We start from the raw sequence: 51,888 nt of genomic DNA on the forward strand, positions 1-51,888 counted from the left end.
GCCGTGTAGGCCTCGAGGATCACGATCGTGAATCCGGCGGCCGTCAGGGCCGCCTCGGGCTCGGGCTTGCGTGCGGTCCCGGTGGCGTGGAGCAGGCGCGCTCCGGCCGGCAGCCCCTCGGCTACCAGGGCGGCGAGCCCGGCCGCGTCGCCCGGTCCCTCCCGCACGGGCCCGAGCCCCGCCGCGCGCGCCCGCTCGGCGGTCCGGGGCCCGACCGCGAAGACCGGCAGGCCGCGCAAGCGGTGCGTGTCCCGGAGGGCCGGCACCGCGTGGGCGCTGGTGAACAGCAACGCGTCGAACGCACCGGCGGGCGGTTCGGCGCCGGTCGGCCCGATGGCCAGCACAGGGGCGACGAGGGCGGCGTGCCCGCGCGCGGCCAGGGCCGCGCCGGTGCGGGCGGCCCCCGGCTCGGGACGGGCGACCCAGACGCGCAACCGCTAGGCTTCCAGGGTCAGGCGGACGCCGTGGCGCGCTTCCTCCCCCGGCGGCAGCAGGCGCTGCGCGTCGCGCTCCTGAAGCGGACCGGAGAAATCCGCCCAGTCGGCGTAGCCGGTCCAGCATTCGAGCGACAGGAACGGCGCGGTCGGCTTCGTCCAGACGGCGAGGTGCGGGAAATCCTCCATCTCCATCCGGATCGCTGTCCCGGGCCCGGTGAAGCGCATCCGGCGGCTCTTCGCGTTCCGGAACACGAACGCCTCGGTGAAGATCGCCGGGTCGAGGGGCAGGGTGTCGCCGGCCAGGGGGATCGGCTGCTCGTCGCGCAGCAGCAGCCCGCCGGGGCCGACCTGCGGGGCGAACGGGCGCTCGGCCCGCTCGAATTCCACCGCGTAGCCGCCGTCCCGGGCCCGCGCACCGCCCGCGAAGGGCCACGGGAAGGCCGGGTGGAACCCGAGCGCGTAGGGCAGGGGGACGTCGCCGGGATTGGCCACGGTGACGGTGAGGTCGAGCCCGGCCGGCCGCACCCAGGCCGCGATGTCGAGCCGGAAGGCGAACGGGTAATGCGCCTTTGTCTCCGGCCCGTCGGTCAGCCGTAGAAGCACCGCGTCGGCGCTGCGCTCCACCACAACGAAGGGCAGGTCCCGGGCGAAGCCGTGCTGGGCCATCGGGTAGGTCTCGGACCCGACCCGCACCCGCCCGCCGGACGAGGCGCCGACCACCGGGAAGAGCCAGGGGGCGTGCCGGTTCCAATGCACCGGATCGCCGCTCCATAGGTACTCGGTGCCGCCGACCCGCCAGGATACCGGCTCGGCCCCGTGGGTCGAGAGCACGGCCGTGGTGCCGTCCGGAGCGGTCAGGTCGATGCGCGTGCTCAAGCGGGCCTCCCGGGCGATCCTCGAACCGCCGAGGTAACGGACGCGGGCCGGGACGCAAGGGGAGGCCGCCGCCTCACGCCACATTCCCCAACCCCGGGAGGATCGTTTCCGGCGGCCCGGAGGCGACGAGCCGGCCGGCCTCCAGCACGTGGACCGCGTCGGCCCCCTCCAGGGTCGAGAGCCGGTGGGCGATCAGGATCAGGGTGCGTCGGCCCGAGAGCGCCCGAAGGGCGCGCATCACGGCCCCTTGCGTCTCGTCGTCCAGCGCCGAGGTCGCCTCGTCGAACACGATCACGTCCGGGTCGTGGTAGAGCGCCCGGGCGATGCCGAGGCGCTGGCGCTGGCCGCCGGAGAGCCGGGCCCCGCGCTCGCCGACGCGCGCGCCGTAGCCGTGGGGCAGGGCGGCCACGAAATCGTGGGCGCCGGCGAGCCGGGCCGCGCGCTCGACGGCGGGCAGATCCGGCGCGTCGAGGCCGAGCGCGATGTTCTCGGCCACGGTGCCGTCCACGAGGAAGACGTCCTGCGGGACGTAGCCGATCCGGTTCTGCCAGGCGGGGAGGGCGCTGGCGTCGAGCACCCGCCCGTCCACGGTGATCCGGCCCGTGCCCGGGGTGAGCACCCCCAGCAGCAGGCCCGCCAGGGTCGACTTGCCCGAGCCGGTGCGGCCGGCGAGCCCAATCGTGGTGTTGACCGGGATCGTCAGGTCGATGCCGACCAGCGCCGGCCGGCCGGTGCCGTAATCGAAGCCGATCCCCTCCAGACGGATGCCTTTCGTGAAGGGAAGACGCTCTGCGGTGCGGGGGACCGGGCCACGCTCGTCGGCCAGCGCGTCGACCATCACCCGCACCACCGGGCTGTAGAAGCGCATCAGGGAGACGGATGTAAAAATGTTCTGGAAGGCCGGGAGCATCCGGTAGCCCGCGAAGGCGAACAGGCCCAGCAGCGGCAGGATCCCGGCCACATCCAGCCCCTGGGCCAGGGCGAACAGCACCACCACGATCACCCCGCCGAAGGCCAGGGCCTCGATCACGAAGCGGGGCATCTGGCCGGTGAGCAGGCTCTCCGCGGTGGCGATCGCGTAGGCCCGCGCCGGGGCGTCGAACCGGCCCGCGAAGGCCTCGGCCCGGCCGTAGAGCTTGAGTTCCGTGAGCGCCCCGAAGGTCTCCTGCACGATCCGGAACCGGGCCTCGTTATCGGCCACCGAGCGGCCGCCGAGCCGGGCGAGCCGCGCCCGCATGATCAGGTAGATCCCGACATAGAGGCCGCCGAAGCCGCCCCCGAGGATCAGGGCGAGCTGCGGCGCGTAGGCCACCAGGAACGCGATCACCGCGAGCGCCGAGGTCGCCCGGGAGGCGAGCACGGTGGCCGGCGTCAGCACGCCGACGACCAGCCGGTCGGTCTCGGACAGGACGTTCTTGGCGAGTTCCGCGCTGTTGGCCTGGGCGAAGAACAGCCGCTCCCGGTCGAGATAGCGGAACAGCATCCGCCGGCTGAAGCCGTAGCCGGCCAGATGCGTGAACCGGAGCTGCGCGTAGGTCAGCCCGGCATTGACCACCGCCGTGGTCAGGATCGCCAGCAATGCCGCCCCGCCGGTGACCAGCAGGAAGCTGCGCTCGTCGGCAAGGCCCAGGACTTCACGGGCCTGGGCCAGGTACGGCACGCGGGTCGCCGCCGAGGGGTCGCCGACCAGGGTCAGGAACGGGATCACCGAGGCGACGCCGACCACCTCCAGCAGGGCCGCGACGGCCAGGCCCAGCGCGATCAGGGCGAGCCGCCGCCGATCGCGCGCGCGCATGATGCGAACGAGATCGATCAGCGCGCGCATGGTTCGGGACGGATCGGCGGGAAGGCTCGCATGGCCGGGCCGGGCTTAGAGGGCCCGGCGCCGGAGGGGAAGGCGGTCGGGCCTCGCGACCTCAGGTCGAACACCCGCAGACATCGTCCCAAACCCGAAACGCCCTGTTTCCGAAGGGCCCGAACCCAGCCCTCCCGGGGTGTTGCAGCCGCATTCTGTGCCGCTCGCCCCTCGAGGCTGCCTCCCTGCGCGGGCCGTTCTGAACCCAACCCCGTCATCCCGGTGCCGCGCGGCGGAGCCCGGGATGACCGAGCGGTTGATGGAGCGGGCTCTGTAACGACCGGCCAACTAGGCTGACCGGAGCTGTTCGGGCCAACACTTCAAAGGGTTGGGTGCCGGGCCTTATGGAGCCTGGACCGTCAGTCGAGCTTCTTGAGCGAGCCCAGATCCACGTCGCCGTTCTGGCTGGAGAAGGTCAGCGACTGGGTGCTGCCGTCCGCCTGCGAGACGCCGCCGATGCGGTGGTCGCCGCTATCGTAGGTCGAGACTTGGCCGTCGCGCTCGATCAGGAGCCGGTGCTTGTCCGGGAAGAACGCGTATTTCATGCCGTTCTGGGAGCCGCTGGTCGAGGGGTCGCCCAGGTCCTTCGGCCAGAAGGGCTCCAGGCCCTTCATCGGTTCCATGGGCTTCATTGGCTTCATGGGTTCCATGGGCTTCATGGGTTCCATCGGCTTCATCGGTTCCAAGGGGTGCCTCCTGTTCAGCTGGGTGACAGGAGGACGCGGCAGGGGGGAAACGGTTGCATCGTGCCCCGACCGCCGGGCCGGCGATCGGTCCGGCGGCACGCGCATCCAGGCGAGCGAGGGCTCAGAGCCGGGCGCCCGGGACCGGCCGCTCGCGGACCTGGCCGTTGAAGCCGACATGGAGCTGGTGCTCGCGCCCGTCGCGGTCTTTCGCCGCCACCTCGCGGGGGCGCGGCCCGCGGCCGGTCACCCGCACGTCACCGTAGCCGGCGGCCTGGACGGCGGCGGTCAGCGCCGGCACGTCCGGGTTCGGCCCGAGGCCGAGCTTGTCCTTGGCCCAGTCGAGGCTGCCCCGCGGAGGTCCGCCGGCCGGCCCGATCACCACTTTGCGGCCGTCGCCGTGGGTCAGCACGCTGGCATGCAGGAACCCGGTCTCGAACCGGCCCTGCACGGTCACGGCCTCGCCCTTGGCGACGAGGTTGCCGCCCTCGCCGGCGGGGCCGGTCTCGACCAGCGCCCGGCCCGTCGGGTCCTGGACCACGAACTTGTTGCCGTAGATCTCGGCGACCTCGCCCTTGATGGCGGTGGCGCTCGACGGGGCCAGCGCCTGGATCGCCACCGGATCCACCGGCGTCGGCTGGAACGCGGTGCCCTGCGCCAGGGACAGGCCGGCGGCGCCCAAAGCCAGGGGTGCGGCGATCGCGGCCACCACCCAGGTCCGCCCCGGGATTTTCCAGGTCCGCCCCGGGATTTTTTTGGTTGTCGTGGCGGGGGCCGGCTCGCGGATCTCGCGGGCGGTGCCGTCGATGGTGTTGTCGTCGCTCATCCGTGTTGTCCTCTTGAGAAGGTTCGGGACCCGATCGGTCCGTGGCTCCTTCCTAAGACGCCCCCTCGAATCCGGTCTGAACCGCCCGGTTCAGCCCCGGTTAAATCCGCCCGCCTATGGCCGAGACGCGCGGGCGATCAGGGACTTGGCTCGGCCGGCCGATGCGGGGGCCAGAGTGATGGGCAGCGTGAGAAGGCAGCCCTAACTTCCCGTCGCAGCGCGCTTTCCGGCACGAGTGCGCTCGCCGCCAACGCGGAGACCGGTTCGGCGTCAGCGAGCGCGTCGAATCAAGGCCCTGAAGCCTGGGTTGGGGGGACCAAACTCTTGAAAATCCTGCTGGTGGAGGACGACGCGGCCCTGGCTGCCGAACTGACCAAGGTCCTGCGCGCGGAGAACTTCGTCCTCGACCGGGCCGCCACCGGCGAGGACGCGCAGCATCTCGGCGAGACCGAGGGCTACGATGCGGTGGTGCTCGACCTCGGCCTGCCCAAGGGCGACGGGGTCTCGGTGCTGCGCGCCTGGCGGGCGGCCGGGCGGACCCTGCCGGTGCTGGTCCTTACCGCCCGGGACGGCTGGAGCGACAAGGTCGCGGCCTTCAAGGCGGGGGCGGACGATTACCTGGTCAAGCCGGTCCGGGTGGAGGAATTGGTGATCCGCCTGCGCGCCCTGGTGCGCCGGTCGCAGGGCGGCGGGGCGAGCCGGATCGCCTGCGGCCCTCTCAGCTTCGACACGGGGCTCGGCGCCTTCGAGCACGAGGGCCTGCCGCTCAAGCTCACGGGCCTCGAATGGCGGGTCCTGTCCTGCCTGATGCTCAACCGCGACGCGGTGGTGCCACGTCCGCACCTGATCGAGCGGGTCTACGAGGGCGATGCGGATGTCGATTCGAACTCCGTGGAGGTGATCATCACCCGCCTGCGCCGGAAGATCGCCCCCGCGCGGATCGAGAGCGTGCGGGGCCACGGCTACCGCCTGCACGCGGCCCCGGCCTGATGCCGCCGCCGAAGAAGAGACCGCCGCCGCACCGCTCCCTGCGGACCCGCCTGCTGGTGGTCGCCCTGGCGCTGGTGCTGGCGGCACTCGTGGTGGCCGGGCTCGCCATCGGGGTGATCCTGCACCGCTTCGTCCGGGGGCAGATCGAAGGGCATCTCGACGCCCAGATCGTCGCGCTGCGGACCGGCCTGGAGGCGGGCCTTCTGCCCCGGGATCGCGATGCGCCGCCCTTCGACCGGGACGGGCCCGGCTGGGCCTGGGAGGTGCGCCGGGGGGGCGAGACCTTCGGCTCGGGCTCCCTGCGGGGCGGCCACATCACCGTCACCGAGCCGGGCCCCGACGACGAGCCCGACCGCCCGCATCCCGCGGACGGCACCGGGCCGCGGGGGGAGCGGCTGATCCTGCGCATCCTCGACGTGCCGGGTACGCCCCCCGCCACGATCGTCGCGGCGGCGCCCCGGGCGGCCCTGTACGGGCCCCTGCGCGAGGCGCTGACCAGCCTGGCCCTGGCGCTCGGGGTGCTCGGCCTCTGCCTGATCGCCGGGCTGGCCCTGCAGGTGCGCCTCGGCCTGGCGCCGCTGCGACGCCTGCGGGCCGACCTCGCCGCCGTGCGCACCGGGCGCCGGGAGCGGGTGCCGGAGGAGCAGCCCGCCGAGATCAAGCCGCTGGTCGCCGAACTCAACGCGCTGCTCGACCAGAACGCCCAGAACCTGGAGCGCGCCCGCGGCCACGTCGCCAATCTCGCCCACGCCCTCAAGACGCCGCTGGCGACCCTGTCGATGGCGCTGGCCGAGCCCGCCCGCGATCCCGGGGGCGCCCTGCGCCTGCAGGTGGACGACATGGACCGGCGGGTCCGCCACCACCTGCGCCGGGCCCGGGCGGCGGCGCTCGCCGGCTCGGCCCGGGGGCGCACGCCCCTGGCGCCCCGGGTCTCGGACCTGCGCGATGCCCTGGTGCGCCTCTACGCCGAGAAGGGCGTGGCGATCGAGCTGGCGGTGCCGGGCGACCTCACGGTGCCCTGCGAGGGGCAGGACCTCGACGAGATGCTGGGCAACCTCGTGGACAACGCCTGCCGCTGGTGCCGCAGCCGGGTGCGGGTGACGGCACTCCCGCAGGCGAGCGGCGTCCGGGTCGCCGTGGAGGATGACGGGGCCGGCCTCGAAGCCGAGGCCGCCGAGGCGGTCATGGCCCGCGGACGGCGCCTCGACGAGGGCGTGCCGGGCCACGGCTTCGGGCTGCCGATCACCCTCGAACTCGCCGAGCTCTACGGCGGCGGGCTCACCCTCGGGCGCTCGGATCTCGGCGGGCTGAAGGCGGAGCTGACCTTGCCGGCGTGAGACCGACCGCAATCTGTTCGTTGCGCCTCTCACCGTTATAACGCGCGGTTGGGACTTGACTGTGGGTTTGGACGTGATCCGTTTGGCCCTGGTGATGTCTGAGAAGGGTGGTTTCCTGCCCGTCCGCTTCCGGACCGCGGATGCGTGGAGCGGACATAGCCGTGGGGGCCACTCACGACCCGTTGCAGAAGTCGGGAACGTCCGCTGCTGGGCAGATTGTCCCGCAAGTAGACGCTGCGTCAGCCGATCGCCGTCAGGTGATGCGATGCCGAACTCTGGAGAGCCCGGCATCGTCGTCGTCAATCGAGCGTGAGGACGATCTTGCCGATCTGCTCGTTGGACTCAAGAAATTGGGTCGCCTCCTGGATCTGGTCGAACGGGAAGGTCCGCGACACCAGCGGATTGAGCTTGCCGCTTTCCAGTCCCTCGATGATGAAGGCCTTCGCACGGGCAAGCGCCTGATCATCGCTGACGATCTCGGTGTAGAGGTATCCCTTCAGGGTCAGGCTCTTGCCGAGCACGGCAAACTGCGGGAATGGCCCTTCGTCCGGGCTGAGGGCGCCATACTCCAGGAGGATGCCGCCCACGGCCATGACTTCGGCAAATTGCGCGATAGCAGGACCACCGATCGGATCGAACACCACGCGGGCTCCCTTACCGCTGGTGATCTCCTTCACGCGCGCCGCCAAGTCGCCCTCGTCCGTGGCGATCACATGATGTGCGCCGGCATCGAGCAGCGCCTGCGCCTTGGTGTTCGTGCGGGTGGTCGCTATCACCGTCGCCCCGACGCTGCGGGCGATCTGGAACGCCGCGATGCCGACGCTGCTCGACGCAGCCGACACGATGACGAAATCGCCAGCGGTGAGTTTCGCCTGATCGATCAGAGCACCCCAGGCGGTGACATACTGCATCCAAGATGCGGCTGCCTTCTCGAACGAAAGGGCGGCCGGATGCTTCACGACGTAGCGGGCGGGAATGTTGATGACCTCGCCGTAGGTGGGCCAACGCGACATGTCGAGCGTCGGGATGACACTGACGGCGTCGCCTTCGGCGAAAGCGGACACGTCGCGGCCCGTCGCTTTGACCGTTCCTGCGGCTTCGTAGCCGAGCTGCGAGGGGAAGTTCGCTTCCTGCAAGTAAGCGCCCTTGCGGAACATCACCTCCGCCCGATTGAGGCCGATGGCTCGAACCGCAATCTGCACGTCATCGGCGGCAGGCCCGGGAACCTCGATGTCCTCGATGCGCAGCACGTCTGCGGAGCCGTATTCATGAAAGCGTACAACGCGGGTCATAGGTCATTTCCTTCTCTTGAGTGCGCTGGTCAGATGTCAGAGGCAGATCGCACGCGCGACGCGAACGCCGAACTCGGCATCCGGATTGGTCTTGCTGTCGCCGACGCGCTCCTGGACCACCGCGACCACGAGGTCGCGCCGCCTGGGTAGGCGGGCCCTGTCGGCTGCCGCGAGTGCGCCCGGCATCTCCTCCCGCGTCAGATCCGTGCAGTAGCCCGGCGCACCGGGTTGTTGGCGCCACGACTCCGCCAGGGACCCCGCGTCGAAGGCGTCAAAGCCGGTCTCCTCCACGAGACGCATGCCCACACGACGATCATCCTCGCGGTCGGCCGCGACGGGGATGGCGATGCGTTCCGGCGTACCGGATGGTGAGCCCTTCTCGGCCAGCGAGCCCGAACCGATGGCGTTCCAGGCCTTGACGATGGGCCGGCCCAGTTGCTCGGAGACCCACAGGCTCTCGACCTGGCCGGCCTCGATGGCGTCGATGGTCCCATCGCGCATCGGGTAATAGTTCGAGGTGTCGATGACGACGTTCATCTCGGGTATCGCCCGGATCAAAGGGGCGATCTTCTGAATGCCGGTCGGCGGGATGGAGAGGATGACGACGTCGACATTCGAGACCGCATCCTGTGCCGTGACGGCGCGGGCGCCCGACGACAGCACGTCGGTCCCGATGGTCTCAGGGCCGCGTGAGTTGGCCACCTTCACATCGTGTCCGGCCGCACTGAGCTTCGTGGCCAGGGACTTGCCGATGTGTCCGATGCCGACGATGCCGATCTTCATGCCGTGTTCCCTGACCTCGTCAGTTGCGATGCAGCGGGAACTATGGGTAGGTAGAGGTATCAGCAAGAACCTACCAAAAGGTGGGTAGCCCACCTGGAGGTAAGTATGGGTTCGGGGCGCGATTGGTTCTGCGAAGACCCAAAGCAGCAGCTCGTGTGGGCGGCGGCGACCAGCGAAACCCTGCGGGTGCTGGAGGGTAAGTGGAAGATCGTCATCATCGTCCAGCTCTTTGCCGCGAAGGTGCCGCTACGGTTCTCGGAGCTGGAGAAGCGGATCGAGGGCGTGAACCAGAAGATGCTGATCCAGCAGCTCAAGGAGCTGGAGAAGGACGGCATCGTCACCCGGACGGTCTACCCCCAGGTGCCGCCAAAGGTTGAGTATGCGCTCAGCGAGATGGGCGTTGCGCTCGGGCCGTCCATCGAGGCTCTGATCGACTGGGCTCTCGCACGCCGGGAGGTGATGGGCGTCGCGTCCGCAGACGTCGCCGGCTGATGCATTTGGGTCGGAGCCGGAACGTCCGCTTCAGGGCGAAGGGTCAGGGTCCGGTTCCCACCCCAAGCTGAAGTTGCCGGAAGGCTGACGAACGTCCGCTTCGGCGAAGCGATGACGGCGGCCTAAGCGTCTGGGTTGGGTCGAAAGCTGTCACCCTAAGCTCAAGCTTATCGGGCGCAGACCCACAAAATGCCGCATCACGGCCAAACGTGGAGCGCCGCCAGATTGCTTCGCTTCGCATAGCCGGGATGGCCCCGAATCGATCAACCCAGCGCCGCGCGCAGGATCGGCCGGATGCGCGGGTCGATGCAGTGGGCAACGTTGAAGCGCATGTAGCCGTTCCAGTCGTCGGAGAGGCTGAAGGCGGTGCCCGGCGCCAGGACCATGCCCTGCGCCAGCGCCCGGCGCGCCACCTCGGCGCCGTCGCGCCCGTCCGGCAGGCGCATCCACAGGAAGAAGCCGCCCCGAGGCTGCGCCCACGGCTCCAGCCCGCAGGCGCCGAGCTCGGCCGAGGCCTGGACCATGGCGCCGGCGAGCCGCCGCTTGGTCTCGGCGAGGTGCCGGCGATAGCAGCCCTCGGTGATCAGGCTGTGCACCAGAGCCGCGGTGACGTGGCCGTTGCCGAGGCTCAGCGCCAGCTTGAGATCGACCAGCGGCTCGACCCAGTCGGCCCGCAGCGCGATCCAGCCGCAGCGCGCCGCCGCCGACAGCGTCTTCGAGAAGCTGCCGATCTGGATCACCCGCTCCAGCCCGTCGAACCCCGCGAGCCGCGGCGCCGGCTCCGGTTCGAGATCGCCAAAAATCTCGTCCTCGACGATCAAGGTGTCGTGCGCCTCGCACAGCTTCAGCAGCCGGTGCGCGATGGCCGGGGCGAGGCTCGCACCGGTCGGGTTCTGGAGCGCCGCGTTGGTGAGATAGAAGCGCGGACGATGCCGCTCGAGCAGCGCTCCGAGGGTGCGCAGGTCCGGCCCCTCCGGGGTCAGCGGCACGCCGACCACCGCGACCCGGTGCGCCCGCAACAGCGCCAGGAAGTTGAAGTAGCAGGGATCGTCCACCAGCACGGTGTCGCCCGGCTGGAGCAGGAAGCGGCAGACGAGATCGAGCGCCTGCGTGGCCGATTCGACCAGCACGATCTGGTCCGGCTCGGCGCCGACGCCCTTCTCGGCGATCTTGCGGGCGATCTGGATCCGCAGGGGCTCGTAGCCGAGCGGGCGGTCGTAATTGGTCATCTCGGCCAGATCGGCCCGGGCCACCCGGCGCAGGCCGCGCCGGATCGCCTCGTGCGGCATCCACGAATCCGGCAGCCAGCCGGCCCCGGGCTTGAGCTGGTCCGCGCCGGCCTGCTGGGCCTGGCGGGTGATCCAGAGCGGGTCCACGATCCGGTCGAGCCGGGGGCCCATCGCCTGGAGCGAGAGCGGCCGGGTCTTGCCGGCGACGTAGAAGCCCGAGCCCGGCCGCGCCACCAGGGTGCCCTCGGCGGCCAGCCGGTCATAGGCCTCCACCACGGTCGATTTCGACACGCCCATGGATTCCGCGAACGCCCGCACCGACGGGATCCGGACCCCGGGCACGAGATGGCGCGCCGCGATGCGTTCCCGGATCTCGCCGGCCACGGTCTCCACGCGCGTTCCGGCCGGCTTGCTCGCGATCTGCATCCGTACTGCCTTTCCGACCGGACAATTCTTCGAAACCGTACCGAACTGTTCCTGTCGCCGCCAGTCCCTTGTGGTCAAGATCGCCGGGTTCCGGACAGACGGAGGATCGAATCATGGACCAGTGCCTCACCCGGACCGCCCACGCCCCGGCCAATCCCTCCTGGCTCGCCCGCGCCGCCCGGGCGATCGCCGAGGCCGCCGCCGAGGTGCGGGCGGGCCTGTCCCGCGCGGCGATGAACCGGCGCGTCCTGCACCGGCTCTCGACCCTGTCCGAGCGGGAGCTGAAGGATATCGGCCTGACACCGCAGGACGTCGCCGACGCAGCCGTCCCGGGCCCCCGCGATGCCACCGATCTGCTGATCGGCCGGCGCGACGACCGCCGCCGGGCGCGGGGGGCGGGCCGGCGTTGATGCTGCGACGGTCCGCACGAAATGGGCCTCCACTCGACCACCACATTCAGGAGCGACCATAAGGTGAGCAGAGTTGCAGTGATTGCACCCGGCGCAACGGCCGTCGGCCCCTATGCGCACGCTGTGCGCGCCTGCGACACCGTCTATTTGTCGGGCCAGACTCCGATCGACGGTGCGACCGGCCGTTTGGTCGAAGGCGGGTTCAAAGAGCAGGTTCACCAGTGTTTTCGAAACCTCGAAGCTGTGCTGATAGCAGCGGGACTTGGCTTCGGGGACGTGGTGAAGTGCAACGTATTTCTGACTGACATGGGCGACTTCTCCGCGATGAACCACGTCTACGCCCAGTACTTCGCGGCCCCCTACCCGGCGCGCACGACGATCGGCGTTGCGGCGCTCCCGCTTGGGGCACACGTGGAGATCGAGATGGTTGCGGCTGTCCCACGGCCCTGAGGGCGTACGCATGCCGAGCGGAACACGGGGCCGGCGGTTGGTCGGGTCGGTGCGCGCAAAGTTCAATGAGGGGTGGCTGGGGACACTCGAATGACGCCGCGCGACACGCTGTCGGCCATCCTGGTTGTCACGATCCTTGGTGCCAACTTCGTTGCCATCAAGATCGGCCTCGAGACGACGCCTCCGCTCCTACTCTGCACCCTGCGCTTCGCCCTGGCGGCCGTTCCGGCGGTGCTGGTGATTCGGCCGCCCCGGGCTCCGCCTGCCCTGGTGGTCGTCTTCGGCCTGGCTTTGGGAATCGGTCAGTTCGGGTTGCTGTTCACGGCGATCCGGCTGGGTATGCCGGCCGGTCTTTCGTCGCTGCTGATCCAGGTCCAGGTGCCGTTCACGGTCGCGCTGGCCTGGCTGGTCCTCAGGGAACGCCCGCGCCGGCTACAAGTGCTGGGAGGCGTGGTCGCACTTCTGGGGACGGCGATGATCGCCCTTGGTCGAGCCGGCGGCGCGCCCGTGGGGCCACTCCTGTTGGTCGTCGCGGCCGCGTTGGCCTGGGCCTGCGCCAACGTGACCGCGAAGCGGATCGGGCAGGTCGACATGCTTGCCCTGATGGTGTGGGGCAGCCTCGCCACCACGGTGCCGCTGCTGGGCCTGTCGCTGATCGTCGAGGGGCCGGCTGCCCTCACGACCCTGACACATCCGGACTGGACGGCGGTAGCGTCGATCGGCTTCCAGGCCTATCCAACGACGCTGCTGGCCTTCGGCCTGTGGAATCGGCTCCTGACCCGCTATCCCGCGGCCGTGGTGACGCCGTTCGCGCTGCTGGTGCCGGTGGCCGGAATCCTGAGCACGCACCTGACGCTCGGCGAGCCTCTGAACTCCGACATCCTGGCGGGCGGAAGCCTCATCCTGGCCGGAATCGCCCTGAGCATCCGCGGTGGTCGCAGGTGCGCAATGGATCCGATACTCGCGAAGGCCGATGCCCCGCCGCGGGCCGTCAGCTGAGCTGCCCGGACGCGCATCGTGAGAGGCGGCTCGACGGCCACGTTTGCCACCGGCATCTCACGTTTGACGGCGCCGATTCGCCGGTCGATCCCGATCCCGACCGCAGCGCAAACGTGAGAACGCCCCCGAAACGATCGGAGGCCCAGTTCGGATCTGAGGATGGGGGATCGTGGAAGTGGCGCGGGCGACGGGACTCGAACCCGCGACCTCCGGCGTGACAGGCCGGCACTCTAACCAACTGAGCTACGCCCGCACGGCGTGGTCGCTTCGAAGGGGGCGTTTCGCCCGGCGACGGGGCGGGGTGTATGGGCCAGGCCGGGGACTGTCAAGCGTGTCCGTGACGGTTTTGTTCGGCGGTGGGCCGGACGGGCTGCGCGCTTGCGTCGTGTTGCAGGCGAGCCGCCCGCGCCCAATCTCTGCACAAGGCAGGACGTGCACTTTGTGCGACGCGACAAGCCATTGTCACGGGTCGGCGGCTCGACTAAGCCTCCGGCCGCGCGCATCCTGGCATAAGAACAATTCCACGGGCGAATCCGGTTCGGCGGCGCACCGCGGTTTCCCACGTCGATACGAGACGCTCTCGCGAGGCCCTGGCATGACCGGATTGTTGGCGGACTATCTTCCGCTCATCGTGTTCATCGGCGTTGCTCTGTTCATCGCCACCGCGCTGCTGGTCGTGCCGTTCCTGGTCGCCTTCAAGAGCCCGGATCCGGAGAAGCTCTCGGCCTACGAGTGCGGCTTCAATGCCTTCGACGATGCCCGCATGAAGTTCGACGTGCGGTTCTACCTCGTGGCGATCCTGTTCATCATCTTCGATCTCGAGGTCGCGTTCCTGTTCCCGTGGGCGATCACCTTTGGAGACCTTGGCTGGTTCGGCTTCTGGTCGATGATCGTCTTCCTGGGCGTGCTGACGGTCGGTTTCGTCTACGAGTGGCGCAAGGGCGCCCTCGAGTGGGATTGATTCGCAACAGCAGCCTGCCCGCACCGCATTCCGAGTCGCCGATGGCCCTGATCACCGACACGACCCACAGCCTGTCCCGCGCCCCCGCGGTCGCGCCCCAGCCGAAGGGGATCATCGATCCCAACACCGGCCGGCCGATCGGCGCCGACGATCCGACCTTCCTGTCGATCAGCGACGAGCTGGCCGACCGGGGCTTCCTGCTCACCACCACGGACGAGCTGATCAACTGGGCCCGCACCGGCTCGCTGATGTGGATGACCTTCGGGCTCGCCTGCTGCGCGGTCGAGATGATGCAGATGTCGATGCCGCGCTACGATTGCGAGCGGTTCGGCTTCGCGCCGCGCGGCTCGCCGCGCCAGTCCGACGTGATGATCGTCGCCGGCACCTTGACCAACAAGATGGCTCCGGCCCTGCGCAAGGTCTACGACCAGATGCCGGAGCCGCGCTACGTGATTTCGATGGGCTCCTGCGCCAACGGCGGCGGCTACTACCACTATTCCTATTCGGTGGTGCGCGGCTGCGACCGGGTGGTCCCGGTGGACATCTACGTGCCCGGCTGCCCGCCCACCGCAGAGGCGCTGCTCTACGGCGTTCTGCTTCTCCAGAAGAAGATCCGCCGCACCGGCACGATCGAGCGCTGAGGAGCGGCCATGACCAACGGCATCTCGATCCTGTCGCACACGCAGCCGGAGAGCGGCGCAGCCGCCCTCACGGCGCTGGCGGAGCGCGTCACCGGCGCGCTCGGCCCGGCGGTGGTGTCCCACGCCATCGCGTTCGGCGAGCTGACCCTGGTGGTCCAGGCCTCCGACATCGTCTACGCGCTGACCTACCTGCGCGACGACCCGGCCTGCGCGTTCCGGAGCTTCATCGACATCTGCGGCGCGGACTACCCGCAGCGCGAGAAGCGCTTCGACGTGGTCTACCACCTGCTCTCGCTGCGCCACAACGCGCGCATCCGGGTGAAGGTGCAGACCGACGAGGTGACCCCGGTCCCCTCGGCTATCGAGGTGTTCCCGGCCGCCAACTGGTACGAGCGCGAGACCTACGACCTCTACGGCATCCTGTTCTCGGGGCATCCGGACCTGCGCCGGCTGCTCACCGATTACGGGTTCGAGGGGCACCCCCTGCGCAAGGACTTCCCGCTCACCGGCTTCGTCGAGGTCCGGTACGACCAGGACGAGGCCCGGGTCGTCTACGAGCCGGTCCAGCTGACGCAGGAATTCCGGAACTTCGATTTCCTCTCGCCCTGGGAGGGCACGGATTACGTGCTCCCGGGCGACGAGAAGAAGTCGGCCTGAGGAGCGGAACCGCCCGATGACCGAGCACAACATCCGCAACTTCGCGATCAATTTCGGCCCGCAGCACCCGGCGGCGCACGGCGTGCTGCGCCTGGTGCTGGAGCTGGACGGCGAGGTGGTCGAGCGGGTCGATCCGCATATCGGCCTGCTGCACCGCGGCACCGAGAAGCTGATCGAACACAAGACCTACCTGCAGGCGACGCCCTATTTCGACCGGCTCGACTACGTGTCTCCGATGAATCAGGAGCATGCCTTCTGCCTGGCGATCGAGAAGCTCGCGGGCATTGAAGTGCCCCGGCGCGCGCAGCTGATCCGCGTGCTGTTCTGCGAGATCGGCCGCCTCCTGTCGCACCTGCTCAACGTCACCACGCAGGCGATGGATGTCGGCGCCCTCACGCCCCCGCTCTGGGGCTTCGAGGAGCGCGAGAAGCTGATGATCTTCTACGAGCGTGCCTCGGGCGCCCGGCTCCACGCCAACTACTTCCGGCCGGGCGGCGTCCACCAAGATCTGCCCCCCAAGCTGGTCGACGACATCGAGGCCTTCTGCGACCCGTTCCTGCAGGTCGTCCAGGATCTCGACGACCTCGTCATGGCCAACCGCATCTTCAAGCAGCGCAACGTCGACATCGGCATCGTGTCGGTGGACGAGTGCATGGAGTGGGGCTTCTCCGGCGTCATGCTGCGCGGCTCGGGCATCCCGTGGGACCTACGCAAGGCGCAGCCCTACGAGTGCTACGAGGAGATGGACTTCGACATCCCGGTCGGCCGGAACGGCGACACCTATGACCGGCAGGTGATCCGCATGGAGGAGATGCGGGAATCGGCCAAGATCATGAAGCAGTGCTGCGCCAAGCTGCGCGAGCCGGCCGGGCAGGGCCCGATCGCGGCGATCGACGGCAAGTTCGCGCCGCCGCCCCGCCGGGAGATGAAGCGCTCGATGGAAGCGCTCATCCACCACTTCAAGCTCTACACCGAGGGTTTCCACGTACCGGAAGGCGAGGTCTACGCCGCCGTGGAAGCACCCAAGGGCGAGTTCGGCGTCTATCTCGTGTCCGATGGGACCAACAAGCCGTACCGCTGCAAGATCCGCGCGCCGGGCTTCGCGCATCTTCAGGCGATGGATTGGATGTGCCGGGGGCACCTTCTGGCCGACGTGTCGTGCGTGCTGGGCACCCTCGACATCGTGTTCGGCGAAGTGGATCGGTAAGGCGTTAGCAGGATGGCAAACCGCAGACTCGCGCCGGCCTCTGAGCAGCCCGAGAGCTTCGCGTTCTCCCCCGAGAACGCAGCCTGGGCGAAGACCCAGATCGCCAAGTACCCGGAAGGCCGCCAGGCCTCCGCGGTGATCTCGCTGCTCTGGAAGGCGCAGGAGCAGAACGGCGGCTGGCTGCCCCGGGCCGCCATCGAGGCGGTGGCGGCCGAACTTGGCATGCCCAACATCCGCGTGCTGGAGGTGGCCACCTTCTACACGATGTTCGCCCTTGAGCCGGTGGGTCGCTTCTGGATCCAGGTCTGCGGCACGGTGCCGTGCGATTCCTGCGGCGCCCGGGGCCTGAAGGAGATGCTCGAGGCGCGCCTCGGCCCCGCCGGCCACGTCTCGCCCGACGGCACCTTCTCGTGGCTCGAGGTCGAGTGCCTGGGCGCCTGCTGCAACGCCCCGATGGTCCAGATCAACCAGGATTATTACGAGGACCTGACGCCCGAATCGCTCGGCACCCTGATGGACGACCTCGCCGCCGGCCGGCCGGTCAAGGTCGGCTCGCAGGTCGAGCGTCAGGCGTCCGAGCCGCTCGGCGGCCCCGACACGCTCACCGATCCGGCCCTGTTCGACGGCTCGCGGGTCGGCGCCTGGCGCAAGCGCTTCGAGGACACTGCGAAGTCCGGCGAGGACCAGGCCGCGAAGGCCGAAGAGGCCAAATCGAGCGAGCAGCGGGCGGCGTCCCAGCCCAAGCCCGCCCGGCCCGACGCCGGACGCGCCGCCGAGCGCCCCGTCACCGACGCGCCGGCCCAGCGCGCGGCCAACGGCGAGACGCCGGTCAAGGAATCCGACCGGGCCGACGCGGCCGAGACCGGCCGCTCGACGGCCAAGGGGGGCCCCCCCCGAGAGGGCGACGCGGATGTGCCCGAGGCGCCGGCCAAGGCGGCCTCCGAAGACGAGCGGGCGGGGGGCGACCAGGGGAGCCAGGCTGTGCCGGATCGCGGCACGGTCCCGCCGCAGCCGGAGGCGTCCGGCGCCAGCGAGGGCGAAGTCGCGGCGGAAGCCGAGGAGGCGCGCGTCTCGGACGCCCTGGCGGCCCTGCCGACGGACGCCACCCCTGAGCAGAAGGCGAACGCGGTCGGCACCCGTCCGCCCGGCCTCGATGCCGCCCGCGCCGGCCAGCCGGACGACCTGACCCGGATCAAGGGCATCGGCCCGGGCAACAGCCAGCGCCTGAACGGGCTCGGCATCTACCATTTCGACCAGATCGCGGCCTGGACCCGCGACGAGATCACCTGGGTCGGCACCTACCTCGCGTTCCCAGGTCGCATCGACCGGGAGAACTGGGTCGGGCAGGCTCAGATTCTGTCGGCCACCGGGAACTGACCGCGATGGCCGAGGTCACGAACGAACTGATCTACGAGGTGCTTAAGGCGATGCAGGCGCGCCTTGGCAATATCGAGGAGGGTGTGCGCGAGGTGCGTGGCGAGATCCGGGCGCTTCGGACCCCCGTCCACGGTGTCCAGGGCGATCTGCACAACCTCTACGAAGCGTACAGCGCACTCGATATGCGCGTCGGCCGCATCGAGCGCCGCCTCGACATCGTCGACGCTCCGGTCAGCTGAGGAACAAAGAACATGCTGTCGGATCAGGATCGCATCTTCACCAACCTCTACGGCCTGCATTCGCCGGGTCTGGAGGCTGCCAAGCAGCGCGGCGCGTGGGACGGGACCAAGTTCCTCCTGGAGCAGGGCCGCGACTGGATCATCGAGGAGATGAAGGCGTCGGGCCTGCGCGGTCGCGGCGGCGCGGGCTTCCCCACCGGCCTCAAGTGGTCGTTCATGCCCAAGAAGTCCGACGGGCGCCCGCACTACCTCGTGGTCAACGCCGACGAGTCTGAGCCGGGCACCTGCAAGGACCGGGAGATCATGCGGCACGATCCGCACCTCCTGATCGAGGGCTGCATGCTGGCCTGCTTCGCCATGGGCGCGCATGCCTGCTACATCTACATCCGCGGCGAGTACGTGGCCGAGAAGCACGCGCTCCAGAAGGCCGTGGACGAGGCCTACGAGGCCCGTCTCGTCGGCCAGTCCAACGTGCACGACTTCCCCTTCGACATCTACGTCCACCACGGCGCCGGCGCGTATATCTGCGGCGAGGAGACGGCGCTGATCGAGAGCCTCGAGGGCAAGAAGGGGATGCCGCGGCTCAAGCCGCCGTTCCCGGCCAATATGGGCCTCTACGGCTGCCCCACGACGGTCAACAACGTCGAGTCGATCGCGGTCGCCGGCACGATCCTGCGCCGGGGCGGCGCGTGGTTCGCCGGCCTCGGCGGCAAGAACAACACCGGCACCAAGCTGTTCTGCGTCTCGGGGCACGTCAACAAGCCGTGCAACGTCGAGGCGGAGCTCGGCATCACCTTCCGCGAGTTGGTGGACCGGCATTGCGGCGGCATGCGCGGCGGCTGGGACAACCTGCTGTGCTCGATTCCGGGCGGCTCCTCGGTGCCGCTGGTGCCGGCCGACCAGATCATCGACGCCAAGATGGACTTCGACACCCTGCGCAACCTCGGCTCCGGCCTGGGGACCGCGGCGGTGATCGTGCTCGACCGGTCCACCGACATCGTCGCGGCGATCACCCGCATCTCGTACTTCTACAAGCATGAGTCGTGCGGCCAGTGCACGCCCTGCCGCGAGGGCACCGGCTGGATGTGGCGCGTGATGCAGCGCATGACCGAGGGCCGCGCGCAGAAGCGCGAGATCGACATGCTGTTCGAGGTCACCAAGCAGATCGAGGGTCACACGATCTGCGCGCTCGGCGACGCGGCGGCCTGGCCGATCCAGGGCCTGATCAAGCACTTCCGGCCCGAGATCGAGAAGCGGATCGACCGCTACACGGCCAACCCGCATTCCGATCCCATCCCGATGGCGGCCGAGTAGGCCGATGACGGGTCAGCCGGACAGCCCGATTCTCGTCGATCCGCGGCGCATCGACCACGCGGTCGATCGCCGGGGCGACGATGTCCGCGCGTGGAAGGGCCGCCTGGCCGCGGTCGAGGTCAACCTTGCCGGCGTTCACCGGCGGATCGACAGGATCGAGCGTCGCCTCGATCTCGCCGACGCCCCGCACTGAGATTGCACCGATGACAAAGATCCTCGTCGACGGCACCGAGGTCGAGGTACCGGCCGAATACACCCTGCTCCAGGCCTGCGAGGCCGCCGGGGCCGAGATCCCGCGCTTCTGCTTCCACGAGCGCCTGTCGATCGCCGGCAATTGCCGGATGTGCCTGGTCGAGCTGAAGGGCGCGCCCAAGCCGGTGGCGAGCTGCGCCTACGCGGTGAAGGATTGCCGCCCCGGCCCGAACGGCGAGCCGCCCGAGGTCCTCACCCGCTCCGGCCTGACCAAGAAGGCCCGGGAAGGGGTGATGGAGTTCCTCCTGATCAACCACCCGCTCGATTGCCCGATCTGCGATCAGGGCGGCCATTGCGACCTGCAGGACCAGGCGATGGCCTACGGGGTCGATTCGACCCGCTATCAGGAGAACAAGCGCGCGGTCGAGGAGAAGCATATCGGCCCGCTGGTGCGGACCGCGATGAACCGCTGCATCCACTGCACCCGCTGCGTGCGCTTCCTGGCGGAGGTGGCGGGCGTGCCCGACCTCGGCGCCATCGGCCGCGGCGAGGACATGGAGATCACCAGCTACCTCGAGCAATCCATGGCGTCGGAGCTCCAGGGCAACGTCGCCGACCTGTGCCCGGTGGGCGCCCTGGTCCACCGCCCGCAGAGCTACAACGTCCGGCCCTGGGAGCTGAACAAGACCGAATCGGTCGACGTGATGGATGCGGTCGGCTCGTCGATCCGCGTCGACACCCGCGGCCGCGAGGTGATGCAGATCGAGCCGCGGGTCAGCGAAGAGATCAACGAGGAGTGGATCTCGGACAAGACCCGCTACCACGTCGACGGGCTGCGGATGCAGCGCCTCGACCGCCCGTACCTGCGCGAGAACGGCCGGCTGCGGCCCGCCTCCTGGGGCGAGGCGTTCCAGGCCATCGCCGCCAAGGTGAAGGCCACCGATCCCAAGCGCATCGGCGCCGTGGTCGGCGACCTCGCGGGCGTGGAGGAGATCTTTGCCCTGCGCGAGCTGATGCGCGCGCTGGGCACCCCGAACCTCGATTGCCGCCAGGCGGAGACCGGGCTCGATCCGGCGCTTGGGCGCGCCTCGTACCTGTTCAACCCGACCATTCCGGGCATCGAGGCCGCGGACGCGATCCTGATCGTCGGCGCCAACCCGCGCACCGAGGCCTCCCTCCTCAACGTCCGGATCCGCAAGCGCTGGCGCATGGCGCCGCTCGCGGTCGCGGTGATCGGCGAGCCGGTCGATCTGACCTATCCCAGCCACTACATCGGCGCCGGCCCCGAGTCGCTCGCGGGCCTCGCCCGCGGCGAGCACAGTTTTCTTGCCACTCTCAAGGAAGCGAAAGCGCCGCTTGTCATCGTCGGCGCCAACGTCCAGCCGGGCATCCTGGCGGCGGCGGCAGCCCTCGCCAAGGAGATCGGCGCGGTGACGCCGGAGTGGAACGGCTTCGCCGTCCTGCACACGGCCGCCGCCCGGGTCGGCGCCCTCGACCTCGGCTTCGTGCCGGGAGAGGGCGGCCTCGATTTTTCGGCCATGCTGGCTTCCGGCGGCGTCGACGTGCTGTTCAACCTCGGTGCCGACGAGCGCGACGTCGCCCCCGGCGCCTTCGTGGTCTACCAGGGCACCCACGGCGACCGCGGCGCCTCCCGGGCGGACGTGATCCTGCCGGGGGCGGCCTACACCGAGAAGTCGGCGACCTGGGTCAACACGGAAGGGCGGGTCCAGATGGGCAACCGCGCCGGCTTCCCGCCGGGGGATGCCCGCGAGGATTGGGCGATCCTGCGCGCCCTGTCGGACGTGCTGGGCCGGCGCCTGCCGTTCGATTCGCTCACCGCGCTCCGCCGGGCGCTCTACGCCGCCCACCCGCATTTCGCGGCGGTCGGGACCGTGGAGGCCGGCGACGTCGCGGCGGCCGTGGACCGGCTGGCGGGCCTCGGCGGCGGCGCGGGCGGCCCCGCCTTCGCTTCGCCGGTGACCGACTTCTACCTCACCAATCCGATCGCCCGCGCCTCGCGGGTGCTTGCCGAGTGCTCGCGCCTGGCCCGCGAGCGTGCCGCCGAAGCGCGGCCGCTCGCGGCGGCGGAGTAGGGATCTCACGATGACCTCGCTCGAAATCCTCGGGACCGTGCTCCTGATCGTGCTGAAGAGCTTCGTGCTGCTCTCGGCGCTGCTCGTCTTCATCGCCTACGCGCTGCTCGCCGACCGCAAGATCTGGGCGGCGGTGCAGCTCCGGCGCGGGCCCAACGTGGTCGGCCCGTTCGGGCTGCTGCAATCCTTCGCCGACCTGCTCAAGTTCGTGCTGAAGGAGCCGGTGATCCCGGCGGGCGCCAACAAGGCGATCTACCTGCTGGCGCCGCTGGTCTTCGCGATGCTGGCCCTGTCGAGCTGGGCGGTGATCCCGCTGGCCGACGGCTGGGCGATCGCCGACATCGACGTCGGCATCACCTACATCTTCGCGATCTCGTCGCTCGGCGTCTACGGCGTCATCATGGGCGGCTGGGCCTCGAACTCGAAATACGCGTTCCTGGGCGCGCTCCGGTCGGCGGCGCAGATGATCTCCTACGAGGTCTCGCTGGGCTTCGTGATCATCTGCGTGCTGCTCTGCGCCGGCTCCCTGAACCTCTCGCGCATCGTGATGGCGCAGGACACCAGCCTCGGCCTGTTCGGCTGGTACTGGCTGTGGCTGTTCCCGATGTTCGTGGTGTTCTTCATCTCGGCGCTGGCCGAGACCAACCGCCCCCCCTTCGACCTGCCGGAGGCCGAGTCGGAGCTGGTGGCCGGCTACATGGTGGAATACTCCTCGACGCCCTATCTGCTGTTCATGCTCGGCGAGTACGTCGCCATCATGAGCATGTGCGCGCTCGGCACCGTGCTGTTCCTGGGCGGCTGGCTGTCGCCGATCCCGTTCGCGCCGTTCACCTGGGTGCCGGGCGTGATCTGGTTCATCCTGAAGGCCAGCTTCCTGTTCTTCCTGTTCGCGATGGTGAAGTCCATCGTGCCGCGCTACCGCTACGATCAGCTCATGCGCCTCGGCTGGAAGGTTTTTCTGCCGATCTCGCTGGTCTCGGTCGTCGTCGTCGCCTTCGTGCTCAAGCTGACCGGCCTCGCGCCGGGCGCCTGAGCCCACCCGCCGAATCGGAGATCCGGGCCATGAAGCTCGATCAGGTCGCAAAGAGCCTGCTGCTGAAGGAGTTCGTGTCGGGGATGATCCTCGGCATGCGCTACTTCTTCAAGCCGAAGGCGACGATCAACTATCCCTTCGAGATGGGCCATCGCGGCCCGCGGTTCCGGGGAGAGCATGCGCTGCGCCGCTATCCCAACGGCGAGGAGCGCTGTATCGCCTGCAAGCTCTGCGAGGCGATCTGCCCGGCCCAGGCCATCACCATCGAGGCCGGGCCGCGCCGCAACGACGGCACCCGCCGCACCACCCGCTACGACATCGACATGGTGAAGTGCATCTATTGCGGCATGTGCCAGGAGGCCTGCCCGGTGGACGCCATCGTGGAGGGGCCGAACTTCGAGTTCTCGGTCGAGACCCGCGAGGAACTGCTCTACGACAAGCAGAAGCTCCTGCTGAACGGCGATCGCTGGGAGCGCGAGATCGCGCGCAACATCGCGATGGATGCGCCGTACCGCTAGGGCATCATCCCGAAAGGCGGTCGCCGCCTTCTGGGAAAAAGATGATGCGCTAGAGCCATGTCGGGGGTGCTGTTGTGCCACCGACGACCGGGTTCTATAGACGGGCCGCCCGCTGCGGCCCGTTTCCACGCAAGGCAGAAGGGGCCGCTCCGGCGGCCGATCCCGACGAGCGCATGACTGCAGCAGCCGCCTTCTTCTACCTGTTCGCGAGCGTCACGGTCGCGTCGGGCTTCATGGTGATCGCCTCGCGCAATCCCGTCGCCTCGGTGCTGTTCCTGATTCTCGCCTTCGTGAACGCCGCCGGGCTGTTCGTCCTGATGGGCGCCGAGTTCCTGGCGATGATCCTGGTCGTCGTCTACGTCGGCGCGGTCGCGGTGCTGTTCCTGTTCGTCGTGATGATGCTCGACGTGGACTTCGCCGCGCTGCGGCAGGGCTTCCAGCAATACCTGCCGGTCGGCGGCCTGATCGGGGCGATCTTCCTGGTGGAGCTGCTCCTGGTGGTGGGCTCCTGGACCATCGACCCGAACCTGGTCCAGGCGCCGCTCAGCAACGTCGCGGCGTCCGAGAACCTCACCAACGCCCAGGCGCTGGGCCGGGTGCTCTACACGGACTACGTCTACTTCTTCCAGCTTGCGGGCCTGATCCTGCTGGTGGCGATGATCGGCGCGATCGTGCTCACCCTGCGCGACCGCCCGGGCGTCAAGCGCCAGAACATCGCGGTCCAGAACGCCCGCACCCAGAGCATGGCGGTGGAGACCCGCAAGGTGCCCTCCCGCCAGGGCGTCGAGGTCTGATGCGCGATTTGATGCAAGGCGGGGGATTCGAACGATGATCGGCCTGAGCCACTACCTCACCGTCGCGGCGATCCTGTTCACGCTCGGCGTGCTCGGGATCTTCATCAACCGCAAGAACATCATCGTCATCCTGATGTCGATCGAGCTGATCCTGCTCGCGGTGAACATCAACCTGGTCGCCTTCTCGACGCAGCTGAACGACATCACCGGACAGGTCTTCGCCCTGTTCGTGCTGACCGTCGCGGCCGCCGAATCGGCGATCGGCCTCGCCATCCTCGTGGTCTTCTTCCGCAACCGCGGCACCATCGCGGTCGAGGACGTGAGCATGATGAAGGGCTAGGGCGCCCTTCTCCACGCGACCCGATTTCGCGGCCCCGCGTCGACGGGCCCCGAGTGACAATCCGGACGCCGCCCCGCGGCCGGCCCGGATGACGGACTGCAAGAGAGCGATGTATCACGCGATCGTCTTCTTCCCGCTGATCGGCTTCCTGATCGCCGGCCTGTTCGGCCGCATCATCGGGGCCCGGGCCTGCGAGTACATCACCACGGCGTTCCTGGCCTTCACGGCCCTGATCGCCTGGGGCGTGTTCCTCGACGGCGGCCACGCCGAACGGGTGCAGGTCGCGTCCTGGTTCTCCGCCGGCGACCTCCAGGTCGACTGGGCCTTCAAGGTCGATGCGCTGACCCGGGTGATGCTCGTCGTCGTGACCACGGTCTCGACCCTCGTCCACCTCTACTCCGTCGGCTACATGCACGAGGATCCGCACCGGCCGCGGTTCTTCGCCTACCTGTCGCTGTTCACCTTCGCCATGCTGATGCTGGTGACGGCCGACAACCTCGTGCAGATGTTCTTCGGCTGGGAGGGCGTCGGCCTCGCCTCCTACCTGCTGATCGGCTTCTGGTACGAGAAGCCGTCGGCCAACGCCGCCGCCATGAAGGCGTTCATCGTCAACCGGGTCGGCGATTTCGGCTTCTCGCTGGGCATCTTCCTGGTCTTCGTGCTGACCGGTTCGGTGGCGTTCGACGCGATCTTTTCCAAGGTCGACGCGATCAAGACCCTGAGCTTCCACTTCCTCGGCTATGACTGGAACGCCCTGACGCTGGCGTGCCTGCTGCTGTTCATGGGCGCCATGGGCAAGTCGGCGCAGTTCCTGCTGCACACCTGGCTGCCGGACGCCATGGAGGGCCCGACCCCGGTCTCCGCGCTGATCCACGCCGCCACGATGGTGACCGCCGGCGTGTTCATGGTCGCCCGGCTGTCGCCGCTGTTCGAGGAGGCGCCGAACGCCCTGATCGTCGTCACGGTGATCGGCGGCATCACGGCCTTCTTCGCCGCCACGATTGGCCTGGTGCAGAACGACATCAAGCGGGTGATCGCCTATTCGACCTGCTCGCAGCTCGGCTACATGTTCGTGGCGCTCGGCGTCGGCGCCTACTCGGCCGGCGTGTTCCACCTGTTCACCCACGCCTTCTTCAAGGCGCTGCTGTTCCTCGGGGCCGGCTCGGTCATCCACGCGATGCACCACGAGCAGGACATGCGGAACATGGGCGGCCTGCGCTCCCACATCCCGTTCACCTGCGCCATGATGGCGATCGGCTCCCTCGCGCTGATCGGCTTCCCGTACACGGCGGGCTACTATTCCAAGGACGCGATCATCGAGGCCGCCTACGCATCGACCCGGCCCGGGCACACGCTCGCCTTCCTGTGCACCGTCGTGGCGGCGTTCTTCACGTCGTTCTACTCCTGGCGCCTGTTCTTCATGACCTTCGAGGGCCCGGCCCGCTGGGGCATCCATGCGGCACATGATGACCACGCCGCCCCGGCAGTCGCGCATGCGGGCACCGCCCATGCCGCGATGGCCCACGAGGCCGACGGCGCCCCGGGCCATACCGAGGGCGTGGCCCACGACGACCACGGCCACGACGTCGAGCCGGCCCACAAGAGCGACCTCGTCGCGGACGACCATCACGGGCACGGCCATCACGGCGACCACACGCCCCACGAGAGCCCGCTGGTGATGACGATCCCGCTGGCGATCCTCGCCTTCGGCGCCCTGTTCGCCGGGATCATCTTCCACGACCGCTTCATCGGGTCCGGGATGGACGCGTTCTGGGGCCATGCCCTGGCGCACGGCCCCGACAACCACATCATGCACGAGATCCACGAGGTCCCGGCGCTCGTCTCCTACGCGCCGCTGATCATGCTGATCCTCGGCTTCGTCCTGGCGTTCTGGATGTACATCCGCCGTCCGGAACTGCCGGGCGCGCTCGCGGCGCAGCAGCCGTCGCTGTACCGGTTCCTGCTCAACAAGTGGTACTTCGACGAGCTCTACGACCGGATCTTCGTGCGTCCGGCCAAGGATTTCGGCCTGTTCCTCTGGAAGCAGGGCGACGGGAGGATCATCGACGGGCTCGGTCCCAACGGCATCGCGGCGCGCGTCGTCGACGTGACCCGCGGCGTCGTGCGCCTGCAGACCGGCTACGTCTACCACTATGCCTTCGTCATGCTCATCGGCGTGGCCGGCCTGATCAGCTGGTACCTGATGGCCGGCCTGCCCAAGGGTGTTCACTGACATGCTCGGCCTCGGCATCCTCTCCGGCCTGCTGATCGTCCCGCTCTGCGGCGCGGCCTTCATCCTCACCCTGAAGGGCGACGAGGACTCGGTCGCGCGCAACACCCGCTGGGCCGCGCTCGCCACCACGATCGTCACCTTCGTGCTCTCCCTGGTGGCCTGGGGCCGCTACGACGCCACGTCGTCGAGCTTCCAGCTCGTCGAGTCGCATCCGTGGCTCGCCGAGACGATCCGGTTCAAGCTGGGCGTCGACGGCTTCTCGATGCCGCTGATCCTGCTCACCACGTTCCTGATGCCGTTCTGCATCGGCGCGTCGTGGACCTCGATCCACGTCCGGGTGAAGGAATACTTCGTCGCGTTCCTCGTCCTCGAGACGACGATGATCGGCGTGTTCGCCTCCCTCGACCTGGTGCTGTTCTACCTGTTCTTCGAGGCCGGCCTGATCCCGATGTTCCTGATCATCGGGATCTGGGGCGGCCAGCGCCGGATCTACGCCAGCTTCAAGTTCTTCCTCTACACCCTGCTCGGCTCGGTGCTGATGCTGCTCGCCGTGATGGCGATGTACTGGCAGGCCGGCACCACCGACATCCCGACCCTGCTGCAGTACCGCTTCCCGGCGAACATGCAGACCTGGCTGTGGCTGGCCTTCTTCGCCTCGTTCGCGGTGAAGATGCCGATGTGGCCGGTCCATACCTGGCTGCCCGATGCCCACGTCGAGGCGCCCACGGCCGGCTCGGTGATCCTGGCAGGCATCCTGCTGAAGATGGGCGGCTACGGCTTCATCCGGATCTCCCTGCCGATGCTGCCGGTGGCGAGCCACGACTTCGCCCCCCTGGTCTTCGCCCTCTCGGTGATCGCGATCATCTTCACGTCGCTCACCGCGCTGATGCAGACCGACATCAAGAAGCTGATCGCCTACTCGTCGGTGGCCCATATGGGCTTCGTGACGCTCGGGCTGTTCACCCTGAACGAGCAGGGCATCCAGGGCGCCCTGTTCCTGATGATCTCGCACGGCATCGTGGCGGCGGCGCTCTTCCTCTGCGTCGGCGTGGTCTACGACCGGATGCACACCCGCGAGATCGCGGCCTATGGCGGCCTGGTGAAGCGGATGCCGCTCTACGCGGTGGCCATGATGGTGTTCACCATGGCCAATGTCGGCCTGCCCGGCACCTCCGGCTTCGTCGGCGAGTTCCTGTCGATGCTGGGCGCGTTCAAGGCGAACCCGACCGTCGCGTTCTTCTCGACCTTCGGCATCATCCTGTCGGCGGCCTACGCCCTGTGGCTGTTCGCCCGGGTGATCTACGGCAAGCTCGAGAAGCCCAATCTCCAGGGCATCCTCGATCTCGACACCCGCGAGAAGATCATCCTGGCGCCGCTGGTGGTGCTGACGATCTATTACGGCGTGCACCCGGCCCCCGTGCTCGACGTCTTCGCGCCCTCCACGGAGGCGCTGATGACCGGCATGAAGGCCGCCCTCGCCAACACCCAGACCGCGGCCGCCGCGCTGCCGCTCCCACGCTGAGACGGAACAGATGCCCACCGTCCACTCCGTGCTGCCCTCGCTGGCGCCGCTCCTGCCCGAGCTGATCCTCAGCGTCGGCGTGCTGCTCATGATCCTGTACGGCGCCTGGCGCGGCGACCGGTCCGCCGAGTCTGTCAGCATCGGCGCCCTGGTGCTGCTGCTGTTCGCCCTGTTCGTGGTCCTCTCGGCGCCGACGCACGGCCGGGTCACCACCCTGTCGGGGGCGTTCGTCTCCGACGCGTTCTCCAAGGTGATGAAGTCGCTGGTGCTGCTCGGCTCCGCGTCGACGATCCTGCTGGCGCACGACTTCTTCAAGCGCGAGCGGATCGACCGGTTCGAGTTCCCGGTGCTGATCGTGCTCTGCACCATCGGCATGATGGTGATGGTCTCGGCCAACGACCTGATCGCGCTCTATCTCGGGCTGGAACTGCAGTCGCTCGCCGCCTACGTGATCGCCGCGTTCCACCGGGACGACGCCCGCTCCACCGAGGCCGGCCTCAAGTACTTCGTGCTCGGCGCGCTCTCCTCCGGGATGCTGCTCTACGGCGCCTCGCTGATCTACGGCTTCACCGGCACGGTCTCGTTCCCCGGCATCGTCTCGGCGCTGAACGAGAATGCGGGCCTGGGCATCGTGCTCGGCATCGTGTTCGTGGCCGCGGGCGTCTGCTTCAAGATGTCGGCGGTGCCGTTCCACATGTGGACGCCCGACGTGTACGAGGGCTCGCCCACCCCGGTGACCGCCTTCTTCGCCACCGCGCCCAAGATGGCGGCCGTCTCCATGACGGTGCGGGTGTTCATCGGCGCCATGCCGGACGTGACGGCGATCTGGCAGCAGATCTTCATCTTCGTCTCGGTGGTCTCGATGGCGCTGGGCTCGTTCGCGGCCATCGGCCAGCGCTCGATCAAGCGCCTGATGGCCTACTCGTCGATCGCCAACATCGGCTACGCGCTGATCGGGCTCGCCTGCGGCTCCGAGGAGGGGATCAGCGGGCTCGTCACCTACATGATCATCTACCTGGCGATGACTTTGGGGACCTTCGCGATCATCCTGTCGCTCCGGCGCCGGGACGTGATGTTCGAGTCGATCGAGGACCTGTCGGGCCTGTCGCGCACCCATCCCTGGCTGGCCTTCTGCCTCGCCGCGATGATGTTCTCGCTGGCCGGCATCCCGCCGCTGGCCGGGTTCTTCGCCAAGTTCTACGTGTTCGCGGCCGCCATCAAGGCCGGCCTCGTGACCCTGGCGGTGATCGGCGTTGTGACCAGCGTGGTCGGCGCCTACTACTACCTGCGCCTGGTCAAGATCATGTATTTCGACGAGCCGAAGGAGCCCTACGAGGCGATGGCGCCCGGCCTGCGGGTGGTGCTGGCCCTGTCGAGCGTGGTCGTGGTGCTGTTCTTCCTGCTTCCCGGACCGCTGGTCGGCGTCGCCGGCCGGGCGGCCCGGTCGCTGTTCTAGGCCCGGCGGCCTTCCGGCGCTCCCGATGAGAATGCGGCCCGATCAGAAAAGAACGCCTTGAGCTACCGTCTCGGGCCCGAGGCGCGCGCCCAGGGCCACCGCCTGCACGTTCACGACAGGTTGGATTCGACCAACACGGAGGCCATGGTCCAGGCACGGTCGGGCGAGACCGGTCCGCTCTGGGTGGTGACCCACCGGCAGGACGCGGGCCGGGGGCGACGCGGAAACGCCTGGGCGTCGCTGCCCGGCAACCTCGCGGCGAGCGTGCTCTGGCCGGTGGCCGGGGTGGCGGCCGAGCACCTGGCCGAACTCGGCTTCGTCGCCGGCCTCGCCCTGATCGAGGCGCTGGCGGCGACCTGCGGCACCCTGCCGGATACCCGGGGCGCGGCTTGCGCACGATCTCTGGCGTTGAAGTGGCCGAACGACGTGCTGCTCGGCGGCGGCAAGCTGGCGGGTCTGCTGCTGGAAGCGGAGACGCTGCCGGGGGGGCGCAGGGCCGCGGTGATCGGCTTCGGCGTCAACGTCGCGGCGGCCCCGGAGGGACTCGGCGCAACGAGCTTGGCCGCGACGGGTTACGCGGGCGGCTCCGAAGCGCTACTGGAACATCTCTCGGACCGGATGGCCGTGCGAGCACGCGCCTGGGACCGAGGCCGGAATTTCGCTCCCCTGCGCGAGGATTGGCTCGCGCGGGCCGCGGGTCTTGGGTCGGAGATCGCGGTGCGCAGCGGCGGACACATCCTGCGGGGCGTGTTCGAGACCATCGACGAGGGGGGGCGGCTCGTGATCCTCGCCCCCGACGGAAAACGGCATACCGTGACGGCGGGCGAGGTGCATTTTGGAACGGCCGCGACGGCGGCATGACGTTGGACGACGACAGATGGTGATGGGACAGGAGGAGCTGGTCTTCCTGCCGCTCGGCGGCGTGGGCGAGATCGGGATGAATGCGGCCCTCTACGGGTTCGGTCCGGAGAAGGGCCGGAAGTGGATCATGGTCGATTGCGGCATGGGCTTCGCCGGCGAAGAGCAGATGCCGGGGATCGACCTGATGTTCCCCGACCTCTCCTTCATCGAGGAGCGGCGGAAGGACCTGCTGGGGATCTTCATCACCCACGCGCACGAGGACCATATCGGGGCGATCTCGGAGCTGTGGCCGCGCCTCAAGGTGCCGGTCTACGCGACCCGCTTCGCCAAGAACCTGCTGGAGACCCGCCGCCTCTCGGAGCCCGGCGCCCCGAAGGTGGAGCTGCGCGAGGTGAAGCCCGGCCGCCGGGTGACGGTCGGCCCGTTCGAACTCGAATACGTGCCGGTCTCGCACTCGATCCCCGAGTCGAACGCCATCGCGATCCGCACCGCCGCGGGCCTCGTGGTCCATACCGGCGACTGGAAGATCGACCCGACCCCCGTGGCCGGCGAGATCACCTCGCCCGAGGCGTTCACGGCGCTCGGCGACGAGGGCATCCTGGCGCTCGTCTGCGACTCCACCAACGTGGTGCGCGAGGGCTTCTCGCCGAGCGAGCGGGAGGTCGCCGCCACCCTTAAGACGCTGATCGCGGATTCGCCCCACCGGGTCGCGGTCACGACCTTCGCGTCGAACGTGGCCCGCATCCGGGCCGTGGCCGAGGCGGCCGTGGCCTGCGGCCGCGAGATCGTGGCGGTCGGCCGGGCCATGGACCGGGTGATCGATGTGGCCCGCGAATGCGGCTACCTCGACGGCCTGCCCGAGTTCCGCCGCTCGGATTCCTGGAAGAACCTGCCCCGCGAGCGGGTCGTGGCCCTGCTCACCGGCTCGCAGGGCGAGCCGCGGGCGGCGCTCGCCCGGGTCTCCCGCAAGGACCATCCGGATATCAGCCTGGCTGCCGGCGACCGGGTGATCTTCTCGTCGCGGGCGATCCCCGGCAACGAGCGCGACGTCGGCTCGATCATCAACGACCTGATCGAGCAGGGCGTCGAGGTGATCACCGACCGGACCGAGCTGGTCCACGTCTCCGGCCACCCGAGGCGGGACGAGATGGTCGAGATGTACAAGTGGACCCGGCCGGGCACGTCCATTCCGGTCCACGGCGAGGCGCTGCACCTCGACGAGCACGCCCGCTTCGCCCGGGCCCAGGGTGTCCAGAACGTCGTCAAGGCCCGCAACGGCAGCCTCGTCCGCCTGAGCCCCGGCAAGCCCGAGGTGATCGACCACGTGAAGGCCGGCCGCCTGTTCAAGGACGGCAACGTCCTGATCGACGAGAAGGACCGGGCGATCCCCGAGCGGCGCAAGCTCATGCAGGCCGGCCTGGTCTCGGTGGCCATCGCCATCGACGAGGACGGCGTCGTGCTGGGTGACCCGGCGGTGGACATCATCGGCCTGCCCAATCGCGGCCGCGCCGGCGAGCCCTTGATCGAGACGGTGGTCGATGCGGTCTCGCGAACCCTCTCGGGGATGTCGCGCGGCAAGCTCAAGGACTCGGAGGGCGTCGAGAAGGCGGTCGACCGGGCCGTGCGCACCGCCGTCAACGAGGTCTGGGGCAAGAAGCCGGCCTGCCACGTGCAGGTGGTGGAAGTCTGAGCGGTCATCCCGAAAGGCCGGTTCCGGCTTTCGGAAAACGATGACGCGCAACCAAAGACCGAGCGCATCGTCCGGGTTCTGATATCCAGGACGACGCGCTAGGATAAAAGAACGAGACGACGGACCACGGCAGGTCCCACCCAATCCCCTCATCCTGAGGTGCCCGGCGATCGGAGATCGCTGGGCCTCGAAGGAGCCCTCCAGCCGGCCGCGCGATCCCTGGAGGTCTCCTTCGAGGTTGCTGCGCAGCACCTCAGGATGAGGTCGGCATGAGGGAGACGCGGGACCTGCCGATCGGAGCGTCAACGGGAGGAACCAAACAATGATCGGTCGGCTCAATCACGTGGCCATCGCCGTGCAGGATCTCGAGGCGGCCTGCGCCGTGTACCGCGACACCCTGGGCGCGACGATCACGCCGCCCCTGCCGCAGCCCGAGCACGGGGTCACGGTGGTGTTCGTCGAGCTTCCCAACAGCAAGATCGAGCTGATGGCGCCCCTGGGCGAGGGATCCCCGATCGAGGCCTTCGTGGCCCGCAACCCGGGCGGCGGCGTCCACCATGTCTGCTACGAGGTCGACGACATCCTGGCCGCCCGCGACCGGCTGAAGGCTCAGGGCGCCCGGGTGCTCGGCACCGGCGAGCCGCGGATCGGCGCCCATGGCAAGCCGGTCCTGTTCCTGCACCCCAAGGACTTCCTCGGCACCCTCGTCGAGCTGGAGCAGGTGTGAACCGGATCCTGACCGCGCTGACCCGCTCCACCCCGGCGACCATGGCCGCCGTCGCGGTGCTGGTGGCCGCCTTCGTGACCGTGGCCGTGAGCCAGTTCCGGCTCACGATCGGCGGGGCGATCGCGCTCTACTTCGTGGTGTGGTGGACACTGCTCTTCGCGGTCCTGCCCCTGCGCAACCAGCCGGAGACCCGGCCCGGGCACGTGGTGCCGGGCCAGGATCTCGGCGCCCCGGCCCGTCCCCGGCTGCGCGAGAAGGCGATCTGGACGACGCTGGTGGCCGGCGTCGCCTTCCTCGCCGCCCTGGCCATATTCCCGCTGACGGGGCTGTAGGGGGCGCGCCGCGGACGCGGCGACCGGTTCGGCGGCAGAGCGCGTTCCGGCGAACATTTCGAGCGTACGGGCAGCGGCCCCGAACCTCCGGACCTCCCTGTCCGCCGAGAGGCGGCGACGTCACGCATCGCCTTCCGCGAAGTGCACCCTCGCGGCTCCGGCCTAGGCAGGTCGGAGGCAGCGCGCGCTCGTGCGGGAGAACGGACCCGCGCAGATCTCGGCCGGCGCCTGGGTCCCCGCGTCCCGTGTGGCTGGAGCGTCCTGGGCCATGCCCCCGGCTCCGCGGGCGCATGAGGACCAGGACACGCGTGCGGACGCGGCACGACGAACGTAGCGACGGACAAAGGCCCGCAAGCACCGGCGGCCGGCGGATCCGGCCACCGGCGTAAAACAACGGTGATCGGGCAGCACACGCCCTGGGCCGATCCCTCGCCAAGGAATAAAAAAACGTCTACACGGCCGCTCCCCGAACACGCCGACATGACGACGCTTACCTGCCGCGTATGCAGGACTGAGCCCGGAGAGCCTGAACCATGCCGATTCTCACCTTCCCCGACGGCAACACGCGGGAGGTCGCCGCCGGCACCACCGGCCGCAGCGTGGTCGAGGGCATTGCCAAGTCGCTGGCCAAGCGGACCGTCGCCATGGCGCTCGACGGCACGGTCGCCGACCTCGACGATCCGATCGCCCGGGATGCCCGCATCGAGTTCCTGGACCGGACCGACCCGCGCAGCCTTGAGCTGATCCGCCACGATTGCGCGCACGTGCTGGCCGAGGCCGTCCAGAGCCTCTGGCCGGAGACGCAGGTGACGATCGGCCCGGTGATCGAGAACGGGTTCTACTACGACTTCTACCGCGAGACCCCGTTCACGCCGGAGGACTTCCCGAAGATCGAGGCGAAGATGCGCGAGATCATTTCGCGCGATGCGCCCTTCACCAAGGAAGTCTGGAAACGCGAGGACGTGCGCGCGCTGTTCGAGGGCAAGCAGGAGAAATTCAAGGTCGAGCTGGTCGACGCGATCCCGCCGGGCGAGGACCTGAAGATCTACCGGCAGGGCGATTGGTTCGACCTGTGCCGCGGCCCGCACATGACCTCGACCGCCAAGGTCGGCACCGCCTTCAAGCTGATGAAGGTCGCGGGCGCCTACTGGCGGGGCGATTCGAACAACCCGATGCTGACGCGCATCTACGGGACCGCCTGGGCCGCCCAAGCCGACCTCGACGACTACCTGCACCGCCTCGAGGAGGCCGAGCGCCGCGACCACCGCCGCCTCGGCCGGGAGATGGACCTGTTCCACTTCCAGGAGGAGGGGCCGGGCGTCGTGTTCTGGCACGCCAAGGGCTGGACGATCTTCCAGGAGCTGATCGCCTACATGCGCCGCCGGCTGCGGGGCGACTACGCCGAGGTCAACGCCCCGCAGATCCTCGACAAGGCGCTGTGGGAGACCTCCGGTCACTGGGGCTGGTACCGGGAGAACATGTTCGCCGCGCAGTCGGCGGGCGACGAGGCCGAGGACAAGCGCTGGTTCGCCCTCAAGCCGATGAACTGTCCGGGCCACGTGCAGATCTTCAAGCACGGGTTGAAATCCTACCGGGACCTGCCCCTGCGGCTCGCCGAGTTCGGCGTGGTCCACCGCTACGAGCCGTCGGGCGCCATGCACGGGCTGATGCGCGTGCGCGGCTTCACGCAGGACGACGCCCACGTGTTCTGCACCGAGGACCAGCTCGCCGACGAGTGCCTGAAGATCAACGACCTGATCCTCTCGACCTACGCGGATTTCGGCTTCGACCAGATCGTCGTGAAGCTCTCGACCCGGCCCGAGAAGCGCGTCGGCTCCGACGCGCTCTGGGACCACGCCGAGGACGTGATGACCCGGGTGCTGACGCAGATCGAGGCGCAGTCAGCCGGCCGGATCCGCACGGAGGTCAACCCGGGGGAGGGCGCGTTCTACGGGCCGAAATTCGAGTACGTGCTCCGCGACGCCATCGGGCGCGACTGGCAATGCGGCACCACCCAGGTGGACTTCAACCTGCCCGAGCGGTTCGGCGCCTTCTACATCGACGCCGACGGCGCCCGGAAGCCGCCCGTGATGGTGCACCGGGCGATCTGCGGCTCGATGGAGCGCTTCACCGGCATCCTGATCGAGCACTTCGCCGGGCACTTCCCGCTCTGGCTGTCCCCGGTCCAGGTGGTGGTGGCGACGATCACCGGCGAGGCCGACGCCTACGCGCATGAGGTGGTGCGCGCCCTGGACCGTGCCGGCCTGCGGGTCGAGGCGGATCTGCGCAACGAGAAGATCAACTACAAGGTCCGGGAGCACTCGCTCGCCAAGGTGCCGGTGCTGCTCGCGCTCGGAAAGCGCGAGGCCGAGGAGCGCACGGTCTCGATCCGCCGGCTCGGCAGCCAGCAGACCCGCTCGCTGCCCCTGACGGAGGCGGTGGCGGCCTTCGTGGCGGAGGCGACCGCCCCGGACCAGCGCCGGGCGCAAGCCGTGGCCGACACGGTCCCGACCAGCGACACCGTCCTCGACGGGCATCACGGCGTCCACGCGACGCCCTGACGTTTGGGGGCGGATGATCGTCGGGCCGCCAAGTTTCGGCCTGCCAAGTTGAAGCGGTGCAGACGAAAGTCGCCACCGATCCCCGCGGCGGGCACCCGCGGGGATCGATCGAGGCCGGCGCAGACTTGCTCGACCGAGCCGGGCAACTCTAAGTGATCGATTCTGATCGGCCGCAGGCGTCAACGCGTGCGGCTTCCGGAGGGATCGACGCCCCTGTCGCGGAGTTTCGATGCGGATTCCGTTTCGTCAAGGTAGGCGAAAGGAATCCCATTCTAAGTCGCCCCGGTAGCAGTCTTCGGCGGAGCCTCCGGCCATCGAGCGGGAGCCCGGATCCCGCCGGGTGCTTGAAGGGGGTCGCCATGAAGGCGCGGGCGGGCAGGGTTTCGGCGCGGCTGGAACGGCATGAGCGGGCGCCGATCGCCGCCTCCGGGGGCTACGGGTTCCGTCGCGACCGGCGGCTCGGGGCCCGGATCGTCCGGGCCCTGGACAGCCTGCCGCACGGCTTCTGCCTGTTCGATGCCGGCGACTGCCTGGTCTTCGCCAATGCCGGCTACCGGCGGATCTTCGGACAGACGGAAGGGCAGGCGCGGCCCGGCATGCATGCCCGGACCCTCATCGCGCTCAACACGGCCCGGGGCCTCAAGGCCGAGCGGGACCCGGCGCGGATCTGGGCGGAGCGGCGCCGGATCCTGGCCCGGCGCGATCCCGAAACCGTGCTGCAGACGCTCTCGGACGGGCGCCAGCTCGCCCTCACGCTCCAGCCGCAGCCGGATGGCGGCTGGGTCGCCCTCTACGAGGACGTGACCGAGCGCCGGCGGACGGAGGCGCTGCTGCGCCACAGGGCCGATCACGACCCGCTCACCGGCCTGCCCAACCGCTCCCTGTTCGAGACCCGCCTCGACCGGGCGGCGGCCGGGCCGGGCGGCTGCGCCCTGCTGTGCATCGACCTCGACGGCTTCAAGCCGGTCAACGACGTCTACGGCCACGCCGCGGGCGACGCGCTGCTGCGGCAGGTGGCCGAACGGCTCCGGGAAGGTCTCGGCGACCGGGATACCGCGTCCCGCCTCGGCGGCGACGAGTTCGCCCTGCTGCTGGACGACGCCCCGCTCGCGACCGTGCTCGACTCGGCCCACCGCATCCACCGGCGGCTCACCGAACCCTACGATATCGGGGCCGACCGGCCGGTCCTGATCGGGGCCGCCATCGGCATCGCCTGCGCACCGGTCCACGCCGCCCAGGGGCAAATCCTCGTCACGCAGGCCGACGCGGCGATGTACCAGGCCAAGCGGCTCGGCCATCCCTGCCTGTGGGACGCTTCGCTGCGCCTCGGCTCCGCACCGGCCTCGTGACGCCCGGCGGCCCGGCTCACCGGGCCTTGTCGTGCTCCGCGAGGCCGACGGCCTTGTAATCGTAGGTCGGATAGAATTCGGTGCGGTACGCGCCCCAGGCGGTATCCTCCAGGACGCGGTTGATTTCGCGCAGCCGGGTCGCGGGCAGCCGCAGGACGATGATCTGCCCAATGCCCATTACGACGTTCCAGGACACGACCTCGATGCCGGGCGGCGGGAAGGCCTTGTAGAAGCCCTGCTTGGCCAGCTGCGCGTTCAGTTCGGAAAGCGGACGCGACTGGTCGTGCCGCAAAAAGACCGTGAGCAGGATGGCGTTGTCCGGCGTCGCCGGGGTCGAGCCTGCCTGCGGCGGCGGCGGCGTCTGAGCCATGGCCGGCAGCGCCGTCGTGCCTATCAGCAGCGCAAGCGCCGCCAGACCCGGCCGGATCGCGATCCTCGAGCGTCTCATGCGTTCTCCCCGCCCATCCGAACCGGCGCGACACCAACGCGGCAGGCCCGCTTTCGTCGCAGCACGGTCGGCCGGCGGCCCGGGCGTTCAGTCCGGCTCGACATCGTAGGACAGGCGCAGCCGCAGGCGGACGGCGCCCTGCTCGTCCCGGACGGCGATCACGTAATCCTGCCGCACCTGCGGGTCCGAGAGCCCCTGCGCGATCCGGGTCATGATGCGCACCGCCTGGGCCTGCGCGGCGGCGAGATCGGGCAGGTCGAAGCCCGTCTGGTCGCGAACTAGGTTCGCACCATCGTGGAGATCGATGAAGTATCGGGGCACGGATATAGGCTCTGAAGACGCGATCGCGCGCCATCATCGTGCTACGTTGTTTCTACGTAGTGTCCAGGGGGCGAAAGATGCATTTCGCGTCCGTCGTATACCTGCCGTGGTTCAGGCCTCGGCGACGCGCCTCAACCGCCCTGGAGGCTCTCGGCGAAGTCTTCCGGCACCTCGCCGAACTGGCCGAGGATCGTTACGCCCTCGAGTTCGCCGGTCTCGTCGTCGGCGACCACCTTCAGCGCCGCCGCACCGGGCATCCGGGCGGCCAGCGCCTCGGCCTTCTTGAGCGCGCCGAACTCGCTCTGGGCAGGCTCCTGCCGGGCCGGCCTCAGCCGCTTCCGATGCAGCTCGAAGGGCTGCACCACGAATGTCGTCTTCATCGCCATCCACCACCTTTGAAGCACGCGGCGCGGTTGCGATAGGGCGTCCACCCGAAAGATGGCCGCGGGCGTGCCGGGGCGACGACGCGTCCGGCGATCCCCGGTCAGAGGCTGCGGGTCGTGACGCCGAGCGCCAGCAGCAGGTAGGCCCCGATGAAGAACCATTGCCGGTGCGCCACCACCGTCCGCCCGACCATCGGGATGCGGGTGTAGAGGCTGGCGACGGCAAGGCCGATCAGCACGGCCGAGACCAGGAAGGTGAGCAGGCGCGGGGCGGACAGCGTGGGCATGGCCCATGCTCGCGCCGGGACGGTTACCGGCCCGTTACCGGTCGAGCCCCGGAATGCGGGGCCGGTCCGGCGTGAGCGGGCCGGTGGAGCCCGGCAGCAGCCCGACCTGGGCCAGCCACAGCGCCATGATCGCCCCCGCGATCAGGGTCGCCAGCGAGGCCAGCCGGCCGGTCCAGCGCCGGGTGATGATCATGACGGCCAGGACGACCAGAAGGGCGAGGAGGAGAGCGAGCAGGAGCATGGCTGGCCCATGCCACGGCCGCGCCCGCGCGTCACCGCGGCGACCACCGCCTTTCGAAGACTAATCGCCTTGAAGTTGAGAATATCGTGGCGTCCCGATCATGAAAGGTGCGGAGCCGGGGAGGGGGTGCGCTGATATTTCCGGGTGATCGCGGCTTTGCCCCGACCATGACGCCCGATCCCCCCGCGCGCCATCGTACAGGTCCAGGCTTGGTCGCAGCGTCGGAAGCACAATCCTCCTCACACACACGCCGTGTCGCGCCCCTCGCCGGCAGGCCATCGCCGAGATGCTGCGGAGGCCTGACAACTTCCCCTGGTCCAACGATCACTGTGTTCAAGCAAGAAAGTCCACGCCTGCGTCGACAAAGCATGCGATGCTACGCTCGGGTCGGCGGACGCATCATCGGGTCTTCGCCCAAACGGCGCGAATCACGGGACGGACCCGGAATCCGTATAATCTCAGACGCGGCAAACGATTGGGCGCGGGCCGGAAACACTGGTGCAATGATTTTCGAAATCTGCAGACCGTCAGGATAGTTCACCTGACGGTTGTGCCAGAATTCCCTACCCGGGGGCGCGAGCATGCACAGCGATCATGTCCGTTACGCACCCAGCAGAACAATTTTGTAACTTGCATTCGGGTGGAAGAAGTAGCAAATCGCGTGTGAGGGGTACATCGGGAACCATGAAGTGACAGAAGAAGCGATTGTGCACACGCCTGACCTTATCGGCTTGGCGGGCGACGTCGTCGCCGCCTACGTGTCGAACAACCCAGTTCCGGCGAGCGAGCTGCCGGCCCTGATCGCCCGGGTGCACGGCGCGATCGCAGGTCTCGCCTCCGGGACGAGCGCGGCCGCAGCCGGCGCCGAGGCGCCCGTGGCCGTCGACAAGCCGAGCGCGGCCCAGATCCGCAAGTCGGTCCAGCATGACGGGATCGTCAGCTTCATCGACGGCAAGACCTACAAGACGCTGAAGCGCCACCTGACCGCCAACGGCCTCAGCCCGCAGAGCTACCGCGAGCGCTACGGCCTGCCCACGGACTACCCGATGGTCGCCCCGAGCTACGCCGAGCAGCGCTCCGCCCTCGCCAAGGCGATCGGCCTGGGCCAGCCCGGTGCCATGGCCGACCGCGAGCGCAAGGGTCGCAAGGCGGCCTGATCGACAGCGACCTCGACGCCTCCGGCGGCGGATGCCGCCGAGGTCGTCCCGGCCACGTACGACCGGTGCGCACGCCCTCCGGATCCCTCATCCGTCGACCGCGTGCCACCTTCGACGATCCCGGACTGCCACGTCGAACGGTCCGGCCCGTGATCGTTGCCCCGCAGCCACACATGTCTGCGACGTGGCCCGACACGGACAAGCTGCCACACTCTGCACAAAGCTGATGCCCACCCCGGTTCCTGAGAAGAACGGGTGCGGGGTCGAAGCATGATGAAGCGTGAGCAGACGAACTCCGTGGTGGCCTTCCCGGCGCATATCGCGCCGACCGTGGCCGACGAGGACACCGCTTCGGTGATCGCCGTGCTGCAGGAGCAGCTCGCCCTCGCCCGCGAGGGGCGGCTGCGCTCGGTCGCGGTCGTCTCGGTCTCGACCGATGGCGAGGCGATCGGCACGCAATGGTCGTGCAAGGGCGCCGACATCTCCAGCCTGATCGGCAAGCTGACCGTGCTGACCCACGACATGATGTCGGCCCGGAAATAATCGGCCCGCTATTTTTTGGCCCGCAGGCAGTTGGCCAGACAGTCGCTGGCCGGAAAGTCTTCGGTTCGCACGCGGTCAGCGCATCGAGGCGTGGGGTCTATCCGGTCTTCCCGGGGGCCGGCCCGCCGGGGACGTACAGGTCCGCTCGCGCGCGCCATCGAGCACGGCATAGGAAGAACCGGGCCTGCGTGCCGCGATCCGATGCCGCTTCGCCGAGTCTCGGGCCCGGGGGGCATACGGGAACGGCAGCCCTATCTCTGTGTCGCGGGGTCGGCGCAGCATGCGCTGCGTCGTTCCCCAGCCCACAGAGGATCCACCCACCGATGAGACGCGTTCTGCTCGCCGCCGTGCTGGCCGCGTGGACCCTGCCGTCCGCACCCGCGATGGCCGAGGACGACAAGCGCACCGAGACCATCGAGGGCCTGGTGCGGATCATCGGCGCCCAGGCCGGCATCGTCCTGTATTGCCGCAAGATCTACACCGTGGACGACACGGTGTCCGAGGGCCTGTCCCGGACGGTCCGGAGGGCCCTCGACGCGGCCCTCGGCCGTCGAAAGGCTCAGACCGCCATCGCGGAGGAAGGCCAACGCGTCGCCAAGACCATCGCGGAGGTCGGAGCGGACCAATGGTGCGCCGACCAGCGGGACATCCTCAACACGGACGGCGTCCGGGTCTTCGTCGACTGAGCTGCCCGGCCCGCCTCCGTCACGGAAAGGGGCTTCGACGTTTTTCCCCTGGCCTATCCGCCGCGGGTGTCAGATGAGGCAGCGCGATCCTCCGTCGTTCTGCAGTGCAGAACAGATTCCGGCCTTGTTCCCACTTGGAACGTCTGTCATGTTTCGACGATGGACGTCCCGAAAGCAGATCACGCCGGCTGCGGACGTCCTGACAAGAGCCCAAAGGGCCAGCAAGCCGGCGTCGGAGGAACACGCCATGTCCACACCGATCACCATCGCCGTCGCCCTCATCGTGTGCGGCGTCGCGGTCACCGCCTTCGCCTTCACCCGCGCCCCCCGGTCGAAGGACTTCGCGGGCTGGGACGTGATGTTCATGAGCGGGATCGGCGCCGTCGCCCTCGGGTTCCTGGCGACGCTGGTCGGGGTGGTCACCGGATAGTGAGGCCACGCGCCGTCCTTTGAGGGCGGACGCGGACAATCTGATGCATTTCCGGAACCGGTTCTGAACCCGGCGCGCCGATCGTGCGCGCTTCGCAGTTCACGAGACGGCAATGCTTGATCGACGGCGCGCCCCGCGCACGATGCTGAACGAGACCGGCAGCATCTCCATCGACGAGCATCGCAGCCTGCCGTGCATCGTCTACGATCGCTCGCTGAGCGGCGTCCGCGTCGCCCTTCCGGACGCCGAGATCGTTCCGGAGCGCTTCGTGCTCAACATCGACGCGAGCAACGAGATCCTCGTCTGCCGCTCCGTGTGGCGCAAGGCGGAGGAGATCGGCGCGACGACCAACGAGCCGGAGCCCGAGCGGCCGAGCCTCCGTCGGACGCCGGCCTGAGCGTCCTCCGGCCGGCGCGCGTCAGCCGGAGCGCCGCGCGTTCCAACGGCCGCTGCAGGTGACGATCCCGCCGGTCGACCGCCACGTGCCGCTGCCGGCGCCCTGCGTGTCGAGGCTGCCGTCGATCGGCACCGTGTTCGAGCCGCTGATGATCGTGGCCGAGACGCGACCGCTCGACGAGACGCCGCCGTCGATGTCGACGTCGTCCCCCGGGATCGAGGCGTCGCTGTCCTTGATCTTGACCTGATAGCTCGTCGTGGCCGCGCAGGGCCCTTCGGAGGTCGTCGCCACGATGGTCCAGGCGCCGTCGTAGCGGTTCGGTATCTTGATCTTCTTCGTGCCCGCGAGGGCGGGCGTCAGGACGCCGACGATCAGGGTCGCGGTCAGGATCGGGACAAGGCAACGGGGCACGGGGTCACTCTCGCTCGCGCCGCCGGGACCGACCACGCGGAGACAGAACCGTGAGAGGCCGAAACGGTTGCCTTGGCCCTTCGGCGGGCACCTTCGCGCGTGACGACCGTTCTGTCCGTGCCGGGCCCGCCGCACGCGGGGCGCGGCATCGCCTCCGGGGGACCCGCCATGCCTGATCCGAGATCGCCCAGCGCCGACGAGGCGCCCGAGCCCGCGCTGCCGCAGGGCCTGCCGATGCCGCCGAATACCGGCGACATGCCGCCGCCGCGGCTGCCGCCGGCCCCGGAGGACGATCCTGCGCCGCCGGCACGGGAGCCGGCGCCGGACATCGACGACGTGACGGGCCTGTGAAGACCGCCGGCCTCGCGCGGGGACCGCGGTCGCTGCGCGTGTGCCTGGGTCTGATCGCTTCGCTGGCGTCGGTGATGGGGGCCGACGCGGCCGAGCCGCTCACCGTCGAACGGCTCAGCGCCGACGGCTGGGAGATCGCCGGCTACACCGGCACCTTCGACAACCGGTCGTCCCTGATCCTGTTTCGGAAGAAGGACACGCAGTACCTAGTTCAGTGCTCGATCCTGTACGACGTGACCCGCAATCCGCGCGTGATCACCAACTGCTACGAGCTGCACTGAGCGGGTCGCGCCGGATCGGGTCGAACTTCGGCGGCCCGCACCCGTTGGCGTCCGACCGCAAGGAACGGACGAACCCATGACCCGTACGACGTTGACGCTCTCGGGCGCCCTGACCCTCCTGCTGGCCGGACCGGCCGCCGCGCAGGTGACCACCGGGGGCGCCGGCAATACCGGAGTCACCGCCCCGCCCACCACGGGCGGCGTCGGAGCCGGCACCGTGGGCAGCGGACCGGGCGCCCCGATCACCACGGGCACGACCGCCAATCCCAGCAACTCCTCCGTCCCGGGCACGACACCGGGGGTGAACATCGGCGGCACGCCGACGAGCGGCCCGCCCGGCACCGGCGGCACCGCGGGCGGCCCGGCCCTCGGCAACCGCTAGATCGTCCCGGGGGGCGGGGCCGGCCTTCCGCCGACGGCGCCGCGAATCGACCCTCGCGCGCCGGGCCGGCTCACTCGCCCCAGTCGATATCCAGGGACCGCTCGAACGCGGCCGCCGACATCTCCTTACCCTTGGGATCGGCGACCACGATCTCCCGGAACCCGCGCCGGACGAGTTCCCAGGTCTTCTCCATGGCCTGCTCGTCGGTCCCGCACGCGAAGGTCATGACGCGGCCGGACGGATCGATCCCCTTGACGGTGAACACGACGCTCTCCTCAAATCCCCCGCCCGCATATAGCGCGGCGCACGCGATACTGCCCACCGACACCGGCGCTCCGGGACCCGTGAGGCCCCGGCGACGTTTCTCCGGACCAGGGAAGCCATGCATGACTGATTCGCGAGAGCCCGCGCGCGTACCGGATCGGACGTTGCCGCCGGCCGACCCGGACTCGGAGACCGGCCCCGCGGAAGTCGAGCCGGGCGCCTCCAACAAGCCCCTGCCGATCAGCGACGACGCGCCCGAGGTCGGGCTGTCGCAGAAGGGCGGCGGCGAGGACGCGATCATCCGGCGCGAGACGGAGATCTGACAGAATCCGGGGTCCCGTCACTCGCCGATCCCTGGACCTTCTCGCTTGTGCAGTGCACAACAGCCATGGCCGCGGCCAGACGTGCGGCCGAAGGAGACCAGTCATGGCGAATATTCCCAGCTTCGAGGTCCCGCCGCAAATGCGCGATCTGGCCGAAACCAGTGTCGAGCAGGCCCGCAAGGCGTTCGGAACGTTCATCGGTTCGGCGCGCCGTGCCACCGATACCCTTCAGGGCTCGACGGACCTGACCCGGACCAATGCGTCCGACATCTACGCCCGCAGCCTCGACTATGCCGAGCAGAACGTCCGTGCGGCGTTCGACCTCGCGCAGAAGCTCGCGGCCGCCAAGTCCTTCCCGGAAGCGATGCAACTCCAGGCCGAATACGTCCGCGAGCGATTCGCCGCGATGCAGTCCCAGGCCAAGGAACTCGGCGGCCTCACGCAGGGCGCGATGCAGCAGGGGGCGGAGCGCGCCAAGGCTGCGATGCAGCAGGGTGTCGACGAGACCCGCAAGGCAGTGAAGCAGGGTCAGGATGCGGCCCAGCAGATGGGCCACGAGACGCAGAACGCCGTCGACCAGGCGTCGCACTAAGCGCACACACCGGGGGACCCGGCCCTTCGGGGCCGTTGCCTCCGGGGCGGGCCGACGATGTTTCCTGTGCCGGCGGCCATCCCGGACGTGGAGTTGCCGATGATGTACGGGGAGGTGGGCCGCCTGACGGACGAGGCCGTCCGGCTCGGCATCCGCCAGGCGGAGAACGCGGCCCTTCTCGCGGTCGCGATACACTATGCCTGGCTCGACCTGTGGCTCGACAGCTACCGTGCGACGGGCGCTGCACTGAATACAGGACCGGAGCAGCGCGCCCGGACCCGTCGCCTGATCGAGCGCGGCGTCTCACCGAGTCTCGCCGCGCAGGACCTGCACCTCGTCTGATAGCCGATCCGCCGAACCGGATCCCGGACCGGCGGATCGCGGCGCGACGACCGAGACGTGCTCAGCGGGCCGTTTCGGCCGAGGCCTGGACCATCGGCCGGACGACGGCCGCCACCGGGCTGCGGCCGGTCTGCATGGCCGACACGGGCTGGGGCGTGGTGGTCAGATCGTGAGCCGAGCGCACCTGCGTGGTCGCGCGGGCCTGGTCGCGATACAGCGGCGGCGTCAGGTGAAGGTCGTCCTGCGCGAAGGCCGGGACGGTGAAGAGGGCGGCAGAGGTGAGCGCCGCCGACGCGAGGATGAGGATCGTGCGCATGGTGCGACTCCGGTTCGATCGCGGGATGCAATCGTTGGGTGCATGAGACCACGGATTTGTGCGTTGCGGTATGCTCATTCCGCATTGCAACATAACGCAGGGCCGGCATGGTTTTGCAGTTTTCGCACCGCCGCCCGAGCGATATCCGTGTTCCGGCGCAGAACGCGCCATGCATTCGGGACAATTGAACTAAATTGCCATCCATAAACTCGAAAATATAAATTGATCACGCGCGAAATTTTATTTCACCGCGCGGGTCCCGGCGGGGGAAGCCTGCAGATCCTTCGGGCAGCCCTGTCGTCCTCGACCGTTCGCGGGCCTCGATCGCCCAACCTGGGACGCGTGCGCTGGCGCGCGCCGGCACCGCGCCGGCCGGGAGTGGGACGAAGAAACTTGAAGCTCCGCCCGGCGGCGTAGAAAAAAGTTCTCCCACTCTTTGGAGTCTCCCCCTTGTGCGCGGTCGGAGACGCGCGACATCTCCTGACGCTGCGTCGGTTCGGAGCCGGATGCTCCGGACCATGATGGGCCGGCCAGGGCGCCGCGTCGCTCGGATCGCGGCGGCGGGCGGACCGCGCAGCGTTCGCGACACGAATCGGCAACACGAACGCCAGGCTCACGTCACATGAGCCGGTTAGACAGGGTTCAATTCTGACGTCATCCGGAGCGCGCCCATGACGCCCGCAGACCTCGACAAGCGTGCCGAGTTGACCGTGTGGCCGAACCGCTCGCTCGGGCGGTCCGCCGAAGGGCGCCCCTACGCGACCCTGCGTGAGGCGCTTGCGGCGGCGGCCGAGGCGATCGCCGTGGGGGACGCACAGCCCTGGATCATCACCGAGGAGGGCGACGTGCTCTCACCGGGCTGGATCCGCGCCAACACCCGATCAAGCGCCCTGCAATGATGCCGGGCGTCAGCTGGCGGACGGTGAGCGGACCCGCTCAGCACCCGATGCAGATGTCGTGCACCACATGGGCCCGGCGGGGACCGGTCCGCTGGTTCGGCAACGGTCCATCCGTCGCGGGAAAGCCGCTGCCGAGCGCCTGAAACCGTCTGCGGCCGCCGGCCGGGTCGGCGGTCGCGGGTTGCGCCGGCGCCGGGGTGCCCGCATCGGCCGGTGGAGCCTGGCTCGGCGCGCTGTTTGCCATGCCGGGATCCGGAAGGGGCATCATCATCCCCTGCGCGGGCGCCGTCGGCGCGAATTCGCCCGCCCGCGCGGCGACGGGCGCGCAGACCAGGGCGATCAGGATCAGCCGAGACCGCACCGGCATGACGCTCTCTCCGCTTCTCCCGCAGGACGATGACCGGCACGCCAGGGCGCGCCGGTCGGGTGAATCTCAGTAAGCCCGGCCGTAGAACGGCTTGGAGACCGGATGATATCGGTCACTCACCGGCCACGTATAGGGCTGGTCTTTAGAGGTACGGATATCGGAGCCGAATTTAGAGGCGTTGAACCCGATGCCGTGGAGGGCGCCGGTCCGGCCCTTGGCACCCGGGGTCGCGGACGCGGCATCGCGTGCCAGCGCCGCGCTCGACAGCCCCACGACGAGAATGGCCGCACACGAAACGCGGCCCCGCATAACGGCTCTCCTGACCTCTTGCATCGTCGCCTCCCTTCCCGGCCGAGGTGCCGGACTTCAAGCAACGGCAGCGCTTCCGCGGGGGTTCCGCCCGTCCGCGCCGCGGCGTCAGAACGCGTTCGCGCCGCCGAGGCAGGCCACCGCGAGCGGTCCGTTGCAGGCCGTATCGGTCTGGCCGGTCCCGGCCGCGATGCCGGCGCCGCCGACCGCTCCGCCGCCGCCACGGGCCACGGTGTCGGTCCCGTCGAGGCCCTGGACCGGCGCCGCGTTCGCAGCGCCCGCGATGCCGGCGCCACCGAACGCGCCGCCCCCGGTGGCGGTGGTGGACGCCGCGGTCGCGGCCGGGTCGACGACGGCCAGCCCCGTCGAGCTGGCGCCGATCCCGGCTCCGGCCCCGAATCCGCCGGCCCCGGAGGCCACCGCCGAGGCCGAGGTCGCGTCGGTGTTCAGGCTCGTGCCGACGGCGGAGCCGCCGCCGAATCCCCCCGTCCCGAAATTCGAGAGCGCGTTGCCCGAGATCGACCCGATCGCCGAACGCGTCGACGTGTTGAAGCCGTTGCGCGTGCCGGTCGCGCCGATCGTGCTCCCGGTTCCGCTCGACCGGGACGGCGTTCCGGTGACGCCGGCGCCACCCGTCGATCCGGATCCCGAGAGGCTCAGCCGGGCCGTGCCGGCGCTGGTGGCGCCGGTCGGCGGCGCGATGCTGCCGCCCCCGGAACCGCCGCCGCCGAAGCTCAGCTGTCCGGCATTCACGAGGCCGCCGCCCTGCGCCGAGAGGGTCGGGAACGGACCGGAGGTGGAGCCGCCGCCGAGGCTGAGCTGCCCCGGGTTGGCGATCGCCGTCAGCGGCTCCAGGGAGGCCGCCGCGGGGACCGTCGCGGTGGCGGACAGGTTCTGGGCCCAGGCCGGAGCGGCGAACGGGACCAGCAGGGCGGCGGCGAGGATGACCCGCATGGCTGTCGGATTCCACGAGACGGTGTGTCCGGGGCCAACACAACCGATTCGGACGGGTTCCGACGGTCTCCTCGCACGTCCCGGATCGAACGCCCCGCGGCGGGTCCGTGATCAGGCCGCCCGCACCCACACCGCGGTGTCGTGGAACGTGGCGCCGTCGTTGGGAGCGGCCGGCGTGTCGCCGATCAGCGCGTTGATGCCGCGCCCGCCCGAGAACGAGGCCGCCGGCCACAGGCTCTCGACCACCACGATCCCGGGCGGCTGCCCCTCCGCGAGGCGGGCGTGCAGCCGCACTTGGCCGCGGGTGTTGCCGATCTCCACCGCATCCCCGGTGGCGATCCCGAGGCGGGCGCCGTCCTCCGGATGGAGCAGGCAGGTCGGGCGGCCCTCGCGCCGGATCGATTCGGGGCTGTTGGAGAAGGTCGTGTTGAGGAACTGGCGGGCCGGCGGCGCCACCATCCGGAACGGGCGCTCGGCGTCGGCCGGCTCCGACACCGCCCAATGGTCGGGCAGGGCCGGCATGCCGGCGGCGCGCGGACCGAGCGCCGACCAGTCCGGCCCGAACCGGAAGCGCCCGTCCGGGTGGCCGAAGCCGGTGAGGAAGTGGCTCTCGGCGAAGTCCGGCTGCGCGTCGATCCAGCGCTCCCGCTCCAGCCGGTCGAGGCCGCCCCAGCCGGAGCGGGCCAGGGTCGCGTCGGCCAGATCCCGGGCGTTCAGGTCGAAGCCCGGGTGTTCGGCCCCCAGCCGGCCGGCGAGGGCGGCGATCAGGTCGTGGTTGGAGCGGCATTCCCCCGGCGGCGGCAGGAGCGCCGGCCCGGATTGGATGTGGCTGTGTCCGCCGGCCCCGTAGATGTCGTCGTGCTCCAAGAAGGTGGTGGCCGGCAGGACGAGGTCGGCGAGCGCCGCCGTCTCGGTCATGAACTGCTCGTGCACGGCCACGAACACGTCCGGCCGCAGCAGTCCGGCGCGCACCCGGTTGCTGTCGGGGGCGGAGGCCGCAGGGTTCGCCGACTGGATCAGCATCGCGCGCACCGGCGGCCCGCCCTGCAGGGCGTCGGGATCGTCGGCCAGGATCGCGCCGATCCGGCTCATGTCGAGGTCGCGCACCCCCGGGGCCTTGGCGTCGAGGCCCTCGGTCAGGGTCTTGTCCCAGTTGAAGATCGCGGCGTTCTGCCAGAGGGCGCCGCCGCCCTCGTGCTGCCAGGCGCCGGTCACGGTGGGCAGGCAGGTCACCGCGTGCAGGTTGACCGCGCCGTTATGCGTCCGGGTGAAGCCGAAGCCGCAGCGGATGTAGCTGCGCGGCGTCGAGCCGTAGAGCGCCGCGAAGGCCTCGATCTCGGCGACCGTGAGGCCGGTGATCGCGGCCGCCCAGGCCGGATCGCGCGTGGCGAGATGCGCCTCCAGCGCCGCCGTGTCCTCGGCATGGGCCGCCAGGTAGGCCCGGTCGGCGTGGCCATCGCGGAACAGCACGTGGAGCACCGCGCAGGCCAGCGCCCCGTCGGTGCCGGGCCGGGGGGCGAGGTGGAGGTCGGCCGCCGCGGCGGTGCCGGTGCGGTAGGGGTCGATCACCACCAGCTTGGCGCCGCGCGTCTTGCGGGCCCGGCTGATGTGGCTCATCGCGTTGACCTGGGTGCTCACCGGGTTGCCGCCCCAGACCACGATCAGGTCGGAGAGCGCCATCTCCCGCGGGTCCGGGCCGGCGACGCGGCCGACACCGGCGCTCCAGCCGGCGATGGCGATGGCGGTGCAGATGGTGCGTTTGCGCCGGGAATAGCCCATCACGTGGGTCAACCGGTGGATGCCGTCGCGCTGGACGAGGCCCATCGTGCCGCCGGAATTGTACGGCCAGACCGCCTCCGGGCCGTGGCGCCCGGCGGTCTCGCGGAAGGCCGCGGCCAGCCGGTCGAGGGCCGCGTCCCAGGAGATCGGCCGCCACCGGCCGCCGCCCTTGGCGCCGACCCGTTCCAGCGGCTGGAGGATCCGGTCCGGGTGGTGGACCCGCTCGCCGTAGCGGCTGACCTTCGCGCAGATCACCCCGGCGGTGTAGGGGTTGTCGCCCCCCTTCACCGAGACGACGCGGCCCTCCGCCACCTGCACGTCCAGGCTGCAGGCCGAAGGGCAATCGTGCGGGCAGACGGTCCGGGCCAAGCGACGCACTCCGTGGTGGTGTCTCGCGGTAATGGCCGGGATGATGCAAGCGCCGTGCTTTTTTGAGGCGGCCGCACGCGAAGGCCACGCGCAGTCTGCGATCCATCCCCGCGGCTTCCCCGCCGGCCGTCGAAGAATCCGGCCCGGTCCTTCGCGGAAACGGCCTTCATCCTGCCGGATTGCCGGTATGGTCTCGCAGCCCGGATCCGCTTTAACCCACGATTGTGCCGTTGCCCGAAGAGTTCGCTCAAGGCTTGCGCCGCGCCGGCTGGCTCGCCGGCCTGCCCGCGCTCGCGCTGATCTGGGCCGGCGCGACGCTGTTCGCCACCCCGCAGATCGCCGACGCCCTCGAGGCGGCGGGGGCGCAGGTCGCGTCCGGCACCGCCACGGCCACCGGCGAGCCCTGGCTGCGGCTGGAGGCGCGCGGACGCGACCTGGCGGCGGAGGGCGAGGCGCCGGATGTCGGCGAGCGCGAGACCGTGCTGACCCGTCTCGCCGCCCTGGACGGCCCCCGGCGGATCGTCTCGGAGGTCGGTCTGGTGGAGACCGCCGCGCCGTTCCTGTGGGCGGCGATCCGCACCGGCTCGGCCCGGGTGGCGCTGGAGGGCAGCCGCCCGGCGGAGATCGGACGGCGGGCCCTGGAGGCGCGGATCACCGGGGCGCTGGCGCCCGGCACCTATCTCGACGACACCGCCCGGGCGGCCCGGGGCGCGCCCCCGGACTTCGCCGGCGCGGCGACGTTCCTGGCGGCGCGGCTGTCCGGGCTCGCCAAGGGCGGCCGGGCGGCGCTCAGCGACACGGTGCTCAGCCTGTCCGGCGAGGCCCTAGACGTGCCGGCCTACGAGGCGCTGCGGACCGCCCTGGCCAACCCGCCGGCGGGTTTCAGCGTCGGGCGGATCGAGATCGTGCCGCCCGCGGTGGCGCAGTTTCGGTTCTCGGTGGCGAAGTCGGCCCGGGGGATCGTGCTCGACGGGTTCGCCCCCTCCGCGGCGGACCGGGAGGCGGCCCTGCGGGCGGCCGCCGAGGCGGTGCCGGGGGGCAGCGTGCAGGACCGTCTGCTCACCGCCCGGGGGCTCGACCCGGCGATCGACCCAAAGACCCTGATCGGCTTCGCGTTCCGGCTGGCCGAGCTGATCCAGTCCGGCACCGTCGCCTTCGCGGAGGATTCCATCTCGGTCACCGGCGACGCCATCGACGCCCAGGCGATCCCCGACGCCGCCGCGCTGATGCGCGAGGCCCGGCCGGCCGGCGTGAAGCCCGGCCCGGTGACGCTGGCGGCGCGGCCGCTCTCGCCCTACCGGGTCGCGATCCGCCGGACCCCGGAGGCGGTCACGCTCACCGGCCACCTGCCCGACGACGCCACCCGGGAGCGGGTGCTGGCGGCCTTGCGCCCGCGCCTGTTCCGCGAGCCGGTGATCGACCGGACGCGGCTCGCCGACGGCGCCCCGCCGGACCTCGGCGCCGCGCTGGCAGCGGCCGCCCCCCTGGTGGCCAACCTCGCGGCCGGGGAGGTGGCGGTCTCGGACCGGGCGCTGACGCTCACCGGCGAGAGCCTCTACCGCGAGGCCGCGTCCCGGACGCCGGAGCGCCTGGCCGAGGCGCTGCCCCCCGGCTGGACCGGGCAGGCTGCCGTCACGGCCCGCCAGTCCGCCGAGACCCGCGACCCGGCCGCCTGCCGGGCGGAGGCGGGCGCGACGATCGCCGGGGCGTCCCTGCGCTTCCCGGCCGGCGGCGCGACCCTCGGGCCGGCCTTCTACCCGGTGCTCGACGCCCTGGCGACCCTGGCCAAGGCCTGCCCGGCCCTGCGCATCGCGGTCTCGGCGCCGGTCGACCCGGCCAAGGCGAAGCCGGCCCAGGGGGAGGGGGCCGGGGAG

General features: G+C 69.8%; 61 protein-coding genes and 1 tRNA gene. 41 read left to right on the forward strand and 21 right to left on the reverse strand.

Annotated features, from left to right (window positions below):
* From FV233_RS09775 to FV233_RS09795, 5 genes are all read right to left on the reverse strand, one after another.
* Positions 1 to 434: uroporphyrinogen-III synthase (locus FV233_RS09775; protein ID WP_187278083.1), on the reverse strand; the 434-nt coding region annotated here is incomplete at its 3' end.
* Positions 435 to 437: 3 nt separating this feature from the next.
* Positions 438 to 1,313: an aldose 1-epimerase family protein gene (locus FV233_RS09780; protein ID WP_147897360.1), complete on the reverse strand. Its 876-nt coding sequence runs from the start codon at positions 1,311 to 1,313 to the stop codon at positions 438 to 440.
* A 73-nt stretch (positions 1,314 to 1,386) separates the two neighbouring features.
* Positions 1,387 to 3,138 (reverse strand): ABC transporter ATP-binding protein, encoded by a 1,752-nt coding sequence (locus FV233_RS09785; protein WP_147897361.1) that lies wholly within the window; start codon positions 3,136 to 3,138, stop codon positions 1,387 to 1,389.
* Between the two features lie 389 nt (positions 3,139 to 3,527).
* The gene (locus tag FV233_RS09790) at positions 3,528 to 3,809 is read right to left on the reverse strand and encodes a hypothetical protein (protein ID WP_348642229.1); all 282 of its coding nucleotides are present in this window, start codon (positions 3,807 to 3,809) and stop codon (positions 3,528 to 3,530) included.
* Between the two features lie 166 nt (positions 3,810 to 3,975).
* Entirely contained in the window at positions 3,976 to 4,677 is a 702-nt protein-coding gene (locus FV233_RS09795; RefSeq protein ID WP_147897362.1) for a DNA-binding protein, read from the reverse strand.
* A gap of 324 nt (positions 4,678 to 5,001) precedes the next feature.
* Between FV233_RS09795 and FV233_RS09800 the strand changes: the two genes are divergently transcribed.
* Both FV233_RS09800 and FV233_RS09805 read left to right on the forward strand, forming a co-directional pair.
* Complete coding sequence (locus tag FV233_RS09800; protein WP_147856422.1) at positions 5,002 to 5,667, forward strand: response regulator transcription factor; 666 nt, start codon at positions 5,002 to 5,004, stop codon at positions 5,665 to 5,667.
* The gene (locus FV233_RS09805) at positions 5,667 to 7,004 is read left to right on the forward strand and encodes a sensor histidine kinase (protein WP_147897363.1); all 1,338 of its coding nucleotides are present in this window, start codon (positions 5,667 to 5,669) and stop codon (positions 7,002 to 7,004) included. Before FV233_RS09800 ends, FV233_RS09805 begins: the two co-directional genes overlap by 1 nt.
* A 299-nt stretch (positions 7,005 to 7,303) precedes the next feature.
* Here FV233_RS09805 and FV233_RS09810 read toward each other — a convergent pair whose 3' ends face one another.
* Positions 7,304 to 8,296 (reverse strand): zinc-dependent alcohol dehydrogenase family protein, encoded by a 993-nt coding sequence (locus tag FV233_RS09810; protein WP_147856829.1) that lies wholly within the window; start codon positions 8,294 to 8,296, stop codon positions 7,304 to 7,306.
* Positions 8,297 to 8,332: 36 nt separating this feature from the next.
* Positions 8,333 to 9,079, reverse strand: a complete 747-nt coding sequence (locus tag FV233_RS09815; RefSeq protein ID WP_147856828.1) for an NAD(P)-binding domain-containing protein — start codon at positions 9,077 to 9,079, stop codon at positions 8,333 to 8,335.
* A 105-nt stretch (positions 9,080 to 9,184) separates the two neighbouring features.
* On the opposite strand from FV233_RS09815, the gene FV233_RS09820 reads away from it, so the two are divergent.
* Entirely contained in the window at positions 9,185 to 9,571 is a 387-nt protein-coding gene (locus FV233_RS09820) for a helix-turn-helix domain-containing protein (RefSeq protein WP_147856827.1), read from the forward strand.
* 263 nt (positions 9,572 to 9,834) lie between these two features.
* Here the strand turns inward: FV233_RS09820 and FV233_RS09825 are convergent, their stop codons facing one another.
* Positions 9,835 to 11,226, reverse strand: a complete 1,392-nt coding sequence (locus FV233_RS09825) for a PLP-dependent aminotransferase family protein (RefSeq protein WP_147897364.1) — start codon at positions 11,224 to 11,226, stop codon at positions 9,835 to 9,837.
* Between the two features lie 113 nt (positions 11,227 to 11,339).
* On the opposite strand from FV233_RS09825, the gene FV233_RS09830 reads away from it, so the two are divergent.
* From FV233_RS09830 to FV233_RS09840, 3 genes are all read left to right on the forward strand, one after another.
* Positions 11,340 to 11,636 (forward strand): DUF1127 domain-containing protein, encoded by a 297-nt coding sequence (locus FV233_RS09830; RefSeq protein WP_147897365.1) that lies wholly within the window; start codon positions 11,340 to 11,342, stop codon positions 11,634 to 11,636.
* 63 nt (positions 11,637 to 11,699) lie between these two features.
* Positions 11,700 to 12,086 (forward strand): Rid family detoxifying hydrolase, encoded by a 387-nt coding sequence (locus FV233_RS09835; RefSeq protein ID WP_246689946.1) that lies wholly within the window; start codon positions 11,700 to 11,702, stop codon positions 12,084 to 12,086.
* Between the two features lie 90 nt (positions 12,087 to 12,176).
* Positions 12,177 to 13,085, forward strand: coding sequence for an EamA family transporter (locus tag FV233_RS09840; protein ID WP_147855965.1), 909 nt, complete (start codon positions 12,177 to 12,179; stop codon positions 13,083 to 13,085).
* Between the two features lie 176 nt (positions 13,086 to 13,261).
* On the opposite strand, the gene FV233_RS09845 is transcribed toward FV233_RS09840, so the two are convergent.
* Positions 13,262 to 13,338 (reverse strand) — tRNA-Asp (locus FV233_RS09845).
* A gap of 342 nt (positions 13,339 to 13,680) precedes the next feature.
* Between FV233_RS09845 and FV233_RS09850 the strand changes: the two genes are divergently transcribed.
* The 22 genes from FV233_RS09850 to FV233_RS09955 all read left to right on the forward strand — a co-directional run bounded on the left by FV233_RS09850 (position 13,681) and on the right by FV233_RS09955 (position 37,182).
* On the forward strand, positions 13,681 to 14,046 hold the full coding sequence (locus FV233_RS09850; RefSeq protein WP_007560754.1) for an NADH-quinone oxidoreductase subunit A: 366 nt from the start codon (positions 13,681 to 13,683) through the stop codon (positions 14,044 to 14,046).
* A 41-nt stretch (positions 14,047 to 14,087) separates the two neighbouring features.
* The gene (locus FV233_RS09855) at positions 14,088 to 14,687 is read left to right on the forward strand and encodes an NADH-quinone oxidoreductase subunit B (RefSeq protein ID WP_007560753.1); all 600 of its coding nucleotides are present in this window, start codon (positions 14,088 to 14,090) and stop codon (positions 14,685 to 14,687) included.
* Positions 14,688 to 14,696: 9 nt separating this feature from the next.
* The gene (locus FV233_RS09860) at positions 14,697 to 15,344 is read left to right on the forward strand and encodes an NADH-quinone oxidoreductase subunit C (protein WP_147855963.1); all 648 of its coding nucleotides are present in this window, start codon (positions 14,697 to 14,699) and stop codon (positions 15,342 to 15,344) included.
* A gap of 16 nt (positions 15,345 to 15,360) precedes the next feature.
* Positions 15,361 to 16,551, forward strand: coding sequence for an NADH-quinone oxidoreductase subunit D (locus FV233_RS09865; RefSeq protein ID WP_147897366.1), 1,191 nt, complete (start codon positions 15,361 to 15,363; stop codon positions 16,549 to 16,551).
* A 12-nt stretch (positions 16,552 to 16,563) separates the two neighbouring features.
* Positions 16,564 to 17,928 carry an NADH-quinone oxidoreductase subunit NuoE gene (gene nuoE / locus FV233_RS09870; protein WP_147897367.1) on the forward strand — a complete coding sequence of 455 codons (1,365 nt, stop codon included), beginning with the start codon at positions 16,564 to 16,566 and terminating at the stop codon, positions 17,926 to 17,928.
* Between the two features lie 5 nt (positions 17,929 to 17,933).
* Positions 17,934 to 18,167: a hypothetical protein gene (locus FV233_RS09875; protein ID WP_147897368.1), complete on the forward strand. Its 234-nt coding sequence runs from the start codon at positions 17,934 to 17,936 to the stop codon at positions 18,165 to 18,167.
* Positions 18,168 to 18,179: 12 nt separating this feature from the next.
* Positions 18,180 to 19,481 (forward strand): NADH-quinone oxidoreductase subunit NuoF, encoded by a 1,302-nt coding sequence (nuoF, locus tag FV233_RS09880; protein WP_147856627.1) that lies wholly within the window; start codon positions 18,180 to 18,182, stop codon positions 19,479 to 19,481.
* A 4-nt stretch (positions 19,482 to 19,485) separates the two neighbouring features.
* Positions 19,486 to 19,674 carry a hypothetical protein gene (locus tag FV233_RS09885; protein WP_147897369.1) on the forward strand — a complete coding sequence of 63 codons (189 nt, stop codon included), beginning with the start codon at positions 19,486 to 19,488 and terminating at the stop codon, positions 19,672 to 19,674.
* A gap of 10 nt (positions 19,675 to 19,684) precedes the next feature.
* Entirely contained in the window at positions 19,685 to 21,766 is a 2,082-nt protein-coding gene (nuoG, locus tag FV233_RS09890) for an NADH-quinone oxidoreductase subunit NuoG (RefSeq protein ID WP_147897370.1), read from the forward strand.
* 10 nt (positions 21,767 to 21,776) lie between these two features.
* Entirely contained in the window at positions 21,777 to 22,799 is a 1,023-nt protein-coding gene (gene nuoH, locus FV233_RS09895; protein ID WP_147897371.1) for an NADH-quinone oxidoreductase subunit NuoH, read from the forward strand.
* A 29-nt stretch (positions 22,800 to 22,828) separates the two neighbouring features.
* Positions 22,829 to 23,317, forward strand: a complete 489-nt coding sequence (gene nuoI, locus FV233_RS09900) for an NADH-quinone oxidoreductase subunit NuoI (RefSeq protein WP_007560744.1) — start codon at positions 22,829 to 22,831, stop codon at positions 23,315 to 23,317.
* Positions 23,318 to 23,490: 173 nt separating this feature from the next.
* Positions 23,491 to 24,111: an NADH-quinone oxidoreductase subunit J gene (locus FV233_RS09905; protein ID WP_147897372.1), complete on the forward strand. Its 621-nt coding sequence runs from the start codon at positions 23,491 to 23,493 to the stop codon at positions 24,109 to 24,111.
* A gap of 34 nt (positions 24,112 to 24,145) precedes the next feature.
* On the forward strand, positions 24,146 to 24,451 hold the full coding sequence (gene nuoK / locus FV233_RS09910) for an NADH-quinone oxidoreductase subunit NuoK (RefSeq protein WP_147853847.1): 306 nt from the start codon (positions 24,146 to 24,148) through the stop codon (positions 24,449 to 24,451).
* A 109-nt stretch (positions 24,452 to 24,560) separates the two neighbouring features.
* A complete protein-coding gene (gene nuoL, locus FV233_RS09915) occupies positions 24,561 to 26,684 on the forward strand; it encodes an NADH-quinone oxidoreductase subunit L (RefSeq protein WP_147897373.1) in 2,124 nt (707 codons plus the stop codon).
* A 1-nt stretch (position 26,685) separates the two neighbouring features.
* On the forward strand, positions 26,686 to 28,206 hold the full coding sequence (locus tag FV233_RS09920; RefSeq protein WP_147853849.1) for an NADH-quinone oxidoreductase subunit M: 1,521 nt from the start codon (positions 26,686 to 26,688) through the stop codon (positions 28,204 to 28,206).
* Positions 28,207 to 28,216: 10 nt separating this feature from the next.
* Complete coding sequence (nuoN, locus tag FV233_RS09925) at positions 28,217 to 29,662, forward strand: NADH-quinone oxidoreductase subunit NuoN (RefSeq protein ID WP_147853850.1); 1,446 nt, start codon at positions 28,217 to 28,219, stop codon at positions 29,660 to 29,662.
* A 57-nt stretch (positions 29,663 to 29,719) separates the two neighbouring features.
* A complete protein-coding gene (locus tag FV233_RS09930) occupies positions 29,720 to 30,523 on the forward strand; it encodes a biotin--[acetyl-CoA-carboxylase] ligase (protein ID WP_147853851.1) in 804 nt (267 codons plus the stop codon).
* A 16-nt stretch (positions 30,524 to 30,539) separates the two neighbouring features.
* On the forward strand, positions 30,540 to 32,213 hold the full coding sequence (locus FV233_RS09935; protein ID WP_147853852.1) for a ribonuclease J: 1,674 nt from the start codon (positions 30,540 to 30,542) through the stop codon (positions 32,211 to 32,213).
* A 322-nt stretch (positions 32,214 to 32,535) separates the two neighbouring features.
* Positions 32,536 to 32,940: a methylmalonyl-CoA epimerase gene (gene mce, locus FV233_RS09940; RefSeq protein WP_147897374.1), complete on the forward strand. Its 405-nt coding sequence runs from the start codon at positions 32,536 to 32,538 to the stop codon at positions 32,938 to 32,940.
* Entirely contained in the window at positions 32,937 to 33,272 is a 336-nt protein-coding gene (locus FV233_RS09945; RefSeq protein WP_238261893.1) for a DUF1467 family protein, read from the forward strand. The genes mce and FV233_RS09945 overlap by 4 nt, the downstream gene beginning before the upstream one ends.
* A gap of 533 nt (positions 33,273 to 33,805) precedes the next feature.
* Entirely contained in the window at positions 33,806 to 35,833 is a 2,028-nt protein-coding gene (gene thrS / locus FV233_RS09950) for a threonine--tRNA ligase (RefSeq protein ID WP_147853855.1), read from the forward strand.
* 344 nt (positions 35,834 to 36,177) lie between these two features.
* Positions 36,178 to 37,182 carry a diguanylate cyclase gene (locus tag FV233_RS09955; protein ID WP_246689947.1) on the forward strand — a complete coding sequence of 335 codons (1,005 nt, stop codon included), beginning with the start codon at positions 36,178 to 36,180 and terminating at the stop codon, positions 37,180 to 37,182.
* 16 nt (positions 37,183 to 37,198) lie between these two features.
* Here FV233_RS09955 and FV233_RS09960 read toward each other — a convergent pair whose 3' ends face one another.
* The 5 genes from FV233_RS09960 to FV233_RS09980 all read right to left on the reverse strand — a co-directional run bounded on the left by FV233_RS09960 (position 37,199) and on the right by FV233_RS09980 (position 38,862).
* Entirely contained in the window at positions 37,199 to 37,630 is a 432-nt protein-coding gene (locus FV233_RS09960; RefSeq protein WP_147897375.1) for a hypothetical protein, read from the reverse strand.
* Between the two features lie 87 nt (positions 37,631 to 37,717).
* Entirely contained in the window at positions 37,718 to 37,951 is a 234-nt protein-coding gene (locus FV233_RS09965; RefSeq protein ID WP_147897376.1) for a hypothetical protein, read from the reverse strand.
* Positions 37,952 to 38,082: 131 nt separating this feature from the next.
* Positions 38,083 to 38,337 carry a hypothetical protein gene (locus FV233_RS09970; RefSeq protein ID WP_058194295.1) on the reverse strand — a complete coding sequence of 85 codons (255 nt, stop codon included), beginning with the start codon at positions 38,335 to 38,337 and terminating at the stop codon, positions 38,083 to 38,085.
* A 98-nt stretch (positions 38,338 to 38,435) separates the two neighbouring features.
* Complete coding sequence (locus FV233_RS09975) at positions 38,436 to 38,621, reverse strand: hypothetical protein (protein WP_147853858.1); 186 nt, start codon at positions 38,619 to 38,621, stop codon at positions 38,436 to 38,438.
* A gap of 34 nt (positions 38,622 to 38,655) precedes the next feature.
* Positions 38,656 to 38,862: a hypothetical protein gene (locus FV233_RS09980; RefSeq protein WP_147853859.1), complete on the reverse strand. Its 207-nt coding sequence runs from the start codon at positions 38,860 to 38,862 to the stop codon at positions 38,656 to 38,658.
* 707 nt (positions 38,863 to 39,569) lie between these two features.
* On the opposite strand from FV233_RS09980, the gene FV233_RS09985 reads away from it, so the two are divergent.
* The 5 genes from FV233_RS09985 (at position 39,570) to FV233_RS10005 (ending at position 42,075) form a co-directional block, all read left to right on the forward strand.
* Positions 39,570 to 40,019 (forward strand): MucR family transcriptional regulator, encoded by a 450-nt coding sequence (locus FV233_RS09985; protein WP_281407996.1) that lies wholly within the window; start codon positions 39,570 to 39,572, stop codon positions 40,017 to 40,019.
* 273 nt (positions 40,020 to 40,292) lie between these two features.
* Positions 40,293 to 40,562, forward strand: coding sequence for a hypothetical protein (locus tag FV233_RS09990; RefSeq protein WP_187277899.1), 270 nt, complete (start codon positions 40,293 to 40,295; stop codon positions 40,560 to 40,562).
* A gap of 323 nt (positions 40,563 to 40,885) precedes the next feature.
* Entirely contained in the window at positions 40,886 to 41,248 is a 363-nt protein-coding gene (locus FV233_RS09995) for a hypothetical protein (protein WP_147857067.1), read from the forward strand.
* A 247-nt stretch (positions 41,249 to 41,495) separates the two neighbouring features.
* On the forward strand, positions 41,496 to 41,678 hold the full coding sequence (locus FV233_RS10000) for a hypothetical protein (RefSeq protein WP_147857066.1): 183 nt from the start codon (positions 41,496 to 41,498) through the stop codon (positions 41,676 to 41,678).
* 112 nt (positions 41,679 to 41,790) lie between these two features.
* Entirely contained in the window at positions 41,791 to 42,075 is a 285-nt protein-coding gene (locus FV233_RS10005; protein WP_147857065.1) for a PilZ domain-containing protein, read from the forward strand.
* Between the two features lie 21 nt (positions 42,076 to 42,096).
* On the opposite strand, the gene FV233_RS10010 is transcribed toward FV233_RS10005, so the two are convergent.
* Complete coding sequence (locus FV233_RS10010; protein ID WP_147897378.1) at positions 42,097 to 42,486, reverse strand: heme utilization protein; 390 nt, start codon at positions 42,484 to 42,486, stop codon at positions 42,097 to 42,099.
* A 168-nt stretch (positions 42,487 to 42,654) separates the two neighbouring features.
* Between FV233_RS10010 and FV233_RS10015 the strand changes: the two genes are divergently transcribed.
* From FV233_RS10015 to FV233_RS10025, 3 genes are all read left to right on the forward strand, one after another.
* Positions 42,655 to 42,837 (forward strand): hypothetical protein, encoded by a 183-nt coding sequence (locus FV233_RS10015; protein ID WP_147897379.1) that lies wholly within the window; start codon positions 42,655 to 42,657, stop codon positions 42,835 to 42,837.
* Entirely contained in the window at positions 42,834 to 43,118 is a 285-nt protein-coding gene (locus FV233_RS10020) for a hypothetical protein (RefSeq protein ID WP_238261899.1), read from the forward strand. The genes FV233_RS10015 and FV233_RS10020 overlap by 4 nt, the downstream gene beginning before the upstream one ends.
* Positions 43,119 to 43,194: 76 nt before the next feature.
* Positions 43,195 to 43,500, forward strand: coding sequence for a hypothetical protein (locus FV233_RS10025; protein WP_147897380.1), 306 nt, complete (start codon positions 43,195 to 43,197; stop codon positions 43,498 to 43,500).
* Positions 43,501 to 43,570: 70 nt separating this feature from the next.
* On the opposite strand, the gene FV233_RS10030 is transcribed toward FV233_RS10025, so the two are convergent.
* Positions 43,571 to 43,765, reverse strand: coding sequence for a hypothetical protein (locus FV233_RS10030; RefSeq protein WP_147857078.1), 195 nt, complete (start codon positions 43,763 to 43,765; stop codon positions 43,571 to 43,573).
* 121 nt (positions 43,766 to 43,886) lie between these two features.
* Between FV233_RS10030 and FV233_RS10035 the strand changes: the two genes are divergently transcribed.
* The 3 genes from FV233_RS10035 to FV233_RS10045 all read left to right on the forward strand — a co-directional run bounded on the left by FV233_RS10035 (position 43,887) and on the right by FV233_RS10045 (position 45,021).
* Positions 43,887 to 44,087 (forward strand): hypothetical protein, encoded by a 201-nt coding sequence (locus FV233_RS10035; protein WP_147857077.1) that lies wholly within the window; start codon positions 43,887 to 43,889, stop codon positions 44,085 to 44,087.
* A gap of 103 nt (positions 44,088 to 44,190) precedes the next feature.
* Positions 44,191 to 44,679: a phasin gene (locus tag FV233_RS10040; protein WP_147857076.1), complete on the forward strand. Its 489-nt coding sequence runs from the start codon at positions 44,191 to 44,193 to the stop codon at positions 44,677 to 44,679.
* Between the two features lie 66 nt (positions 44,680 to 44,745).
* A complete protein-coding gene (locus FV233_RS10045; protein ID WP_246689948.1) occupies positions 44,746 to 45,021 on the forward strand; it encodes a hypothetical protein in 276 nt (91 codons plus the stop codon).
* Between the two features lie 61 nt (positions 45,022 to 45,082).
* On the opposite strand, the gene FV233_RS10050 is transcribed toward FV233_RS10045, so the two are convergent.
* Positions 45,083 to 45,337 (reverse strand): hypothetical protein, encoded by a 255-nt coding sequence (locus tag FV233_RS10050; RefSeq protein WP_147857075.1) that lies wholly within the window; start codon positions 45,335 to 45,337, stop codon positions 45,083 to 45,085.
* 671 nt (positions 45,338 to 46,008) lie between these two features.
* Here FV233_RS10050 and FV233_RS10055 point away from each other — a divergent pair.
* Complete coding sequence (locus tag FV233_RS10055) at positions 46,009 to 46,236, forward strand: hypothetical protein (protein ID WP_147857074.1); 228 nt, start codon at positions 46,009 to 46,011, stop codon at positions 46,234 to 46,236.
* A 37-nt stretch (positions 46,237 to 46,273) separates the two neighbouring features.
* Here the strand turns inward: FV233_RS10055 and FV233_RS10060 are convergent, their stop codons facing one another.
* The 4 genes from FV233_RS10060 to FV233_RS10075 form a co-directional block, all read right to left on the reverse strand.
* Entirely contained in the window at positions 46,274 to 46,603 is a 330-nt protein-coding gene (locus FV233_RS10060) for a hypothetical protein (protein ID WP_147897381.1), read from the reverse strand.
* A gap of 66 nt (positions 46,604 to 46,669) precedes the next feature.
* Positions 46,670 to 46,912, reverse strand: a complete 243-nt coding sequence (locus tag FV233_RS10065) for a hypothetical protein (protein ID WP_246689949.1) — start codon at positions 46,910 to 46,912, stop codon at positions 46,670 to 46,672.
* Between the two features lie 108 nt (positions 46,913 to 47,020).
* A complete protein-coding gene (locus tag FV233_RS10070) occupies positions 47,021 to 47,866 on the reverse strand; it encodes a hypothetical protein (RefSeq protein WP_147897383.1) in 846 nt (281 codons plus the stop codon).
* Between the two features lie 111 nt (positions 47,867 to 47,977).
* Positions 47,978 to 50,014, reverse strand: coding sequence for a molybdopterin oxidoreductase family protein (locus FV233_RS10075; RefSeq protein WP_147897384.1), 2,037 nt, complete (start codon positions 50,012 to 50,014; stop codon positions 47,978 to 47,980).
* 224 nt (positions 50,015 to 50,238) lie between these two features.
* Between FV233_RS10075 and FV233_RS10080 the strand changes: the two genes are divergently transcribed.
* A partial coding sequence (locus FV233_RS10080; RefSeq protein WP_246689950.1) for a BON domain-containing protein occupies positions 50,239 to 51,888 on the forward strand: 1,650 nt, incomplete at its 3' end.

Source organism: Methylobacterium sp. WL7 (assembly GCF_008040085.1).
Taxonomy (GTDB): domain Bacteria; phylum Pseudomonadota; class Alphaproteobacteria; order Rhizobiales; family Beijerinckiaceae; genus Methylobacterium; species Methylobacterium mesophilicum.

Excerpts from the sequence above, each read along its gene's own strand:
- FV233_RS09850 (WP_007560754.1), top strand. The coding sequence starts at position 13,681 with ATGACCGGATTGTTGGCGGACTATCTTCCGCTCATCGTGTTCATCGGC.
- FV233_RS09815 (WP_147856828.1), bottom strand. The coding sequence starts at position 9,079 with ATGAAGATCGGCATCGTCGGCATCGGACACATCGGCAAGTCCCTGGCC.
- FV233_RS10050 (WP_147857075.1), bottom strand. The coding sequence starts at position 45,337 with ATGCGCACGATCCTCATCCTCGCGTCGGCGGCGCTCACCTCTGCCGCC.
- FV233_RS09820 (WP_147856827.1), top strand. The coding sequence starts at position 9,185 with ATGGGTTCGGGGCGCGATTGGTTCTGCGAAGACCCAAAGCAGCAGCTC.
- FV233_RS10060 (WP_147897381.1), bottom strand. The coding sequence starts at position 46,603 with ATGCCGGTGCGGTCTCGGCTGATCCTGATCGCCCTGGTCTGCGCGCCC.
- thrS (WP_147853855.1), top strand. The coding sequence starts at position 33,806 with ATGCCGATTCTCACCTTCCCCGACGGCAACACGCGGGAGGTCGCCGCC.
- FV233_RS09875 (WP_147897368.1), top strand. The coding sequence starts at position 17,934 with ATGGCCGAGGTCACGAACGAACTGATCTACGAGGTGCTTAAGGCGATG.
- FV233_RS10005 (WP_147857065.1), top strand. The coding sequence starts at position 41,791 with ATGCTTGATCGACGGCGCGCCCCGCGCACGATGCTGAACGAGACCGGC.
- FV233_RS10000 (WP_147857066.1), top strand. The coding sequence starts at position 41,496 with ATGTCCACACCGATCACCATCGCCGTCGCCCTCATCGTGTGCGGCGTC.
- mce (WP_147897374.1), top strand. The coding sequence starts at position 32,536 with ATGATCGGTCGGCTCAATCACGTGGCCATCGCCGTGCAGGATCTCGAG.
- FV233_RS09990 (WP_187277899.1), top strand. The coding sequence starts at position 40,293 with ATGAAGCGTGAGCAGACGAACTCCGTGGTGGCCTTCCCGGCGCATATC.
- FV233_RS10035 (WP_147857077.1), top strand. The coding sequence starts at position 43,887 with ATGACTGATTCGCGAGAGCCCGCGCGCGTACCGGATCGGACGTTGCCG.
- FV233_RS10055 (WP_147857074.1), top strand. The coding sequence starts at position 46,009 with ATGACGCCCGCAGACCTCGACAAGCGTGCCGAGTTGACCGTGTGGCCG.
- FV233_RS09825 (WP_147897364.1), bottom strand. The coding sequence starts at position 11,226 with ATGCAGATCGCGAGCAAGCCGGCCGGAACGCGCGTGGAGACCGTGGCC.
- FV233_RS10065 (WP_246689949.1), bottom strand. The coding sequence starts at position 46,912 with ATGCGGGGCCGCGTTTCGTGTGCGGCCATTCTCGTCGTGGGGCTGTCG.
- FV233_RS09805 (WP_147897363.1), top strand. The coding sequence starts at position 5,667 with ATGCCGCCGCCGAAGAAGAGACCGCCGCCGCACCGCTCCCTGCGGACC.
- FV233_RS09840 (WP_147855965.1), top strand. The coding sequence starts at position 12,177 with ATGACGCCGCGCGACACGCTGTCGGCCATCCTGGTTGTCACGATCCTT.
- FV233_RS09905 (WP_147897372.1), top strand. The coding sequence starts at position 23,491 with ATGACTGCAGCAGCCGCCTTCTTCTACCTGTTCGCGAGCGTCACGGTC.
- FV233_RS09960 (WP_147897375.1), bottom strand. The coding sequence starts at position 37,630 with ATGAGACGCTCGAGGATCGCGATCCGGCCGGGTCTGGCGGCGCTTGCG.
- nuoK (WP_147853847.1), top strand. The coding sequence starts at position 24,146 with ATGATCGGCCTGAGCCACTACCTCACCGTCGCGGCGATCCTGTTCACG.
- FV233_RS09855 (WP_007560753.1), top strand. The coding sequence starts at position 14,088 with ATGGCCCTGATCACCGACACGACCCACAGCCTGTCCCGCGCCCCCGCG.
- FV233_RS09980 (WP_147853859.1), bottom strand. The coding sequence starts at position 38,862 with ATGCTCCTGCTCGCTCTCCTCCTCGCCCTTCTGGTCGTCCTGGCCGTC.
- FV233_RS09995 (WP_147857067.1), top strand. The coding sequence starts at position 40,886 with ATGAGACGCGTTCTGCTCGCCGCCGTGCTGGCCGCGTGGACCCTGCCG.
- FV233_RS09785 (WP_147897361.1), bottom strand. The coding sequence starts at position 3,138 with ATGCGCGCGCTGATCGATCTCGTTCGCATCATGCGCGCGCGCGATCGG.
- FV233_RS09790 (WP_348642229.1), bottom strand. The coding sequence starts at position 3,809 with ATGAAGCCAATGAAGCCCATGGAACCGATGAAGGGCCTGGAGCCCTTC.
- FV233_RS09935 (WP_147853852.1), top strand. The coding sequence starts at position 30,540 with ATGGTGATGGGACAGGAGGAGCTGGTCTTCCTGCCGCTCGGCGGCGTG.
- FV233_RS09885 (WP_147897369.1), top strand. The coding sequence starts at position 19,486 with ATGACGGGTCAGCCGGACAGCCCGATTCTCGTCGATCCGCGGCGCATC.
- nuoG (WP_147897370.1), top strand. The coding sequence starts at position 19,685 with ATGACAAAGATCCTCGTCGACGGCACCGAGGTCGAGGTACCGGCCGAA.
- FV233_RS10070 (WP_147897383.1), bottom strand. The coding sequence starts at position 47,866 with ATGCGGGTCATCCTCGCCGCCGCCCTGCTGGTCCCGTTCGCCGCTCCG.
- FV233_RS09865 (WP_147897366.1), top strand. The coding sequence starts at position 15,361 with ATGACCGAGCACAACATCCGCAACTTCGCGATCAATTTCGGCCCGCAG.
- FV233_RS10025 (WP_147897380.1), top strand. The coding sequence starts at position 43,195 with ATGACCCGTACGACGTTGACGCTCTCGGGCGCCCTGACCCTCCTGCTG.
- FV233_RS09970 (WP_058194295.1), bottom strand. The coding sequence starts at position 38,337 with ATGGCGATGAAGACGACATTCGTGGTGCAGCCCTTCGAGCTGCATCGG.
- FV233_RS09795 (WP_147897362.1), bottom strand. The coding sequence starts at position 4,677 with ATGAGCGACGACAACACCATCGACGGCACCGCCCGCGAGATCCGCGAG.
- nuoH (WP_147897371.1), top strand. The coding sequence starts at position 21,777 with ATGACCTCGCTCGAAATCCTCGGGACCGTGCTCCTGATCGTGCTGAAG.
- FV233_RS09975 (WP_147853858.1), bottom strand. The coding sequence starts at position 38,621 with ATGCCCACGCTGTCCGCCCCGCGCCTGCTCACCTTCCTGGTCTCGGCC.
- nuoF (WP_147856627.1), top strand. The coding sequence starts at position 18,180 with ATGCTGTCGGATCAGGATCGCATCTTCACCAACCTCTACGGCCTGCAT.
- FV233_RS10040 (WP_147857076.1), top strand. The coding sequence starts at position 44,191 with ATGGCGAATATTCCCAGCTTCGAGGTCCCGCCGCAAATGCGCGATCTG.
- FV233_RS09810 (WP_147856829.1), bottom strand. The coding sequence starts at position 8,296 with ATGACCCGCGTTGTACGCTTTCATGAATACGGCTCCGCAGACGTGCTG.
- nuoN (WP_147853850.1), top strand. The coding sequence starts at position 28,217 with ATGCCCACCGTCCACTCCGTGCTGCCCTCGCTGGCGCCGCTCCTGCCC.
- FV233_RS09920 (WP_147853849.1), top strand. The coding sequence starts at position 26,686 with ATGCTCGGCCTCGGCATCCTCTCCGGCCTGCTGATCGTCCCGCTCTGC.
- nuoI (WP_007560744.1), top strand. The coding sequence starts at position 22,829 with ATGAAGCTCGATCAGGTCGCAAAGAGCCTGCTGCTGAAGGAGTTCGTG.
- FV233_RS10015 (WP_147897379.1), top strand. The coding sequence starts at position 42,655 with ATGCCTGATCCGAGATCGCCCAGCGCCGACGAGGCGCCCGAGCCCGCG.
- FV233_RS09860 (WP_147855963.1), top strand. The coding sequence starts at position 14,697 with ATGACCAACGGCATCTCGATCCTGTCGCACACGCAGCCGGAGAGCGGC.
- nuoL (WP_147897373.1), top strand. The coding sequence starts at position 24,561 with ATGTATCACGCGATCGTCTTCTTCCCGCTGATCGGCTTCCTGATCGCC.
- FV233_RS09830 (WP_147897365.1), top strand. The coding sequence starts at position 11,340 with ATGGACCAGTGCCTCACCCGGACCGCCCACGCCCCGGCCAATCCCTCC.
- nuoE (WP_147897367.1), top strand. The coding sequence starts at position 16,564 with ATGGCAAACCGCAGACTCGCGCCGGCCTCTGAGCAGCCCGAGAGCTTC.